This is a genomic window from Brevibacillus sp. LEMMJ03, from assembly GCF_007197875.1.
Lineage (GTDB): Bacteria > Bacillota > Bacilli > Brevibacillales > Brevibacillaceae > Brevibacillus > Brevibacillus thermoruber.
The window spans coordinates 346,030-401,159 of the sequence record NZ_VKJN01000001.1 but is presented as its reverse complement, the minus strand read 5'-3'; the positions used below and the strand labels follow the sequence as shown (position 1 = coordinate 401,159).

The window sequence follows — 55,130 nt, the reverse complement described above, 5'->3', positions numbered from 1 at the left end:
GTTGAATCACGGCAAGGGGCACATGGGCCAGCACGTGCTCCAGCTCCGCTTCCGTCGGGTTGACAAACACCCCGACCGCCGGCGGATGATCCGGTACGGACGCGAGCAGCGCCCCTGCCGTCTGCGCATCCACCCGCCGCCTGCTTTCGGCAAAGACCAGTCCCACGTAGTCAACATCCAGCCGGGCCAGCAGGTGGAGGGTTTCCTCCCGCTTGACGCCGCAAATCTTGATCCGTGTCACGACCGCACCTGCGGGCTGGCGCCTTCCCGCTCTCCCACCAGCCGGATCACGGCTTCGGCCACATCCTCGTGCCGCATGAAGTGTTCCCCGACCAAAATCGCCCGCGCGCCCGCCTGCCGCACGCGCTCCACGTCCGCCGGGGAAGAAATGCCGCTTTCGCTGACGATGAGGACACCGGGCGGAATCTCCGCCGCCACCTCGTGGGTCACCGCCAGGTCTGTCCGAAACGTCCGCAGGTCGCGGTTGTTGATGCCGATCAGCGCCGGTGTCACATGGCGGAACACCATCTCCAGCTCACGCCTGTCGTGCACTTCGATCAACACGTCCATGCCGAGCGCTTCCGCCGTCTGCGACAGCTCACGAAGCTGCTCCCCCTCCAGAATCGCGGCGATGAGCAGGATGCAGTCGGCGCCGCACGCCCTGGCTTCGGCGATTTGCCATTCGTCGATGAGAAAATCCTTGCGCAGCAGGGGCTGGTCGACCGCCGCGCGGATGTTCCGCAGATACTCGGTCTTTCCTTGAAAAAACGGTTCGTCCGTCAGAACGGAGATGCACTCCGCACCGGCCGCCGCGTAGGCCCGTGCGATTGCCTCCGGGTCAAAGTCAGGCCGGATCACGCCTTTGGACGGCGAAGCCTTTTTTACTTCCGCGATGACGCTGACGGGGCGTGCGCTGTCCGCCAGCGCCGAGCGAAACCCGCGCGGGGCGGGCATGCCTTTCGCCTCGTCCAGCAGCGTCTGCAGGGTCGTGGAAGCGTGCAGCCGGGACACCTCTTCCCTTTTGGCGTCGACGATCTTACGAAGCATGAATCATCCCTCCCGCCACCTGCCGGATTTGTTCCAGTTTGCGCAGGACCGCGCCGTCGTCGATCAGCTCCGCGGCGCGGATCACGCCTGCCTCTATGCTGATTGCGCGATCCGCCAGGTACAGGATGGCGCCCGCGTTAAGCAGGACGATGTCGCGGGCGGCTCCCCGCTTGCCGGCGAACACTTCGCGGATGATCGTCGCGTTTTCATACGCGTCGCCGCCTCGCAGTTCCTCCATCGGATACCGCCTCAAGCCGAACTGTTCCGGCTCGATCTCGTACGTGCGGATCACGCCGTCGCGCAGCTCGGCGATGCGGCTCGGCCCCGTCACGGTCAATTCGTCAAGGCCGTCAGCCCCGGCCACCACCAGGGCCCGTTCCACGTCCAGTTCGCGCAGGACTGCCGCCACGGCGGGGAGAAGCTGCCCGTCGTACACGCCCAGGAGCTGCCGCTTGGCCCCCGCCGGATTGGTCAGCGGTCCCAACAGGTTGAACACGGTCCGCACCGCCAGTTCCTTGCGCGGGCCGGCCGCGTGCTTCATCGCCTGATGGTAGAGCGGCGCGAACAGGAAGCACAGGTTGGTCACCCGCAGGCAGTCGGCCGCCGCTTCCGGCGTCAGCGTGATCGGAATGCCCAGCGCCTCCAGCACGTCCGCGCTGCCGCTCTTGCTGGAGACCGCCCGGTTGCCGTGTTTCGCGATGCAGACGCCGTCGCTGGCCGCCACGATGGCGGCTGCGGTGGAGATGTTGAACGTCTGGGCGCCGTCCCCGCCCGTGCCGCACGTGTCCACCAGGCCCGGCAGTTCCAGCGGGAACCGGACCGCCCGCTCCCGCATCGCCTGAACGAAGCCGATAATCTCCTCCACCTGTTCCCCCTTCAGCCGCAGTCCGGCGAGAAAGGCGCCGATCTGGGCGGGGGTGGCCCTGCCGTCCATGATTTCGCCCATCGCCTGGCGGGCGGTCAGACGGTCCAGATCACGTCCGCGCAATATGTGTTCCAACGCTGTTGTCAGCATGGCTGTTCCTCCTTTGGGGCAAACAACTGCTCCGCCTTCTCCAGAGCGGAGAGCATGGCTGCCGCTTTGTTCACCGTTTCCTGATACTCGTTGGCCGGGACAGAGTCGGCGACGATGCCGGCGCCCGCCTGCACGTAGGCGTATCCGTTCTGGAACAGGAGGGTGCGGATCGTAATGCAGGTCTCCAGCGTCCCGTCAAAGCCGAAATACCCGATCGCCCCGGCGTACAGATGGCGCGCGTCCGCCTCCAGCTCGGCGATGATTTCCATCGCTCTCAGCTTGGGCGCGCCGGACACCGTTCCCGCCGGGAAGGCGGAGAGCAGCGCGTCGAACGGATCCAGCCCTTCGCGCAGCTCTCCCGTCACATGGGAGACCATGTGCATGACGTGGGAGTAATGCTCGATCACCAGCGCTTCCTCCACGCGGACGCTGCCGTACCGGGCGACGCGTCCCACGTCGTTGCGCCCCAGGTCAAGCAGCATGTAGTGCTCCGCCCGCTCCTTGGGATCGGCCAGGAGGTCGGCGGCCAGGGTCTCGTCTTCTTCCGCCGTGCGCCCTCGCCTGCGTGTGCCGGCGATCGGCCGCATTTCCACCCGATTGTTTTCGACCCGAACCAGCAGCTCGGGCGACGTTCCGACGACCGTCTCGCCGTCGTACTGCAGGTAGTACATGTACGGCGAAGGGTTCAGTGTGCGCAGCAGCCGGTAGACGGCAAACGGGTCGACGTCCGTGCGCACGCGGAAACGCTGGGAGAGCACCACTTGAAAGATGTCGCCGGCCGCGATGTACGACTTGGCCCGTTCCACCATCCGTTCGTACTGCTCCCGGCTCATGTTGGGCTCGAGTTTCAGCCCGCCTTGCGCGCCGGCGCCGACAGGAATCCGGCTGCCTTCCGTCTCGGCCGGAGCGGTCACCTGCGCGGCAAGCTGCTCCAGCCGGCTGCAGACCTGTTCGTACTTGCGGGCGATCGACTCCGGCGAATCGGCTGCGTCGACGTGCAGATTCACCATCACCTGGATCTCCTGCTTGAGATGGTCAAACGCGATCAGCTCATCGACAAACCAAAAGCGCATGTCCGGCACATCCAGGCTTTCCTGCCGGTGGTACGGCAGATTTTCGAAGTAATGCAGGGTGTTGTAACCGAAGAATCCCACGGTACCGCCGCACAATCGGGGCGCCCCCTGCAGTTTGGGACTGGTGAAGCGGGCCGTCTCTTCGCGTAAAAAGTGAACGGGATTGCCGCAGAACGTCAGCGTCTCCCCGCCGCGGCGGCGGACGGTGATCTGCTGCCCGCGCGCCTCCACGGTTTGAAACGGATTCATTCCGATGAACGAGTATCGGGCCCAGCGCGTTCCGCCTTCCACGCTCTCCAGGAGAAACGAATCGCGCGTGCGAATTTTCTGGTAGATTCGGATCGGCGTCTCCTCATCTGCCAGCAGGGTCATGCGTACGGGAATCAGGGAATAGTCGGCCGAAAGGGATTGGACCTCGGCCAGGGTAGGGGAATACATCTCTTCTCTCACCTCTCGTCGCGGGGCGCCCTACACGCGTGGAAAACCGCTCCAAGCGCGGCACCCGCCCGTTTGTCAGGTGAAGAGATAGGGGGAGAAAAAGAAAAATCCAGGAAGAGTCCTGGATTGGTCTGTGCTGGTCCATCCGGCTCGCTCTTCTCTCCTCTGCCTAACTCTTCTCAACTCTGCTCTGCTCACTCTCAACTCTCAGCCGGTATCATTGAATTACCGGTAAAACGAGGCGTCCTCGTTTCACTTTATGGTAAAAGAGAACGCCCACATTGTCAACCGCGATTTGCCAAATCGGGACGAAGTTTGACGGCATCGCGCATGAACACATGATGTATTTCCGACGCCGCCTTGTCCGTGTTGACGTGCATCATCACGCGGATACAGCGGGGCAGACTGCCCGGCACGGGAATTTCCCTGGCGCACATGAGCGGCACGTACTGCCATCCGTCCAGGAGACGCGCCGCCTGCGCCGGAAATGTCGCCTTGATGTCCTCCGTCGTGGTGATGAGAATGCTGGCGATGTCGTCAGCCCGTACGCCGTTTCGGCTGACCATCTCCTCCAGCAGCAGCTTGGTGGCGGAAACGATCTCATCCTGCGTGTCGTTCTCGATCGTGATCGCTCCCCTGATTCCTCGCACTCCCATTTCTCTAAGCCCCCGCTTCTTCTTTCATCGCTGTCAATATCTCCTGTTCATCCACGTCCTTGACCAGTTCCACCTGCCCGATGGCCCGCGGCAGCACCAAGGCCAGCTTGCCGCCGACGGCTTTTTTGTCCCGCTTCATGACGTCCAGCACGGCTTCCGGCTCCAGGCCGTTTGGCCAGGCGGTGGGCAGGCGGAAGAGGCGAAGCAGCCGTTCCGTCCGCGCGGAAACGCCCGCTTGGGCAAAGCCGATGCTCTCGGCCACCTTTGCGGCCAGGCACATGCCAATGGAGATCGCCTCCCCGTGGTTCAACACGGCGTATTCGCACAGCGCTTCGAACGCGTGGCCGAAGGTGTGCCCCAGGTTGAGCAGGGCGCGCTGTCCCTGCTCCGTCTCGTCAGCCGAGACGATCGCCGCTTTGATCGCACATCCCCGGCGAATGGCGCGGCCCACCCATTCAGCATCAAGCTGCCACAGGCGCTCCGCATGCTCCTCCAGCCAGTCGACGAACGACTCGTCGGCGATCAGTCCGTGCTTGATCACCTCGGCAAAACCGGCCGCCACTTCCCGCTCAGGCAGCGTGCGCAGCGCGGCCGTATCGTACAGCACCAGCCGCGGCTGGTGAAAGGCGCCGATCAGATTTTTGCCCAGCGGATGGTTGATTCCCACCTTGCCGCCCACCGAGCTGTCGTGCGCCAACAGCGTGGTCGGTACCTGCACAAAGGCGATGCCCCGCATGTAGGTGGCGGCGGCAAAGCCGGCCAAGTCGCCAACCACGCCGCCTCCCAGGGCGAGGATGGCCGATTTGCGGTCAAGCCCCGCCTCGATGGCCCGGGTCATCACCTGTTCGTAAACCGCCAGGCTTTTGGACTGCTCTCCCGGGGGAATCACGCAGTCCGCCACGCGATAGCCCGCCGTCTCCAGCGCCTGCTTCAGCGGCTGCAGATAGCGCGGAGCTACGTTCTCATCGGATATGACAAACAGCCGGCTCGCCGGGGAAATGCCCGCATCCTGCAACAGGGCCGCCACCTGCCGCATGACACCGTCGCCGATTACAATCGGATACGTGCGCTCCCCCAACTCCACGTAAAGGGTTTCGACCGCCATCAGAACCGCTCCGTGTACGCGCGATACTGGCGCACGTTTTCCAGCATGTCGTCCATCGAGTCGGACGGGAATTTTTCGCACATGGCGCGAGCGATTTCCCAGGCGACCACCGCTTCGGCCACGACGCTGGCGGCAGGAACAGCGCAGCTGTCCGAACGTTCGATGCTGGCGGAAAACGGCTCCTTGGTGTCGATGTCCACGCTCATCAACGGTTTGTACAGCGTCGGAATCGGCTTCATCACGCCGCGCACGACGATCGGCATGCCTGTCGTCATGCCGCCTTCCAGACCGCCGGCGTTGTTTGTCTTGCGGCTGTATCCGGTGTCCTGGCTCCACACGATCTCGTCATGCACCTGGGAACCGGGCAGGCCCGCCGCGGCGAAGCCAATCCCGATCTCCACTCCTTTGAACGCCTGGATGCTCATGATCGCCTGGGCCAGCCGACCGTCCAGCTTGCGGTCCCACTGGACGTGGCTGCCCAGCCCGATCGGTACGCCTTCCACGATCACTTCGACGATGCCGCCGAGCGAATCGCCGTCCTGTTTGGCCTGGTCGATCGCCGCCATCATGCGCGGCTCCGCTTCCTTGTCCAGACATCGCACGGGGGATTCCTCGGAACGGGCGATCAGTTCGTCCAGCGTAACGTCCTGCCGCTTGGCCACCACATCGCCGATCTGCAGCACGTGACCGCCGATCCGGATGCCAAAAGCGGCCAATAGCTGCCGGGCAACAGCCCCGACTGCGACCCGGATGGCCGTTTCCCGCGCACTGGAACGTTCCAGAATATTTCGCATATCCCGTTGATGGTACTTGATCGCGCCGTTGAGATCGGCATGACCCGGACGGGGACGGGAGACGCGCCGCTTCTCTTCCGCTCCTTCCACCGGCTCGGCGCTCATGATTCCCTGCCAGTGCGTCCAGTCCTTGTTTTCCACGACCAGCGTGATCGGCGCGCCCGTCGTGTATCCGTGCCGAACCCCGGAGAGCACCTTCACCTGGTCTTTTTCAATCTGCATCCGCCGGCCGCGCCCGTGTCCCTTTTGCCGTCTCGCCAACTGCTCGTTGACCGCTTCGACGGAAAAGGGCAGGTTGCTCGGAACGCCTTCAATAATGGCGGTGAGCTGCGGTCCGTGAGATTCCCCTGCTGTCAAGTATCGCATCTCTCGCTTCCTCCATCCTCAGGCAGCATTCCCCTCCTCTGACGCGGGGTGCTGTCCTTTATCACTTTTAAGCGTTATAATATCATACCTGTCAGTCCGTGCAAATACAAAAGTGACAAACTGTCCGTACGCTCTGCGCAGACAGGCAAAACGCTTCTCCCTCGCAGGAGAAGCGTCAATCGGATTCGCGGCGCTCACATGTGATGATACACTGTCAGATAAGAGGAAAGCGGCCGCCGGAGGTGATTCGCGCGGACGAGTTTGTCCAACTGCTCCTTTTCCGCGCCGAGGATTTGCCCGCACTCCTGAAGCGTAATCAGACCGCGTCGGTATGCTTCGATGACCTTTTGCTTGTCCATCTGCTTCCTCCCCTATTGGTAGATAGCATTAGTGTTGGGAAAAAACAGCAGGGATATACCAAGGGCACGTCCGCCTTATCCCATTTTCCGATAAAAAAACGTGTCTTCCGACTCCAACTGATACTGCTGCGGCTGGAAAATCTGCTCCGTGCTCCCGACGAACAGCACGCCGCCCGGCTTTAGCGCCCGGCTGAACTTGTGGTACAGCTCGTGCTTCGCCTCCTCGGTGAAGTAGATCATGACGTTGCGGCAGATGATCAGGTCGAACTGGGAGTCGAACGGATCAGCCAGCAGGTTGTGCTTGCGGAACGTCACCCGGTTTTTGACCTCGTCGGCAATCCGGTAGCTCATCGTGTCCTTGACGAAGTACTTGGCCACCAGATCCTTGGGACAATCCTGCAGCGACCGCTCGGTGTAGACCCCCTGTTTGGCCTTGGCCAACGCCCCTTCGTCAATGTCGGTGGCGAGCAGCGACGCCTCCCAGCGGTTGCGCATCAGGATCAGCGACAGCGTGTACGGCTCTTCGCCGGTGGAGCAGGCGGCGCTCCAGCACTTCAGCCGGGGCGACTGCTTGACCAAGCGGGGCAGGATCTTGTGTTCCAATACCTCCCACCGGCCCGGGTTGCGGAAAAATTCGGACACGTTGATCGTCATCCGGTCGAGAAATTCGTAGAACAGGTCCTTGTCCTTGGAGATGGCCTCAAAGTACTGGGCGAACGTGGAATAGCCCCGCTTCAGCCTGAGCGAGGTCAACCGCCGCTTCATCTGGGCTTCTTTGTAAAGGGCGAGATCGATTCCTGTCAGTTTCTTTACGTTGGCGATAAACTGGAGAAAATCCTTGTCTTCCATGATTGCGAAAATACCCCTTTTACTCGTGTTGGAAGGCGTGCCCGCCGGCAAGCGCTGCACGTTTTGAAGCGGCGAAACGCCCCCTGGAAGACGCTGCTTCACTTGGTGGGAACGGCGCTGTTTTGCCGCTTATCCATGCGATTCGCCCTTTTTCTGCAAAATCCTGCCGATTTTTGTTGACATTTGGCGAAAAAAGAAAAAGACCCCGCGTGCGGAGTCTTTCCCCATCCCTCTTAGATCCAGCGTTGGATCGTTTTTTCGTAGGAGAGCACTTCCCCTTCGTTGAACCAGAGAGCGATTTCGCGCTCGGCGCTTTCCGGGGAATCGGAACCGTGGATGATGTTCATGCCCACGGAAGTGGCGAAGTCGCCGCGGATGGTGCCCGGTGCCGCATCCGCCGGGTTGGTTTTGCCCATCATGGCGCGCGCGGTCGCAATCACGTTGTTGCCCTGCCATACCATGGCAAAGACCGGACCGGACGTGATGAAGTCGACCAGTTCGCCGAAGAACGGGCGCTCTTTATGTTCAGCGTAGTGCTTCTCGGCCAGTTCGCGGCTGACGTTCATCAGCTTCGCGCCTACCAGTTGGAAGCCTTTTTTCTCAAAGCGGGAAACGATTTCCCCGATCAGGTTGCGCTGCACGCCGTCAGGTTTCACCATCAGAAACGTTTTTTCCATCGTAAGTATGCCTCCAGTACAGCTATGTATTGGTGCTTGCACACCAACGAAAATTTTATCAAAAGAGCGTGGGGCAAGCAACAGCCCCCCGTGAAAAAGCGATTAAAATTTCCGGTCCACCATGAAATTGGCGATGCCGAGCAGGGACTTCTTGGTCTGGTTGTCCGGCAGTCCGGCCAGCGCCTCCCGCGCACGGGCAATGTACCGCTCCGCCAGCCCCTGGGCATAGGCGATGCCGTCGTCGTTTCGCACCAGTTGGATCGCTTCATCTACGTGATTCCGGAGCGTATTGTCGCGAATCCACGCCTGAAAGCGGTCGCGCGACTTGCCGAACCGGGCGGTGTACATCGCCGGCAGCGTAATGTTCCCCTGGCGCAGGTCGCTTCCCGCCGGTTTGCCCAACTGCTTTTCCGTTCCGGTGAAGTCGAGGATGTCGTCGGTAATTTGAAACGCCATCCCCACGTTGTAGCCGTACCGGTACATCTTGCGGACCAGTTCGGGGCCGGCGCCGCTGGCAATCGCCCCCATCTGGCAGCTGATGGCGATCAAGAGCGCCGTCTTCCGCTTGATCCGGCGAAGGTACGCGCGGAAGTTCTGCTCCCAGTTGTTCAGGTCGCGCACTTGTTCGATCTCGCCTTTGACCACTTCCACAATCGCGTTGGAGAGAATCCGGTGCAGTTCGGGAATGCGCAGCTCGGCCGCGATGGACAGCGCCCGGGCGAAAATGTAGTCCCCCGTGTACATCGCCACCTTGTTGTCCCATTGGGTGCGAACGGTGTCTCTCCCGCGCCGCTTGTCCGCATCGTCGATCACGTCGTCGTGCACCAGCGTCGCCATGTGGATCAGCTCCAGCGGCACGGCCACGTGCTTCAGCCGCTTCACGTCGTAGTTGCCCCACTTTCCGCCGAGCAGCACAAACACCGGGCGTATCCGTTTTCCCCCCGCCTTGAGCAGGTGTGTGGACGAGAGGTACAAGTCCCGCACGCCGGTATCGATCGACTGTTCCAGTTCCTTTTCGATGTACTGGACGTCGTTTTTCAGTTGAAAGTAAATATCGACTAGGTTCATCCGCTCCACCTATTTCGTCAACGTAATGTGGGACTGACAACCGGGATGTTCCCACACGGACACGGTCACCGGTTCGGGCAGCAGGCCCAGCTCCGCCGCGCACCGGTAGTAGTATTCCAGCCCCGTCCGCTGCTCGTCCCGGAAATCGTGCACCAGCCCCCGGAAGTACTGACGCCAGTGTTCCTTTTCGCCGCCAAACTGCCCGTGCACGTAGTCCACCAGCGGGTCCAGGTTTTGGCGGGTCTTCTCCTTGCTGGCCAAAAAGGCCTCGTGAACCTCGCGCAGCAGGTCGGCCTGTTCGCCGATCACCTCTTTGCGCACGGCCCACAGGGCAAACGTCATGGTATACCCGGTAAAGCGATGCCACAGTTCTCCCAAATCGTAGACGTGATAGGGCCCGCCCTGGCGGTAGGCGAAAATGGCGTCGTCGCCGATCAGGAGCGCCCCGTCCGCGTCCCGCATCATCTCCGCCAGCACCGGTTCCTGTGTCACGTACGAGACGTGCAGGCCGTAAAACGTTTGCAGAATGATTTTCAGCAAATTGACCGACGTGGCGGACGTGTTGGTCAGGGCGATCCGGGCACCGTCCAGCGCCTCGATCGGCCGCTTGCTGAACAAGAAAATGGAGCCTACTCTCCCCTTGGCGCTGACGGACAGGTCGGCCAGCGCCAGATAGCGGGAGGCATGCTCGGCGTAACTGAAGGACGAAATCGGTCCGAGATCGATCTCGCCGCGGGCCATCGCCCGATTCAACTGGGCGGGCACCTGCCGGATGAAGTCGATCCGGTCTTCGAAGCGCTCCTGGTCAAAGTAAAAGTAGACAGGGAGTACGTTGGTGTAAAGGATTTGTCCAATGCGCAAGGACTTCTGCATGATCTTATTCCCCCCAGCGCCGGAACAGCTCGTGCGGTACATCCAGCGCGTCCAGTGCTTTTCCCACGACAAAATTGACAAGGTCGTCCATGGTCTGCGGCTTGTGATAGTACCCCGGCATGGCCGGCAGAATGGTAACGCCGAGGCGGCTCAGCTTCAGCATGTTTTCGAGCTGGATGGCGTTCAGCGGCGTCTCCCGCGGGACAAGCACCAGCCGGCGCCGCTCCTTCAGCATCACGTCAGCCACCCGCTCCAGCAGGTTGCCCGACGCCCCGTGGGCGATGCCGGAAAGCGTTCCCATCGAGCAGGGGACGACCACCATCCCGTCGCACCGGTACGAGCCGCTGGCGGCCGGGCAGTTGAAATCGCGCATGCCCCAGTAATGGAGGACGCCGGGTAAATCCTGCTGCAGTTTTTCCCGGATCAGGGCCTCCCGGTCGTCGGTGTTCCAGTCCAGCTCGTCCCGAAACACCTGCCAGCCGGCCTCCGTGATCATCAAGTGTACGGTATGGCCGCCGCGCAGCAGTTCTCGGACGAGTCTGACGCCGTAGACGGCGCCGCTCGCCCCGGTGATGCCAACGGCCCATTTTTGTGCGCTCATGTTATCACCAGATCAATCATGGTAAACGTAAACATGACCATGCTCAAAATGCCGTTCATGTTGAAAAAGGCCACGTCCAGCTTGGACAGGTCCGTCGGTTTTACCAGTGTATGCTCGTACACCAGGATGGCGCCGGAAATCAGCACGCCGATCAGGAACCAGACGGACAGGTTGGCGGTAACGTACAGAGACAGGAGGCCGACGAACGTGATGACGTGGCAGGCCCGTGCCACCAGCAGGGCGTTGGCGATGCCGAAGCGGCTGGGCATGGAATAGAGCCCTTCCCTGCGGTCAAACTCGAAGTCCTGGCAGGCGTAAATGATGTCAAAGCCGGCAGTCCAGAACATGACGGACAGGAACAGCAGCAGTCCGGTGAAATCCACCTGGCCGGTCGTCGCAACCCAGCCCCCCAGCGGCCCGAACCCGATGGCCACGCCGAGCACGAAATGGCAGAGCCAGGTAAAGCGTTTCGTGTACGAGTACAGGATCAGGACAAACACCGCGAGCGGCAGCAGTTTGACGGCCAGTGCGTTCAACTGGAAGGCGGCGAAAAACAGCACGGCGAAAGAGGCAACGATAAAGACGACAACCTCGGCCACGGAAATCAGTCCGGCCGGAATGGCCCGGTTGGCGGTACGCGGATTTTTCGCGTCGATGTACCGGTCGATCAGCCGGTTCAGCGACATCGCCGCGCTGCGCGCTCCCACCATGGCCACGGTCACCCAGAAAATCTCCCTCCAGGTGGGCCAGGCGTTCTCTACTACAATGTTGCCCAAGACCGCTCCCATGAAAGCAAACGGAAGGGCAAAAATCGAGTGTTCAAACTTGATCATTTCCAAAATAATTTTCAATTTGCGAAGACTCACGTGAAAACACTTCCCATCCACAGAAGGATGCCTACTGGCAAATTATGCTTTTGTGCCGATGTGCAGGGCCGCCACTCCGCCCATGAACAGCTTTACCTGAACCGGCTCCAGTCCGGCCCGTTGAAACATGCGGGCAAGTTCGCGGCTGTCCGGGAAATGGGTCAGCGACTGCGGCAGCCAGGCATACTCCTCGTATTTGTTTACCGTCCATTTGGCGATCAGCGGCAGGATCTTGTAAAAGTACAGGTAGAACAGCTTGCGGTACGGTAAAAACGGCGGTTTGGACACCTCCAGCGAGACCACTTTCCCGCCGGGTTTGACCACGCGCGTCATCTCGTTCAGCACCGTCTGGATGTCGGGGACGTTGCGCAGCGCAAAGCCGATGGTGACGAAATCAAAGGTGTTGTCCTCGTACGGGAGCTGCATCGCGTCGCCGTTGACCAGCGTGACCACGCTGCCGACGCCTTCCCGCTCCACCTTGTACGCGCCGACGTCGAGCATGTTCTGGCTGAAGTCCAGACCGACGACGCGCCCTTTTTCCCCGACCGCCTTGGCCAGCGCGATCGTCCAGTCGCAGGTGCCGCAGGCCACGTCAAGCGCCGTGTCGCCCGGCCGTATGTTCATCTGCTTCATCGTGTAATTGCGCCAGGCGATGTGGCTGCCGAAACTGATGATGTTGTTCATCTTGTCGTACTCTTCCGCGATGCTTTCAAACACGGAATGGACGTACTTCGCTTTTTCCTTCATCTGGATCTGATTCACCTGGACTACATCTCCTCAATGACCCGTTTCAGCCGGTTGACGCGGTGCGAGTAGCGGGAGGTGATCCACGTCAGCACGTGACGGGTCTCTGGCGGATGCAGCGAACGAACCAGTTGTTCGCAGATGCTCATCAGTTCCATCGCTTTCGCTTCCAGAGCCGCCGCCACCTGGGCGATCGTCGCTCCCGGTTTTTGCAACAGAAAGCGGGAGAAGCCAAAGGGAACCTGTTGTTGCCACTTTAACTGCTCCCACTCGCCCAGCATGTTCTCCACGGCCGCCGTCTCTTCAAACAGGGCCGTCCAAAACCGGCGCGTTTCTTCACTGTCCGCGTACTTGTCCACGATGGCCACGTACAATCCCGTGTCAATCTCCGTCCGCAGCGTCAGGTACTCGTCGGACGACAGCCGGCCGTCGCGTTCCGCCATGTACAGCGTCATTTTCGCTTCGTTTACCCGCTGGATGGCGTCCGACAGCACTTGAATCGCTTCCATTTCACCGGCTTCGGCGAGCATTTGGTAGTACCGGCTGCTGTAGTAGTCGCCGGCCAGAACGGTGAGCTGCCGGCTGCGCTCTGCCGCCAGCGAATTGTCATAAGAATTTTTGACGCGCTCGTGCATGTCAAGTCCCAACTGGACGAGGCCTGTCGACATGGAGAACGTCCGCGCCCGTTCCTTGGTCATGCCCCGCTCCAGCAGAAACAGGTACAACAGCGCAAGCCGGTTTTCCGCTATGGCCGGAACATCGACGTATTGTTCTACAAACGAATGGGTGATGCTTTGGTAGATCTGGTCGATGATCGCTCGAACCTCGTCTACGTATGGGGTCTGTTCTTTGCTCATGCGTCCTCCTCCACAAGCGGTTCAACCTGGTTGGTGCCTGTTTCCGTTCGCTTTCACCTTCTCGCCGGGACCCGGCAAAAAGTCCGTCCCTACCATCATACCACACTTCTTTGGTCAGGGACTAACTCTCTGGTAAAAATAAGGGTCGATTCGTACGGGAAAACGGGCTCTGATGTGCGATTCCAGATCGGCAATCTGCTCCGGCGGCGTTTCGTAGGCTGACTTGTCCTTGCGTTGGGCTTCGACGGCGATCAGGAGCTTGGGGGCCGGCGTGTCGGGTTCCACTTCCAGCAGGCGGATGTAGACCTGCTCCACGTTGGCAGTCAACCGAAACAGATCGCGCACTAGGACGTAAAAATCGCGGTACACGAGCGGCAGTTCCGCACGCTGACCGGAGGAAACGGCCAAATCGACATGAACCGACGGATTTTCCCATTTTACACGCTTAATATTATAATGAGTCGACATGAAAGTAAATAAATCCACGACATTTTGCTCGCTCAGGTCGACCGGGCGAGACGCTTGGAACGCGGGTATGTCGGGCTGGTTCCAGGGCACGCCGGGAACCAGCGACAGCATGAGAGCGAGCAGCGTGGAGACGGCAATGGCGGCCAGCAGCCTGCGGGGCATGAGACATCCCTCCTCACCACCATTGTACAAAACAAAAAAGCAGGCTATGCCTGCTTTTACTCCGACGTCTCGATCACGCCGTGATGGGTGTAGATCACCGCTTTGCCGCGCACCTTGATGGCGGACGTGTGTTCCGTGAACTGGGCGATCATCACTTCGCCCTTGTCCAGCTTTTCCGTGTGGTGAAAGCGCGTGTCGGAACCGCGCGTCAAGCCGATGACGTGAACGCCGTTTTCCTTTGCTTTGACGACAAAGTAGTCTTGCTGCGTATATGGCGATTGTGCCACCTTGTTTCCTCCTTACCCTGCTGAACTGCTACCCCTATGATGTCCCGCCGCCGTCCAACCGTTGCATGATTTTCGCGACGTAGCGCTGGGTCTCGCGGGGCAGTTGATCGTACCGGGCTTCCAGCTCTTCGTCGGTGTCGATGCCCAGGCGGTCGATCCGGCCGGGACCGGCATTGTAGGCGGCCAGGGCGACCTTCACATTTCCGTCGTACCGATCGAGCAGGCTGCGCAGGTACCTGGTGCCCCCCGCCAGATTTTCATCGGGGTTGTAAGCGTTTCGCACGTGCATGGCCCGTGCCGTGCTGTCCATCAACTGCATCAGCCCTTTTGCCCCTGCGCGGGAAACGGCATTGGGGTTAAAGTTGGACTCCGCCCGAACCACTTCCCGGACCAGGTCTTCATCCACCCCGAACGTGCGGGCGACATCGCTGATTTTCTTCAAGATGGACTGGCGGCTGACAGGCGTGTGCGCCGTCTTCTCCGCGTCGCGCGGCGGCTCGTCACCGAAGGCCCGGTCAAACTCCCAGTCGGGAGAGCCGTCCAGTTCCGCCAGTATCTCTTCGGCGGCGATGACACGCTGCCCGCTGGCCAGTTCCGCCTGCAGCAGGTCGGCAAACTGCGCGTCCCCGCCGAGCGGATCGGGAGACGTGCCCGTGCCATTGATCCGGGGCTGCGGTGTGATGTGGAGATACGGCTGAAACGATACGGACATCTTCATTCGGGAACAACCTTTCCTCGCTTGTCTTCACCCCTCATTATAGGGAAGAAAAATCAGGAAGCCAATAGCCAATTTGCCAAAAGGAAGCGCCGCGGCGGCGACCGATTGAAAAAACTGGCGCGGACGCGAAACGAACGGACCGCTTTCCCTGTCTATACCAGTAAAGACAAGAAACCCGAAGGAGAATGTCCCCATGAAGCAAGGAAGATACCGCCTCGCCACCGTCGTTCTCGCTGCATGCATGAGCGGATGGGCACCTTCCGCTTTTGCGGCCGCTGCCGACGCGCCGCTGACGATTCAGGTAAACGGTGCCGTCGTAGAGACGCCGGCCGGCATCCACGCAGCCGGCGACCAGTTGATGGTACCGCTTCGCTGGACAGCCGAGCAGTTGGGCGCCACCGTGGAGTGGGAGCCGTCCGCCAGAGCCGTCATCATCAGCAGGCCGCCCGTGATGGCGAAACAAAAGATGCTCGATTCGTACCGGCAGGGTCTGACGCTCCAGAGTCCGGAAAAGGAGAAGCAGATGTGTCCGATCCCTGCCGGGGCCAGGCAGCTTCGTCTCCCTGACGGCGAGACCCGTCCCCTGGTGCTGCACCTGAAACAAACCGGGCAGGGGAGCAAACCGAAACTGACCGTATCCCAGGGGAACGACGGGTACGTCATCTACGACGCGGCGTTTCGCGACGGCCGCGTCTACGTCCTGCAGGACTGGCTGGAGGAGCTGTTCCACGCCCGCGTGCAGTACGACAAGACGGCCCGCACCCTGTCCATCCAGACGCCGCAGCCGGAAGCGATTGAGGAGCAGATTGCCGAGATTGAACGGCATCTCGTTCCGTCCACGCCTGACGAAGCGGTGATGCTGTGGGGACGCGGCGAACAGACGCGGAGCGGCGCCCTGCAGTACGCCGCCCTCTCACCCGAACTTCGCAAACAGTTGAACCGCATCCCGGACGAGATGAACTGGGTGACCGGCGTGTCCAGCCCCTGGGTCGGCCCGATTACCGTGAAGGAAAAGAAAAAGCTGAGCGAGACCGCCTTTGCCTACACCGTGACGTTCCCGGAGATCACGTCCGCAGGGCCTCCCTATCCGACAGCGACGGAGCAGTTTGTGGTAGAGCGGCTGTCCGCAAACGGGACGACGGGATGGTATATCACCGACATGGTGCAGGCCAGCCCGTACGGCCTTTTCAGCCCAAACGCTTCATGAAACCAAAAACGTCTCTGCCGGATGATCCCAGCAGAGACGTTTTTGGTTGAAATGGTCGGAATGCAGGGATTTGAACCCTGGACCTCACCCACCCCAAGGGTGCGCGCTACCGGACTGCGCCACATCCCGACGAAACATTCCTGAGTGGAACATCGCCTATTATAAGGGAACCACACCCATTCTGGCAAGAGAATCATGGAAAAAAACGTGCGAAAGTATGCGTTCACGCAGGCCGATCCGTTTTACGAGACATTCGAACACAGCTGGGGCTTTTCCCCAATCGGGAGGTACAGCCATATCTCGCGCGGTCGTTTGTCTCCCCTACCGGCCCGGGAACCAACGTGCCGGAAGCCGGATCCTGCCGCGGCATGGCCGCGACCTGCACAAACAAAACGCCTCTCGTCCAATCGGATTGGCACGAGAGGCGTTCTTCCATGATAGAAGTAGATGGTCGGAATGCAGGGATTTGAACCCTGGACCTCACCCACCCCAAGGGTGCGCGCTACCGGGCTGCGCCACATCCCGACTGTACATCTGTACTATACAATATTTTAACCAGGGTGTCAATACCTTTCTGTCTCTTTTCTCTTTCCAAGTTATGCAAGTTATGTACGTATGAGGCTGAACACTTCCGCGCGCGCTGCCGCGTCATTGGCAAAGATGCCGCGTACCGCGGACGTCACCGTTTTGGAGCCCGGCTTCTTCACTCCGCGCATGGTCATGCACATATGCTCCGCTTCCACGACCACAACGACTCCGTGCGGGTCCAGCTTGCGGACGATCGCGTCAGCTACGGTCGACGTAATGCGCTCCTGCAGCTGCGGTCTGCGGGCTACCGCTTCGACGGCCCGGGCCAGTTTGCTCAAGCCCACCACGCGGCCGCCGCGAGGGATGTACGCGACATGAGCCTTGCCGAAGAAGGGCACAAAATGGTGTTCGCACATGGAGTAGAACGGAATGTCCTTCACCAGCACCATCTCTTCGTGATCTTCGCTGAACACCGTCTCAAAGTACTCTTCTTCGTTTATTCTCATGCCTTCAAACACTTCTGCATACATCTTCGCCACCCGTTTGGGCGTATCCAGCAATCCGTCCCGATCCGGATCGTCGCCGATCGCTTCGATGATCATGCGGACCGCCTGCTGAATTTTCTCCAGATCGACCTCTTTCATGTCAAAACCTCCCTCTCCTGCGGATGAAACAAGCCCATCTTATCACATTCCCCTGAAAAAAACAAAACGATCCGCATATCGCGAAGCATCTGAGAACGTGAAAAAAATCCACATTTCATCAATGTGGATTTTTATGTAAGTGTTTCGTTAACCGATGTAACGATTACTTGATGGAGTCCTTGAGTTGTTTACCAGGCTTGAATGCCGGTACCTTGCTGGAAGCGATCTCGATCTCTTCGCCGGTTTGCGGGTTGCGACCTTTACGAGCCGCACGCTCGCGAACTTCGAAGTTACCGAAACCAATCAGTTGAACTTTCTCTCCGTTTTTCAGTGCTTCCGCAATTGCGTCAAGAACTGCATCAACAGCTTTTGTTGCATCTTTCTTGGTCAGTTCGGTGGTCTCAGCCACTTTTGCAATCAGTTCTGTTTTATTCATTTCTTGTTCACCTCCCCTCAATGTACGCCACATCGTTGGTATTACTACTTTTCTTAACCGAATCCAATCGTTTTATACACACGATTGGGTGTTTTTACCGCTCTGACAAGCTTATAGTAATACACCATCCTTGTAAATTCAAGCCCCCTCCTGTCGAATTTAAGCGAAATCCAAGAAAAAAAGGCTTCCCGTCCCGCCGGGAGCCTCTGTTTGCCCTGCTTTTCGTAGGACTTAACGCCCACTTTTTCCAGTGTCTTACAGAATAATCGCGATGAGTCCGCCCGATCCTTCGTTGATGATCCGCCCCAAGGTCTCCTGCAGCTTGTAGCGGGCGTTGTCCGGCATCATCGTGATCTTGGCCTGGATCCCTTCCCGCACGATCGAATGCAGCGAGCGGCCAAAGATGTCCGAGTTCCAGATCGACAGCGGGTCTCTGTCGAAGTCCTGCATCAGATAGCGGACCAGTTCTTCGCTCTGCTTTTCGGTGCCGATGATCGGCGCGAATTCCGACTCCACGTCGACGCGAATCATGTGAATCGACGGAGCCGTCGCTTTCAGGCGGACGCCGAAACGGGGCCCCTGCCGGATCAGTTCGGGTTCGTCCAAGGTCATCTCATGCAGCGACGGTGCGGCGATGCCGTAGCCGGTCGTCCGGACCATGTGCAGCGCCTCCGCCACCTGGTCGTATTCCCGCTTGGCATGGGCAAATTCCTGCATGATTTTCAGCAGGTGATCCTTGCCGTTGATTTCGACTCCGACGATTTCCATCAGGATGCGGTCGTACAGTTCGTCCGGCGCGTACAGGTCGATCTCGGCAATCCCCTGCCCCATGTGCATTCCGGCCAGCGATGCCCGCTCCACAAAATCGTACTCGTTGAAATAGCTGACGACCCGGTCCACGTCGCGCAGGCGGCGGATGTCCTTCACCGTCTCCCGCACCGCTTCTTCGTAGTTTTGGCGCAGCCAGTGTCCATTTTCCAGTACCATTACCCAACTGGGCAGGTTCACGTTTACCTCGTGCACAGGGAATTCGAACAGCACTTCCCGCATCAAGAGCAGGATTTCGTGTTCCGTCACGTTGTCGACGGAGAGGGCCAGCACCGGCACGTCGTATTTCTCCTGCAGCTCCAGCCGCAGGTTTTGCGCTTCTTCCGAACGGGGACGGGTGGAGTTGACCAGGATGACAAACGGCTTGCCCACTTCCTTCAGTTCGGCCACGACCCGCTCTTCCGCTTCGATGTAACCGCTGCGGGGAATCTCCGCGATGCTCCCGTCCGTGGTGACGACGATCCCGATGGTGGAGTGTTCCTGGATGACCTTGCGCGTTCCCACTTCCGCCGCTTCCTCGAATGGAACCGGCTCCTCGTACCACGGCGTGTTGACCATGCGCGGGCCGTTTTCGTCTTCAAATCCCTTCGCGCCCTGCACGGTGTAGCCGACGCAGTCAACGAGCCGAACGTTGATGCTGAGCCCTTCCGTCACGTTTACCTGTACGGCCTGATTCGGAACAAATTTGGGTTCCGTCGTCATGATCGTTCGGCCGGACGCACTCTGCGGCAGTTCATCCGTGGCGCGTATCCGCTCTGCCTCCGACTGGATGTTGGGGATGACGACCTGTTCCATGAACCGTTTGATAAAAGTCGATTTGCCCGTCCGGACAGGTCCCACGACGCCCAGGTAAATATCCCCGCCCGTCCGTTCGGCAATGTCTTTAAAGATGTCGACTCGTTCCACCATCGATGACCTCCTTCTATTTGTCTATTGATACACTATGACCATTTTTCCGAATTATCCCTGACCGCCAGTATTTTCCCGATAATCTCGTACTAGAATCGTGGACAATACATGTATATGTGCGCTCCGGTCCGCTAGAACAAAAAAACCGCCCGGACGTGCGGAAGGACTCCCCCTGCCGGCCGCAGGCTGTGCAGCCGGGAAGCATCCGCATCGAGTCGGGCGGGATGTATGAACATGTGAGAAAGGCGGCCGCTTAACGGGCCGCCTTTGCGCCTCCTTACAGTTTCAGCAGGCGCGGTTCGCCGTTTACCATTTCGTAGGGAAACGACTTGGCCGGGACGAACATGGAATGCCGCGCCATCACATAGCGCGGGTCGGTATTTTCCTTGACCTCCGCTTTTGTGCTGCGCAGGACGTTGGCAATGTCGGCGGCGTAGTCGATGCCGACTTCACCTTTGGCGTTCATGACGAGCGGGAGCAGATAGCTGCCTACCGTCGACTGGACCTGCACATCCTGCATGGACATCTTTTCGAAATCGATGGAATAATAGCCGTTGCCCAGATCCGCTCTGATCGGCAGCTTGCCGTAATTCCGCAGGAAGCGGTTGACGGCGCTCTGCACGTCGGCCACCTTGCTGACGGCGCCCAGATGGATCAGCCGAACGGTCGGCTTGGTTTCCACATCAATCAGCACGTACTTGTACACGCCGCCTTTTTCAAACGAGTTGCCCGGCGCATCCGGCAGGTATTTGGGCATCATTCTGCGAAAATCGATCTCGTACTTCTCGAAGATCGGCGTATCCAGCGGTTTCGTCACAATCGGCAGCACGCCCGTGTCCTTTTGGAACTGTTCCACCGCCTTTTGCGTCGCCTCCAGGTAAAATTCGCTGGGAATCTGGTTCTCCATTTTCCGTTCTTCCGGATACAGACAGCCGCCCAACAGGGCAGACAAGACCGCCAGCATCACCGGCAGCCGCAACGTAGTGCGCCATGTTTGCCACATCACCTGTTACACCTCTTGCTACCATTCTTCTTCCTGGGCGCGCTGCGACTCCAGCGCCGCCCGCACGACCGACTTCCATCGGCTCTCCGGGATTCGCACCGTGCAGTCCTGACCGGTCGTTTTCGCCTGACAGGCCAGCCGGATGCCTTTGCGCAAATCCTCTTCCGGCATCTTGCGCCGCTCCAACGGCGTCGGTTCGGACAATCTTCCGCTTTCCACGACGATGCGGCACATCAGGCAGGAGGCGTGTCCGCCGCACCGCTGCGGGATGACGACCCGCGCCGCCTGGGCTGCGCTTGTGACCAATTGTCCCGGCCGCGTCTTTACGCTTTTTCCCGCGGGCAAAAACGTCAGTTTTCCCATGCTGTCAGCCCCCTGTCAATACGGGCGGTGAGCCAATGTCACACGCCCCTGTCTGACTATTTGGATTTGGCAGCCCAGACGGTACCCTTCCGCGCGCTCTGCCTTGCGAAGCCGCAGCTTCTCCTCGTTTGTCACGTCATTGAGGCAGTCGGCTCCCTCCTGCACCAGCGTTCGGCACTGGGCGCAAATCCCCCGCTCGCAGGCGTATCCCCACCCCAGCTTGTGCCGTTTGGCGATGGACACGATCGTCACATCGGTTTCCACGGGCAGTTGATGGGTGCCGGTACGCGAGATCAATGTCAATTGCGCCATCGCTTGCCCTCCTTTATGCAAAAATCACGATCAGAATCATCACGAATACGGCCAGCAGCATCAGAAACGCGACCGTCTTCAGCAGGAACGACACCAGGCCGTTTTTGGTCTTCCGCGCATAGAGCACCATGAAATTGCAAACGAACATCAGCGCGATGGCGACAAGCGAGATGTTCATCTTGGTCATTGGATCGATAGGCATATGTACGACAGCATCCTCTTTTCCGTTTTTGAAACATTATACCATACTTCTTTTTCTGCCGCTCCCGTCCGGTGAACCTCATTCTGGACGTTCGCATAGACTATCGTGATGAATCCGCCTATTGGAGGGATGGCAGATGACCACACGGAAATGGCGTAATCCCTACGCCCCCATACCCAGCAAAAAGCTGAACGAGAAGGCGCAGGAGGTATCGCTCGCCGTCACGCCGCGCAAGGCCGTGCCGGAAGTCATCGACCTGCGCACGTCCGTCTCCCGGATGCGCAGCAACATCAAGGGGATCAGCAGCACGATCCGCCAGGTCGAAGAAACGATGGATACGCTGTACGGCGCGATGCAAATCTTCGAAAGACTGGGAAAACGCTCTGCGGATGCGGAGACTGCGGAAAAGCCGGCCGGCAAACGGCAGTCTGCAGAGACAAGCAGCCCGGCCAACGAAGGGACGGAAGGCAGCAGCGGGGGCGGCAATCCGCTGGGGAACATCGACATCGGGCAGCTTCTCGGCCTGCTGCAGTCCCCGCTGGTGCAAAGCCTGCTGAGCCAGACGGCAAACGGAGCCGCGAAACGAAAAAAAGAGGGATGACATCCCTCTTTTTTTCTTGAATCTGTAGACCAGCCATGTCCCTGTAGAGCCATGATTGTTCCTAGTCATACTGTATGACGTTTTACGCAGCGGGGAACGGGCATAATCGCCCAATTCTCTTACTTCAGCAACTTGCCGAGCGAGGATAGGTCATTGAGGTTGATCTCCTGGTTGCGGAACATCTGCACGACCTTGTCTTCCTGTTCCTCGTTCAACTTTTTGCCGCTCAGTGCGGCGAGCGATCGGATCACGTGGCGCAGTTTGGCCTCGTCTTCAAAGTCGCTGCGCGTGAATTGGCTGGCCAGCGCACGCAGCCTGCCCTCATCCACGTTTCCTCCCGCTTTTCCCTGCAAACGGTCCAAAAAACGACGCGACACGTTGTTGCTCATCGTTTCAGCTCCTCCTTACGGCCTTAGGCGTTACAGCCACATCATTAACGTATGTGCGGGAGCCTAAAAAGGTGAGCGAACGCCTACGCGTCTTTACACGCCGAAAGGACCGAGGTACTCCATCTCGCGCGTGCGGCCGCGTCCCATCAGTTCTTCCACGCCCTGTCGGGGCGACTTGCCTTCAAACAGAATGCCGTACAGCACCGAGGCGATCGGCATGTCGACCTGTTTGCGGCTGGCCAGGGCGTACGCGGCTTTGGTCGTGCGCACGCCTTCCACCACCATGCCCATCTGCTGCAGCACCTCGTCCAGCGGTTTGCCCTGGCCGAGCAGATAGCCGGCCCGCCAGTTGCGGCTGTGCTTGCTGGTGCAGGTGACGATCAGGTCGCCCACGCCGGCCAGTCCGGCAAACGTCAGCGGCATGGCCCCCAGCTTGATACCGAGCCGTGTAATTTCCGCCAGGCCGCGGGTGAGCAGCGCCGCTTTGGCGTTGTCGCCAAATCCCAGCCCGTCGGACATCCCCGCTCCCAGCGCGATGATGTTTTTCAGCGCGCCGGCGATTTCCGCCCCGACCAGGTCAGAGTTGGTGTAGACACGGAAATACGTGTTCATGAAAAGGTCCTGCGCCCGCAGCATGCAATCCTCGCTGGCGGAAGCGACCACCACCGTGGTCGGCGACCGGCGCACCACTTCCTCCGCGTGGCTCGGTCCGGTCAGCACAACCAGCCCTTTGCTGATGGGCTCGGGCACTTCCTCGCCGATCACCTCCGACATGCGCTTCAAACTCTCCAGCTCAAAGCCTTTGGCGGCGTGAATCAGCAGCACGTCCGGGCGCAAAAAGGGCGCAAGCTCGCGCGTCACCTGCCGCATCGCGTGTGACGGGACGGCCAGCAGCACCACCGGTTTGTCCGACACGACCTCCCGCAGATCGACAGACGCGCGAATCCCGGGCGACAGCGTCACGCCCGGCAGGTACTTTTCATTGGTATGACGAGTGTTGACCTCGTCGGCGAGTTTCGGATCGCGCACCCAGACGTTCACGCGATGGCCGTTGTCCGCCAACACCGAGGCCAGCGCCGTACCCCAACTGCCGGCGCCGATAACGGCAACATCCTGATTCAAATGATCCCCCTCCACTTTTCCATGTTCCCATGCGATGTGTATCCGGGCACGCCTGCCCTACTGCAGATTGCGCTGGGACGGTTCCCCCAGCTTGCGCTCTCTGCCTGCAAGAAGATTTTGGATATTGTTGTAATGGCGGACGTAGGCGAAGACGGCCAGGGCCACGCTGACCCAGACGAACGCCATGTCCTTGGAGAGCAAAAACAGACACACCGGCAGGAGTGTCACAAACACGAGCGATCCCAGCGACACATATCGCGTCACGGCAATGACCAGTACCGTGATGATGACTGTGATGAGAAAGGCCAAAGGAGAGAAGCCCAGTGCCACGCCCAGCGTGGTGGCGATGCCCTTCCCCCCGCGAAATCCGAAAAAAACGGGCCAGTTGTGCCCGACGATGGCAAACAGGCCGGACAGCGCGTACGCCGTCGGATCGCCGTTTGTCAGCAGGTGTGTGATGCCCATCGCGGCCAGCCCCTTCAGCGCGTCCAGGACCAGCACGGCGATGGCCGGTCCTTTCCCCAGAACGCGCAGGGTATTGGTCGCGCCCGCGTTTCCGCTGCCGTGGGAGCGAATGTCAATGCCCGCGATCTTTTTGGCGATAAGATAGCTGAAGCTGATCGAGCCGATCAGGTAACTGATCACCCAGGACAAAAACACCATGGTTGTTTCCTCTCCCTATGTTTTTTTGCGCGTCCAGATCCGGATCGGCGTGCCTTCGAAGACAAACGCCTCCCGTATTTTGTTTTCAATGTAACGCTCATAGGAGAAATGCATCAGTTCCGGGTCGTTGACAAACAGAATGAACGTCGGCGGTTTGACGGCCGCCTGCGTCGCGTAGTTGATCTTCAGCCGCTTGCCCCGGTCGGACGGCGGCGGCGTCATGATCGTCGCGTCCGTGATCAGGTCGTTCAGCACCGCCGTGGAGACTCGCATCGAATGCGCTTCCGCCACCTGGTTGACTTTCGGCAAAATCGTGTGAATCCGCTGCTTGGTCTTGGCCGAGACGAACAGGATCGGCGCGTAGTCCAGATACTTGAACTCTTCCCGGATCAGCTCCGTGAACCGCAGCATCGTCTTGTCGTCCTTTTCAACCGCATCCCATTTGTTGACGACGATAATCACGGCGCGGCCCGCTTCGTGGGCGTAGCCGGCGATCTTCTTGTCCTGCTCGATAATGCCTTCTTCCCCGTTCAGGACAACCAGCACGACATCCGACTCTTCGATGGCCTTCATCGCCCGCATCACGCTGTATTTTTCCGTCGTTTCGTACACCTTGCCCCGTTTGCGCATCCCGGCGGTGTCGATCAGGATGTAGTTCTGTCCGTCGCGCTCAAACGGCGTGTCGATGGCATCCCGCGTCGTGCCGGCCACATCGCTGACGATGACGCGCTCTTCGCCCAGGATGGCGTTGGTGAGCGACGATTTCCCCACGTTGGGCCGTCCGATGATGGAGATGCGGATCACGTCGTCGTCCCGCTCTTCGTCCTCTCCGCCCGGGAAGTGCTTCACCACCTCTTCGAGCACGTCGCCCAGGCCGAGCCCGTGACTGCCGGAAACGGGGAACGGATCGCCCAGTCCCAGCGTGTAAAAGTCGTAAATGTCAGCACGCATGTCCGGATTGTCGATTTTGTTGACGATCAAAACAATCGGCTTCCCGGTGCGGTTCAGCATGCGGGCCAGCTCCTGATCGGCGTCGGTCACGCCGGTTCGGCCGTCGGTCACCATCAGGATGACGTCCGCCTCGTCGATGGCCAGCTCCGCCTGGTGGCGCATTTGCGTGAGAATTTCGTCGGTCTCGCCAAATTCGATTCCGCCGGTATCGATGACGTGGAAGTGGCGGTTCAGCCATTCTCCCTTCCCGTACAGGCGGTCGCGGGTCACGCCCGGCTTGTCCTCCACGATGGCGATGCGCTCGCCGACCAATCGGTTAAAAATCGTGGACTTGCCCACGTTGGGTCTACCCACAATGGCTACCACTGGCAATCCCATAGTTGACAACACTCTCTCTCATATCTGTTTTGACTAGCTAATCATACCACACTCTACTTGTGACGAACAACGATCAGGGTCTCGTCATCCAATTCGTGCACCATCGCGTCCAGCACTTTTTCCAGCGTAAACGCCGTCTGCTGCATTCGCTCCCGGCTGGGGACGACGAAAACGGGAACGCCCCCGGCGACGTGCTCTTTGTTGGTGGTGACCACCGCTACGATCCTGGCGGACATGGCCTTACCCTCCCTGTTCGACTGGAGGTGCCTCTTTCGGCATCCGATAGACGCTCTCCAGAATCGGCACCGCTTCGATGACCGCTTTGGCCCGCTCGTGACTGCGCACCTGCGGCAGCAAAAACACGCCCAATCGGCCCGTCTCCAGATCCCGTTTCACCAGCGGCGTGAGCGACGGCTCCCCCTCGTCGGTAAAAACGCCCATCTGCGTCGCCACGTCGTGCAAAATCGCCTGCCGCTGGCCCGGATGGGCAATCGAGACGGTGGCGTTGTCATCCTTGGGCACCAGAATGAAGCCCATGCCCCGTTTCTGGATGAGCTCCTGGGCGTTTGTCAAGCCGACGTTCATGATGTAAATGTCGCCCACGTACAGGTTTTTCCCCTCCACCCGAACCTCCGCCGGCTGTACCTCCACAATGCTGGCGAGCGTTTGGCCGGATTTGAGCAGGCGCGAGATGACCAGTGCCGCGATCCCCACCAGGCAGCCTCCCCACCAGTTGAACAGCACGGTGGCAAACGTCGTCACCAGCGAGGTGAAGATGACCAGGTAGTTGCGCCCTTCGAACACCATCGCAATCCCCTCGATGTACGGCCCGCCCCGCGGAACCAGCTCCCGCTTGTCGATCTCCGTCAGCGTCGTCCGCTCCATGTTGCGGACATCGCGAAACTGTTGGGCCGCCACGGTCAGAAACGTGACGGCGGTGTAGTCCTGCTTCAGCAGCGACGGCACGGCCAGCGACCCCAGCGCGGACGCGATGACGCCCAGGGAAATGTGGATGATCTTGCCGTGGGGAAAGGTCGGATACTGCCGGTAGTCGGTGCGAAGCAGGTACAGCCGGCAGAGAATGCCGAAGCCCAACCCGAGCGCCAGCGGAATGACATACTCATTGGCAAACAGTTCTCGAAACATCGGCATCACCTGTGCGTATCGGAATGGGACGATTCAGTCTCCCGGTATCCAAACAGCCGTCTGGCCGCCGCCAGCACCGACCCGGTCAGGGTCCAGAGCGAGGCAGCGCTCCACAGCAGATCCTGGGCATATCCGCCGCCGATCTCGCAGGTCCCCGACAGCCTCCACACATACAGCCCGTACAGCACATCGGCGGCGGGAAGGGAAACGGCGAGCAAATAGAGGCGGGCCAGTCCGCTGCGGGCGATGGCGAACACGGCCAGCACCGCTGCCGCCGGCAGGAGAACCGCTTCGTCCCACACCTGCAGAACCGGGTCGGTAAAAAAGAGCCAGCGCAGCCAGAACAGCGTCATGCCAACAGCGGCTCCGGCCAGCAAATGGAGGCGGCGCTTGTCTTCGGCCAGCCGGCCGTACAACCAACCGCCGCAGAGAAGAGGCAGAATCGTTCCGCTGAGGCTGACCTGCAGGGGAAGAAAAGTGAGCTGCCAACTGACAAACGTGCAGACGAGAAACGCGGCGAGCACGGCCAGGGTGCCCGCGCGCGTCAGGCCCCAGTGCTTCAGCGGCCGGTCGAAACTGCCCATCCAGACGAGACAGAGAAAACACCACTGGATGAGGATCGCAAGCGTTCCCTCGTTCATGTCCATCTCCTCACGTTGCGGGTGTCTTCCAAAGTATGCCTCATCCAGCGGCCTTTCATGAGTGAATCAGAGCGGCTCCTCGTCCCGCCGGGCGTAGCGCTCCGGTTCGCGGCCGCGCAGCCGCGCCCGCTCCGCCGTCACCCCCGTGATCAACACCGGAACCCGCCGCAAATCGGCCGGCTCCGCCGCACCCAGCGCCGTCATCGCCACCCGCAGTTGATGATGCCAGGCGTCGACAGCAGCGAGGCACACCTCCAGCGTCTCGTGTGTCACCAGGCGCAAGAGGGCGCCCGCCACGCCCACGGCGGAAGCGCCCAACGCCAGCGCCTTGGCCGCATCCAGCCCGTGCCGGATCCCGCCTGTTGCGATCAGACGGACGCCATCCAGGCGGCAGGCATCCGCTTCCAGCAAGCTCTCCGGCGTCGACAGCCCCCAGCTTTCAAACATCGGCAGCGGCGCTGGATGGCGCTGATTCTCCACTTTTGCAAAATTGGTGCCGCCCCTGCCGCCTACGTCGATGATCGAGACACCGGCGGAAGCCACCTGCTCGATCGAACGGCGGGACATGCCAAACCCCACTTCCTTGACGATCACCGGAACGCCGACCGCCTCGCGAATCGCCCGAATCCGTTCCAGATAGCCGGTAAAATCGCGGTCTCCCTCCGGCATCAGCAGTTCCTGCATGACGTTGAGATGAATCTGCAGGCCGTCGGCGCGAATCATCTCCACCGCGCGCTGCGCCTGTTCCACCGTCGCTTCCGCCCCCAGATTGGCAAACACGATGCCGTCCGGATTTTCCCGGCGCACCACCGCGTAGCTCTCCACCACGGCCGGATCGCGCAGCGCCGCCATTTGCGACCCCACGGCCATCGCCAGTCCCTTTTCCCGGGCGACGATCGCCAGCAGCCGGTTGATCTCGGTGGCGGTGGCCGCTCCCCCTGTCATCGCATTGATCAGGAAGGGGGACGAGAGGCGAAACGGCGGGAGGTCCGTCTCCAATTTCGTGTTACCATAAGATATATTCGGTAAACTGTTTGGCACAAACGACAGATCGTCCCAGGCGTTTCCCTTCGCGTCCGCCGTCGCCAACGCGTACTCGATGTGCTCCATTTTTCGCTTCGCTCGCTCCATGTCCGCCTCCCGTTCCACTGCTATCCCCGTCCGTCATGGGCAGCGCCCACGGCGGACCGGACCTGAAAAAAGGGATACGCCTGCGCGTATCCCCTCGGTTCTTACTTCAATTTTTCTTTCAGATCGCCGAACAGTTCGCCCAGCGTAACGCCCAGCGGCTGGTTGTTTTCCTGCTGGAACTGCTGCTGTTCCCGCTTGCTGGCGCGCTCCGCCTGCTCGGCGCGTTCCTCTTCGACGGCGCGAATGCTGAGGCTGACGCGCTGTTCGGAGGGAACGACATCCAGTACCTTCACCTGCACCTCTTGACCTTCCTTCAGCACTTCACCCGGCGTAGCAACGCGGCGGTTGGCGATTTGCGAGATGTGCACCAGTCCCTCGACGCCCGGCGCGATCTCCACGAAAGCGCCAAAGGAGACGAGGCGTTTCACGGTACCGGTCACGACATCTCCCTGCTTGAACTGTTCGCCCACCTTTGCCCAGGGACCCGGCTGGGTTTCCTTGATGCTCAGGCTGATGCGCTCGTTTTCCTTGTCGACTTTCAGCACTTTCACCTGTACCTTGTCGCCTTCCTTCACCACGTCGGACGGTTTTTCCACGCGGTGCCAAGCCAGTTCGGACACGTGTACCAGGCCGTCTACCCCGCCGATATCGACGAACACGCCAAAGTCGGTCATGCGCTGTACCGTTCCCTCCAGCACCTGGCCCGGCTGCAGGCGTTCCAGTACGGATTGTTTTTGCTGTTTCGCTTCTTCTTCCAGCACCGCTTTGTGGGACAGGATCACTTTGTTCTTGTCCTTGTCCATCTCCACCACTTTCAGCCGCAGCGTCTTCCCTTTGTAATCGGAGAAGTCTTCCACGAAGTAGCGTTCCACCATGGAGGCCGGAATGAAGCCGCGCACGCCTACGTCCACGACGAGACCGCCTTTGACCACTTCCTTGATTTCGGCTTCAATGATTTCGCCGGATTCCATTTTTTTCTCCAGGTCCGCCCACGCCGCTTCCATGGCGACGGCTTTCTTGGATACGACCAGCTCTTCTTTCTCGTCGTTCAGCTTCAGCACCTTTACGTCAAAGGTGTCGCCGACGGAGACCACGTCGGATACTTTCTCCACGTGCAGCGGAGAGAGCTCGCTGATCGGAATCAGGCCGTCGTATTTGTAGCCTACGTCTACCAAGGCCTGTTTGTCTTCCACCTTGGTGACGGTAGCCTTCACTACATCCCCTACGGAAATGGTTGTTGCATCCGTCAGGCTTACGTTGCTTTCTTCCATCATGAATAAAACCTCCTTAAATACCATCCAGTCCCATGCTGTCTAAAAAGAAGCGGGAGCAGTATATTTTTAACTACCGCCGGTAGGCTAGCAGTTAGTTGACAAGCCAAGAAGTTCCAGCAGAATTAGTATTCTACCCTTTGTTATTTCTATACCGCCTCACGATGAACGGTGCTGATCAAGCAGCGACTGAATGTGCGACATGATCAGGTCGGTCGTCTCCTTGAGGGTGTCGGACCCCGGTTTGGCTGCACGCTGGGCGGATAAGTCGATGGGCGCGCCGTACACGATCTTGACCGGGCGGAACCACCTGTACGGGCCGACAATCGCCACCGGTATCACCACGGCCTCCGATTTCAGGGCAAACATGGCCGCTCCGGGCATGCCTGGCCCCAGTTTCCCCGTTTTGCTGCGGGTCCCCTCCGGAAAAATTCCGAAGATTTTTCCATCTTCCAGCAACTTGAGGGCCGTGCGGATGGCGGCCCGGTCGCCAGCCCCCCGCTTGACGGGAAAAGCGCCGAACTTGGTGATGAAGTAGGAGAGGACCGGGATGCGGAACAGCTCCTCTTTCGCCATGAAGTGCACCGGCCGGTCGATTCCCGCACCCAAAAGGGGCGGGTCCCACAGCGAGATGTGATTGGCGCAGAGAATAACAGGGCCTTCCTTAGGTATATGTTCCGCACCGATTACTTGCCAACGAAAGACGATGGAAAATATGGCGCGGAACAGGCCGCGGAAAAAACGATAAGTGCTCACTGTATCGACTCACCCGACCGTTCGCAAATTTTCAAGATTCGCTCCACGACCTGATCGATCGTCATCCCTGTCGTGTCCACCAGCACGGCGTCGTCCGCCTGGCGCAGGGGAGCCGCTTCCCGCTCCATGTCCCGTTTGTCCCGCTCGGCGATTTCCGCTTCCAGCGTGGCCAGATCGGTTTGGTGCCCCTTCGCCAGCAGTTCTTTCAACCGCCGCTCGGCACGCTCCCGGGTGGAAGCCGTCAAGAAGATTTTTACATCGGCATCCGGCAGCACGTGGGTACCGATGTCCCTGCCGTCCATGACGACGTTGCCGCCTGCTGCCATATGACGCTGCAGCACCAGCATCTGCTCCCGCACGGACGGGTAGCTGGCGACGATGGACGCGTACTGGCTCACTTCGGGCGTGCGGATCTGATCGGTGATGTCCTGACCGTTCCAGAACACGCGCTGGCTGTCGCGTTCCCGTTCGAGCCGGATTTCGCTTTCCCGCAGCAGTCCGGACACCGCCGCTTCGTCGTCGATCGGGACGCGGTTGTTCAGCACCGCCCACGCCAGCGCCCTGTACATCGAGCCCGTGTCGATATACAGGTATGCCAGCCGTTTCGCCACCTGCTGGGCAACGGTGCTTTTGCCCGCCCCGGCCGGACCGTCGATTGCAATGTTCATTCTGTTCTCACCTGCTATGTATGAAAGTCCTGGAAGAAAAGAAGAAAAATAGAAACAAGAAAAGCTTCTGTCGAAGCCCCTTTCGCGTCGTCGCCACTCTCTATGTTATCTTTAATAGTACCATAGTATGGAAGCATGCGCAAACCTTTAGGGCTGTCCCGGCACACCTTCCAGCCGGTGGGTCTCCACGAAAAAGGCGCGAACCGGTTCAAGCTCGATCAGCAGCTCCCCGAACGTCAGCATGATGAAGCTGATGGCGATCAGCGCGATGATTCCCTTTTCCACCCGCCGGGAGAATCGGCGATAGCGCTCGTTGAAGTCGTTGGCCATCGGGGGTCATCCTTCCCTCGTTACCGTCAATCGAGTACACCCTTTTTCCGCAAATCAAGCTGCCGTTCGTAACAGGCGCGGACGATTTTGGCCCGGTCCGCTTCGCTGATCTGCACGAACTTCCCGGAGATCCACTGATGCAGCCCCTTTTCCTCCGCGGGATGGCAGCGGACGATTTCCACTTCGGCAAAGGCGTGCTGCACCTGTCCGGTTTTGCCGGGCAGTGACATCCACACCTGCAGCCGGTCTTTTTCCTGCAGCCGGTAGGATGCTGCGCACGTAAACGAGATGCCGCCCCCGCTCAGATCGATGGTCCGCGCGAGAAAATGGTAGCGCCGGATGGGGTCCGTCGTTTTGACGGCAATTTCCACCGCCGTGTTGATGCGCAGGTAATGGCGCCGCTGCGTTCGTTTGACCGCGTTTTTTTCCGGCAGCCTTATCAGCAGGACGGGAATGTTTTCGTTTTGCCTGCCGATTATGACAGTGCGGAACTCATAACGGGTGCCGTCGTCCCCTATGTACCACACGTCGCATTCGGTCCCTGCAGGAAAGGGGCCGGTTCTGCCCGTCTTTTCACTGGTTGGAAGCTCGATGACGACGATTTGCTCCTTCAGATCGGCGACCCGGGTCTTGAACGTCTGGCCCTTTCGCTCTTCGGAAGCGTGGACGAGGCTCAGGCGGAGTGTTTGTCCAATTCGTGGCAGCATCATGTACGGAACGTTCCCCCTTTTCTCCTCTCCTTTTTATTATAACCTGTTTTCTTTGGAAACGGCAAATAGGGAAAGCCGGACGTCCCCGTCTTTCCCTATTCGGCGCCGATGGGGGATTACCCCGCTTCTCCTTCCGCACCGGTGTCCATTTTTACGACCTCTTCCTCATCTCCGGTCAACGCGTTGATGTAAACCGTGTAGGTGCTGTTGTCATACGTCCCGGTGAGTTCCCAGCACAGCACGTCCTTGCCGTCGTTTTTGCTCTCGATCAAGGCCAGGCGCTGTCTCGTCACCTTGACGCCGGGATTCACCTTGGCCCTCGCCTGCTCCTTGGTCACGCGCGGCTCAGGCAGCTTGCGTGGCTTGTGATTGAACAGGTATTCGGTCGCATTGAACGCGATCACGGTGCCGTTGTCCAGCGCCGTTTTGACCGTGACCGCATCGGGGTTGAGGCGCACCCCGTTTTGCTCCGGCACGAAGGTAAAGATGCCGAGCCTGTCATAGCTGTCGCTCTCCGCCACCACCATGTCGCCGAAGCCGTGGGCACGCAAAAACTTGCGCGCGCTTGCCTCCGCTTCGTCCAGGCCGATGCGTTCTTCGCCGACTTCCCGTTCGTTCATCAGCCAGGCGACCTTTCCGCCCCGCTTCGTCACATCCATGTTGATCGGGGCGCCCGCTTTCTTGGAGGTAATCCGGACACTGTAGGCGGAGTACCCTTCGGCCTTGCCGTTTTCGTCCACCTCGACCTTCGCTTCCGCGGGATTCAGTCCCGTAAACGCCAGCGCGATCCGCTTCGCCTCTTCCTTGTCAATCGGCTTGCCGTCGATCCCTTTGATCCGCTGCTGCTTTTTTGTTTCCAGGCTTCGAATACCGACGCCCCAGTCGATCTCGGGGTTCTCTGACATGTTTTTTTCAATCGTGCGGAACCCGTCGATAATCGTATTGTCCGACTTTTTGTCGTCCGAAGCCAGCGCCGTCTCCACGTCCATCCACCGCAGCTGTTTGGTAAACACATTGGCCTGCACGTGGCGAAGCTGGTTTTGGATGTTTTTGGAGTGTTTGTGCAGGTCTTTCAGCGTCTGGTACTCCTTCTTTGTCAGCGGCTCCTTTTCCAGATCTCGCACCGCCACCCTGTACGAAAAGTCGGCGACGCGGGACAAAAACGCTTCCGTGTTGTTGAACGGCATCAAGGTCAGCGGCAGTTGGCCGACGTCGGACTGGGCGGCGTTGGCCAGCCGCCAGACGTTGGTGAGGCAGGGGGTCATCTGCCTGCGGGTGTTGATCACCAGCGATTTGCCCAGTTCGTCATGCAGGTTGTCGATGTGGTAGTTCAGCTCGTGAAAGGCACGCTGATACTGGTTTTCCGCCTTGATCAAAATCGAGTTCTTCTCGTTGTGCTCCTGATAGCCCCACACCCCGGCGCCGACGAGCGCAACCAGGGCGACGGGAAAGAGGACGCGCGCCACTGTTCCGTATACCATTTTTCATCCAATCCTCCCTTCACCAATTCCAGCCGCTCTGCTGGCGGCAAAAGCTGTGCCTGTCAATCCGTTTGACCTGCGGCCCGCTTCCCCCTTCGCTAACGGGGCGCTTTCCGCTTCAGTCCCGCCGGCCTTTCGGAGAAAACCGGCCCCTGCCGCCAGCGCAGGCCCTGTCGCAATCAGCTTCGTTCGCACGGTTTGCATCCCCCTTGGCACGTAATGAAATCTTTGCATAGTGTTAGTGGAGCGAGGGTGGATTATGCATTTCCATGCGGAAAGTTGAAGCGTGTAGAGACAGTAAAAAAGAACCGGCGTTTGCCGGTCCCCGTTGCTTGCGGCAGGGCTTCACCCCGCCGCCGTTCCATATGTTCGCCCCCGCCCGGCGCCGAGGCAAAGGGGCGCCGGGTTCAGGGTTCTTCCTGAATGCTGAAATGCTTGTCGTTGTCGCACAGGCACTGCTTGAAGCCGGTGTCCACTCCGCCGCTGGGGTCTCTGCGGCCGCGAAGGGTGAAGGTTTCTCCGCATACGTTGCAGCGTATCGTCACTTTTGCTCGTTGGCTTTTTGGCACGATGACTCTCCTCCTCACGTCCTAGTGTGGACGGGAGGTGAGCGTTTTAGAACCGAAATCGTGGGCGCGCTGCACTTTTTTCAGGCCCTGCCACCACAGGACCCCCATGAACGGAACGATGAGCAACAGCCAGTGCTGGGTGGCGAGAAAAATGGCGTTGTAGACCGCGTGAAGCCCGATCGGCAGCCCCACCGAGATCCACAGGTACCTGACCTCTTTTCGCGCCTGGCCGGAAAATTTCGCCCGGCCGAGATAGTACCCCATCCAGACGGCAAAGAGCGCATGGCTCGACACGGGCAAAAGCGCGCGCCACAGCGCGATGTCCACCCCGTTGATGACGAGGTAGAACAGGTTTTCCAGCGTGGCGAAGCCCAGCGAGACCGCCACCGCGTACACGATGCCGTCGTACGGCTCGTCAAACTCCACATGCTTGTATGCGGTAAAATAGACGACCATCCATTTGAAAAACTCTTCCACCACCGCGGACTGCACCACGCCGGCGACGAATTCGCTCCGCCAGTTCCACTCCGTCTGCATGATGTACTGCAGCACCATCACCGGGAACACGAGCAGAACGCCAAAAATAAATGTCCGGATGACCATCGAAACGGGCTCCGGCTGAAGATTGTCGCGCAGGTAAAAATAGCTTAAAATGGCAATACCGGGGGCAATGGCCGCTCCGATGACAGCAATCATCTGCGTATTGCTCCTTTACACAATACTAACACTCATCGTACCATGAATACTGCTTGATTGAAAACCCGCTACAGGAGAGACGGCACATGAAAAAGATTCTTGTGATCAATACAGGCGGCACCATCGCCATGTCCGTCGACGCGTCCGAGCGCGTCAAGCCGCTGGACGATCAGGCCGTGGAGAGAATTCTGCCCTTTTTGCAGCGGTATGCGGACGTGACGATGGTCAACTTTTTGAATTTGCCAAGTCCCCACATCACGCCCGCCGTGATGAACCAACTGCGTCTCTTTATCGAACAGGAACTGAACCAACACGGCTACGACGGCGTGGTCGTGACGCACGGGACCGACACCTTGGAAGAAACGGCCTACTTCCTCGACATCACCCTGCCGGTGACGGTACCCGTCGTGGTGACCGGCGCCATGCGAAGCAGCAACGAGCTGGGCGCAGACGGCCCGGTCAACCTGATTTCCTCCGTGCGCGTGGCGGCCGATCCGCAAAGCCGCGACAAGGGGGTTCTGGTCGTGTTTAACGACGAAATCCACGCCGCCCGCCACGTGACCAAAACGCATACCAGCAACGTGGCTACGTTCCAGTCGCCGGCGTACGGCCCGATCGGCACCATCTCCAAAAAAAGCGTCAACTACCACCATGCTCCCCTGGTTCGCGAGCACTATGCGATCGAGCATGCCGATGCCAACGTGCCGCTGATCAAAGCGGTCGCAGGGATGGACCCGAACTGGCTGGGCTTCCTCTTGGAGCAGCCGGTGGACGGCCTGGTGGTGGAGGCGTTCGGCCTGGGCAACCTGCCCCCGGCCGTCGTGCCGGTGCTGCGCCAACTCCTGGACAAAGGCGTGCCGATCGTCCTGGTGTCCCGCTGTTACAACGGCCAGGTGCAGGACGTGTACGACTACGCGGGAGGCGGCCGCCAACTGAAAGAGCTGGGCATCGTCTTTTCCAACGGCCTGAACGGCCAGAAAGCCCGCATCAAGCTGATGGTGGTGCTGCAGCAGACGCGCGATTTCGGCGAACTGCAGCGCTTGTTCGAGCAGTAAACAGCAACTTCCGAAGGCGGTCACCGTTCGGAACGGCACTGCAAGAAAAAACCTCCTTGGTCTGACCAAGGAGGTTTTGTTCATGTCGAATGCGTTTGAACGGATTGCCTTACACCCAGCCGCGGAAGCGGGACGCTTCGGCCATCTTGCGCACGCCCACCATGTAGGCGGCCAGACGCATGTCGACGCGGCGCGTTTGGGCCAGCGAGTACACGTTCTCGAACGCTTTTACCATCACTTTTTCCAGTTTCTCCTGCACTTCTTCTTCGGACCAGTAGTAGCCCTGGTTGTTTTGTACCCACTCGAAGTAGGAGACGGTTACACCGCCGGCGCTTGCCAGTACGTCGGGTACCAGCAGGATGCCGCGTTCGGTGAGGATTTTGGTCGCTTCAAGCGTGGTCGGGCCGTTGGCTGCCTCCACCACGATTTTCGCTTTGATGTTGTGAGCGTTGGCGGCAGTGATCTGGTTTTCGATCGCAGCCGGAACGAGAATGTCGCAATCCAGCTCAAGCAGTTCTTTATTGGTAATCGTATTGGTAAACAACTTGGTAACCGTACCGAACGAATCGCGGCGGTCCAGCAGGTAATCGATGTCCAATCCGTTCGGATCGTACAGGGCACCGTACGCGTCGGAGATGCCGACTACTTTCGCACCCGCATCATGCATGAACTTGGACAGGTAGCTGCCGGCGTTGCCGAAGCCCTGCACGACCACGCGCGCCCCTTTCAAGTCGATGCCGCGGCGTTTGGCCGCTTCGCGGATGCAGATGGTTACACCTTTGGCCGTCGCCGTTTCGCGTCCGTGCGAACCGCCCAGCGCGATCGGCTTGCCCGTGATGAACCCAGGCGAGTCGAACTCGCGGATGCGGCTGTACTCGTCCATCATCCAGGCCATGATTTGAGAGTTGGTGAAGACGTCTGGTGCCGGAATATCTTTCGTCGGTCCCACGATTTGGCTGACCGCACGAACGTAACCGCGGCTGAGGCGCTCCAGCTCGCGGAAAGACATTTCACGAGGATCGCAGATGATTCCGCCTTTCCCGCCGCCGTACGGCAGGTCGACGATGCCGGCTTTCAAACTCATCCAAATAGAAAGCGCTTTAACTTCATCCTCTGTAACGTCCGGGTGGAAACGGATGCCCCCCTTGGTCGGTCCAACTGCGTCGTTGTGCTGGGCACGATAGCCTGTGAACACCTTTACCTCCCCGTTATCCATGCGGACCGGGATGCGTACGGTCAGGACGCGCAGCGGCTCCTTCAGGAGTTCATACATCGATTCCTGGTAACCTAGTTTCTCCAGTGCTTCCTTGATCACCGTCTGGGTAGATTGCAGCAAGTTCATGCTCTCCTGCTTTTGTTCTTTCCCTTGGGTGTTTTCGGTTACCATTTCTTGATTACCCATTACATATTCACCTCAAAATAGTTGTCGGTAAACCCATCGTTTAGTATACACGCTTGTATCAGGGATGAGAAGATGAAAATTCCCATTTGTCTCCGAAAAGGCGTTACAGGCGTTTCTCCTGTCGCGGCGAGGCCCGCATCGTTCCCCGCCAAGAGGCGCATCATATGCGGAGCAGTACGGTTAGCGTGCCCGAAACGAAAGGATATTACCCTGCCGTACACCCGCGCGCATGTCAAATCGTCGGGGGTGTGCGATAATAGACTGCAGAGCAGCACGCTGACAGACGGAGGGGTTGTTATGGAACAAAAACATGTCCTGTTTGTGTTTGCCCATCCGGATGATGAGACGTTCACGTCCGGAGTGACGATTTGCAGGTACGCGCAGCAGCCGGACACAACCATTTCCCTGGTGTGCGCCACCCGCGGAGAGGCAGGCAAGGCGGGAGATCCGCCGCTGTGCACACCTGCCGAACTGCCGCTCTACCGGGAGCGGGAACTGCGTGAGGCGTCGGCGATCCTGGGCATCGACAACCTGCTTTTCCTGGACTACGCCGACAAGCGGCTTTCCTCCGTGCCGACAGACGAACTGATCGGCCGCATCCAGGCCGCCATCGCCACCTATCAGCCGCAGGTCGTGGTGACGTTCGCGCCGCACGGCATCTCCGGCCATCCGGACCACCAGGCCATTTCCGAAGCGACGACGCGGGCCGTCAAGCAGCTTCCCCCCGGCTCTTCGGTGCGCAAGCTGTACCATGTGACGCACGCGTCGGGCGAACACGTCGGTATGTTCGCGCCTCCCTACATGGATCCGTACGAAGCGATCACGACGGAAATCAGCGCGCCGGAGTACGCCCCGCAGGTGGCCCGGGCGCTTGCGGCTCACCGGACCCAGCACATGTCCGTGGAGCGTGTCTTCCCGGGCGTGCTGGCCGGCCGCCTCGAGAACGTCCGCACCGTGAATCACTTCATTCTCGTCTGGCACAACCTCAAGGGGTACGCGCCCGACAGCGCGGGTAAGGAGAGCGACCTGTTCGCCGGGCTGTAAACACAGCAAAAGCACCTAGCAGCAGCTAGGTGCTGTTTTATTGTACAGGAATTGTCTGCAAGACATGTTACCGAAAATGTCTGCAAATCTCCTTGACAGCGTCGTCAGCAACGACAACCTTGCCGTATTCCTCCAGGACGTAAACGGTAGTCGGCGTCGCTTCTCCGTATTCAGAGAGGATCGCAATCAGCTTCTGGTACCGCTCCTGATCCAAATCGAGCTCCTCCAGAACAAGGTAGTATTTGCCCTGGTAAAAATAAGCGGCTCCTCCGTTGGTCAGCATCGCGTTTATGCGATGAGCTGCTTCAACCAGATGCTCAAAGTCGCGGAAGGAATAGATCACGAGTTCACTCTCTTCCAGAGTGACCTCCAGTTCATATACGTCATCATCCTCGTACTCTTCCTCTTCCTTTTCCACCTTTGAGCCTGTTTTGCCGCGCGTTACGATTACGACCATTCCCTGTGCTGGCAAGGCAAACACTTCAACGGCGACAGGCCCGGACACTTCAAAGCCCAGCTCGTGGTAGGCCTGTTCCATCATGTCGTTGAACAGTTCATGTACCTTCGGAATGTCACGCCACATGTCTTCTTTTTCAATTCCTCGCTCCGACAGATCGTCAAACGTTAGGAAGATCCGTATCTTGTCTTGACCAAGGCGTTCAACACGCATGACTGTCCCTCCTCGCCATCCAGTCGTACTACAAAGTATGAACCAGAGCCTGTAAGAGTTCTCCGCATTTTCCGACGAATACCCCACGGCCATCCACCATTTTTCACATCGTCGCGAAAAAGCGGGACTGGCTCTATCATAACATATTTGCGAGCAAGAATATAGCGCTCGGGTCCATCCGCGTGTGCTGAAGGAGGAGCGCTTGGAAATCCTGTCGACCGGACGCGCCGGAACAGCCGATTGTGTAAAGGTCTGTCAGATTCTGCGCTTTCCCGGGAAAGCCTCCGGCAGGGAGGGCTGCTGCGTGCTTTTCGTCAACTCGATGATTTCCGTCTGCAGCGCCCGCCTGCGCAGCATGCGAACCAGCAGGCACAAGAGCGCGGCTCCGCCGAAAACGGCCGTCGGCATCGGCATTTTGACGTACTGAATGTACGCGAGGAAACCAGCGTAAACGCACAACACGGCGTTCAAGCAGCCCCCGCCGGAAAACCCTCGCCGGATGGCTTCGGCCGCATGGGTGCGGATCAGTCCGCCCAACACGATCGACCCCAGCACAAACAACATCGCCGCCAATACCCATTCGACCGGTTTGAACAGCAAGAAGGCAATCCAGTCCCCCTGCCGATCGAGGTGGAGCGGCGTGGAGGGAAACAGCCTGAACGCGCCGTTTCCGCACCACCATGCCAGCAGGCCCAGCAGCAAATCTCTTATGTAGGCGGTCATCTCGCTTTTGTCCCTCCGCACTGCCCTGATTCTATCAAAGCATACGGACGACCGCGTTCGCTTGTGCCTGATCACAAAAGAAAAAAGGCGATCCGTCCCGTGAGCAGCTATTCGCCGGTTTCCTGCAGGCGCTTGTGGATCCAGATCGCGGCCTGCGCCCCATCTCCCATCGCGATCGCCACCTGCTGGGAATGGGGAATAACGTCGCCCACGGCCCAGATGTTCCGGTGGTCGGTTTCCTTGGTTCGGGGATCGACCAGGACGTGCCCCTTTTCGTTGAAGCGGACCGAAAACGGACGCAGCAGGTCGGTATTGACGCGCGCGCCGGGAAAAGCGAGAAAGGCCCGGCAGACGGACATCGTGTCGCCGCCGGACAAGACCAGGCCGGTAAGCATTCCGTTTTGGTGTTCAAACCGCTCCACCCGTTCGTTGAGCACGTCGAGCGACAGCGATTGGAATGTCTCGCCCTCCCGCGGCCCGATCGGCGATCCGGCGTGGTTTATCACCGTCAGGCGGTCGGTGTAGTAACGGAGCTGGACGGCCATGTCCGCCGCTTGAGGAGCGGCTCCGATGACCGCCGTCGCCTGGCCGACCGTCTCGTACCCGTCGCAGTCAGGGCAGATGAAGACCGATTTTCCGAGGCACGCGCCGATTCCCGGAATGTCCGGGAACGGGTCGCTGATCCCGGCTGCCAGCGCCACCGTACGCCCCTGGAGATGGGAACCGGCAACACGGAGCCGGGCGGAAAAGAGTCCGTCGCGTTCGGAGAGCTCCGACACTTCGTCGGAAAACAGTTGAACACCCAGACGGACAGCATGTGTTCGTCCGGCATCGCGCAGCGCTTTTCCGCTGACGCCGTCGGGAAACCCGAGGATGTTTCGGTACGCCTTGGCCGCAGTTGACCTGCCTCCGTTGGCGTCCACCACGGCGACTTTTCGCAGGCATCGGGAAAGCTGAATCGCCGTCTGCAAGCCGGCAATTCCTCCGCCAATGATAATCGAGTCAAAGACCATGCCATCGCCCCCTGCCGCCTGTCGGTTTTCCTTTAGGATGTCCGTTTGACTGCCGGCTCATCACGGCGACAGGGGAATGGTCAATACGTCTCCCGCTTTCAACTGGGCCTCCGGGCTGAGCCCGTTGTACCCCGCGATCCGGGTGACCCCTCCGTTGTTTCCGTAGTAGAGGCGGGACAGCTTGTACAGCGTGTCCCCCTTTTGCACGACGTGGCGCTTTACCTTGGGCACCGGCTTGGCGGCTGGGACCGCGCCGGAAGACGACACCGGCTGAGAGGAGGCGGGGGTGGTGGCGCCGTTTGTGTTTCCTGCGGCCGGCTTCTCCGCCGGCACGTTCGGACGCGGCGCAGCCCCTGCGCTCGGTTTCTCCGCCGGCACGTTCGGACGCGGCGCTGCCCCTGCGGCCAGCTTCTCCGCCGGCACGTTCGGACGCGGTGCTGCCCCTGCGGTCGGCTTCTCCGCCGGCACGTTCGGACGCGGCGCTGCCCCTGCGGTCGGCTTCTCTGCCGCCGCGCCCGCGACTGCCTTCGCTCCCGTGCTCGACGATCCATCAGGCAGCGAACCGCTGCTCGCGATTTTCGTGGTGGCCGCTGCCCGTTGTCCCTCGCCGCCGCCGACAGTGGTGGAGCCGGCTGGTAGAGTAGGCGGAGCCGCCGAACCGTCCGCATGGGCGAAATCAGACGCATGCCCGTCTGCGGCTCGCTCTTCCTGCGCTGTCTCGTTCTTGCCGAGGTGGGCCGTCACCGACTGTGTTTGGTGGGCCTGGTACAGTTCCACGACGACCAGCGTGAGAAACAGCGTGCCGAAAACGGCCAGGCCGGAGCCAAGAACGGTTTTGTACGACAGCCGCGCCCGTTTGTGGCGCAACCGCCGCGGCGGCAGTTCGTGCACTGACACTTCCGCCCGCACCCGGACCGTCTCCGGCTTCCGTTTGCTTCTCCCCTTTGTCACTCCTGATTCCTCCTCTCGCTTGCGAATCCGTATTGAATGTAGAGAGCCAGCAGCAAATCAATCACCATGTGGGCCAGCATCGGCGTGACGAGCTGCCCGCCGGTTTCAAACAGCCAGCCCAGGAGCCAGCTTGTGCAAAAGACGCTGACGGCAAGCAGCGGCTTCTGCAGGTACCGGACGTGGACCAGGGTAAACACCAGACTTGTCCATCCATTGCCGATGAGCGGAAGCAGCACGCCGCGAAACAGCCATTCTTCCCCGATCCCGATCGCCGCGCACAGCAAGGCGGTGGTCCCAAAGGGAAGGCCGAGGAAAATCCGCTCGTTGATGTCGCCGTCATCCTGCCAGCGGCGCGGCAGATAACGGTCCATCAGGATGCTGGCCAGGACGACGGCGAGCGCGACGGCTCCTGCACGCGTCAGATCCGGCAGGGACGGCAGCGCAAACAGCGACAGGGTCCCTTCCCATCCGTGCACCAATCCGCTGCCGATTGCGGCCACCGCCAGCACGATGAACTGGGTCAGCCACAGGTTGAGCCTCAGAGCGGCCGGATCGAGTTCTTCCCATCGACGCTTCACGGCCCCTTCCCTCCCTTACGATTCGGCAGCAGCCGTGCCAACGCCTCCCGCAAATTCCAGATCGTGTCCCTCTGGGACGGAGGAGCCGCGGGTGTATCCTCCAGATAGGGGGACCGTTCCAGGCCGCAGCGGGAGCAGCATGCCAGGGAATAGGATTGATCCTCCTCGCCAAAGTACCGGTTCAGCTCGCGGCGCAAACAGCCGCTTCCCTCCAGCCAGCGCAGCATGTCCGACAGCTTCTGCCGCTTTTGCCGCCTGGTCCGTTCCGTGGCCTGCCAAATCCGCTGCACCTGGAGCGCTTCGCCGTCCGGCGGCGCATCGGCCAGGACGTAGCGGTACTGTTCGCGCGTGACGGCCACTTCCTTCAAGAGGCCGCTCTGTTCCGCGTAAAAGAACAGCAGGCGGGCCATGTCCTCGCCGATCTCCGCTGCGGCGAGCATCTCTACAGGCAGCGAACCGTCCCCGTTCAGCAGGCGAAGAAAGCGGGCCACCTCTTCTTCGGTCGGGTACTCGTTTTCCAGCATGTGCGCGTGGATGTGCAGATCCTCCGCCACATAATACAGCGCAGCATAACCGGGGGCCCCGTCCCTGCCGACCCGTCCGATTTCCTGGGCGTAGGCTTCCAGGCTGGCGGGAAAGTGGTAGTGGATCACGTAGCGGATATCGGCCTTGTCGATTCCCATGCCAAACGCGTTGGTCGCCACGATCACATCCAGTTCGCCGCGCAAAAACTGCGTCTGAACCAGCATCCGTTCCATGCTGTTCATGCCGCCGTGATACGCGTGCACCCGTTTTTTTCCGTCCAACTGGTAAGCGGCGGCGAGCGCCTCCACAGCCTGCCGCGTGCTGCAGTAGACGATGCCCGGCCCGCGCAGGCTGTCCATCGCGGCCATCACCTTCGCCCGGCGCTCGGCTTCGCTGTCGGCGGCGATCACGTCGATCGCAATATTGGCCCGGTTGAGCGGAAGCGCCACGACGTCCTCCGGTTCAATCTTCAGGAGGCGGCATATCTCCTCCCGCACCGCTGTTGTGGCGGTGGCGGTTACGGCCAGTACCGGCGGACGGCCGAGCTTCTCAATCACGTCAGGCAGTCGCAGATAGTCGGTGCGGAAATCATGCCCCCACTGGGAGATGCAGTGGGCTTCGTCGATGGCGACCAGCGAGACACCTACGCGGCGCAGCGTCTCCTGCACGGCCGACTGCTGCAGCTTTTCCGGAGACACGTAGAGCAGTTTGCAGGCGCCGCTGCCGATGTCCCGCATGATTTGCCGGGCATCTGCCGGATCCAGGGTGCTGTTCAGGTAGGCGGCGGGAATTTTCCGGCTGGCGCGAAGCTGCTGAACCTGGTCCACCATCAAGGAAATCAGCGGAGAGACCACGACGACCACTCCCGGCAAGAGGAGCGCGGGCAGTTGGTAGGTCAGCGACTTTCCACCGCCCGTCGCCAAGAGGCCGAGGACGTTTTTTCCCTGCAGCAGGCGGGAAATAATCTCCCGCTGGCCAGGCCGAAACGCGTCGTAGCCAAAGTGGCGGCGCAGCGCTTCGGTCAGCAGATCCCCGTTTGCCACGTCGTTTTCCCTCCTTTCCGCCGCGCCAGCGCCAGGCGGATTTGCAGATAGGAGACGTCGGGCCCCAGATGGTCCTTCACGACGCGCAGCCGGCTCGTGCCCAACTGTTCACAGGCCTGGACGATCCTCTCTGCCAACGCGGGCGGCAGAAAACGCGAGCAGTCCCACTCGGGGCAGCGCAGGGCGATTTCCGCCAGGTGATCCTCCACCGTACTGGGTTTGATCCTTCGCCTGCGGGCAATCTCCTCGACCGAGAATCCTTGTCTCAGGAGCGCGTACGTCTGCTCGGCGCTTTCGCTCAGCCGCCGTTCCCTTCCGCCGGACGGACCGGCAAGCTCGGCCAGCAGCGGAAACCGTCCGCTATCACTTCGCAGCGCTTCCATGGCCCGCGCCAGCCCGTAACGAAACTGAAGCTGTATGTACGAAGGGGCTTCCCGCCTGTGCAGCGCCAGTTGGGTCAAGGTTTGCCCGGACTGGGCTGCACCGGAAAAGCGGGCGATGACCACTTCCTGGACAGAGGCGGGAAGCGGCTCCAGCAGGCGGTACAGCTCGTCGGCCAGATGTTCCTGCCAGCGTTCCCGCTGCTCCGGTCTTGCCAGACGCTGCTTCACCCACTGCTGCACCTGCTTGTCCTGTACGACGGGCTGAAAGGACAGGTCGTTTGCCAGCAGGTGGGAGACGGTCTGGACGAGCAGGTGCAGACGGCGCCAAAACAGGTCCAGCGGTTCAGCCGCCTCGGTCCCGGCAAACGGCTGGAACCAGAATCCCAACCGGTACTTCTCCCGTCCGGCTGCGGCGTACGTCTCCCCCGCTTCCGTCATGCCAAAGGACGGCTTGCGTCCTTCCCCCGGAGCGGGCAGCAGGCGGATCAAGCCCTGCTGAAGCAGAGCTGCAACAATTTTATCCCAATCCTCTTTCAAAAGGCGGGGAATCATCCGATAATACGGATAAAGGGCGAACAAATGCACATCCTGCAGCGTCTGGTTGGTCTTGCGGCCGCGCAGGATGTAGTACAGCGCTTGGATGGTCCGTTCTCCCGCCAGCGGACGCAATCCGTTGAGCGTGACAGACTGCATGAAATCATGCTCCAGTTCGGTTATGGTTGGACTGCTCATGGGTACTCGTTTTTTCACTCCCCAAACACACACTTACTATCGTACAAAGGATACTGGAGGATTGTATGAACAAGCGATTGACCAAGTCTGAATTTCTGGTTGCGTACATGATCATCATAACACTTGCCTGCTTTGTTGGCGGATTTTTTTTCGGCGCCCGGTACATGAAAGCAGCGATTGAGGAACAGCAGGCCGCGGCTGCGGAGGCGCAGAAACAGGCGCAGGAGCAGGAGAAGATGCTGCGGGAACAAAAGCTGTACAGCGAGCAGGACTTTATCCGTTTTCATTACGCCGTATACGCGCCGCTGCTGGAACTGAAGCAGGCCCACTTTGACAAGATGGCGGACTGGAGCCGCATGGACAAACAGCAGCGGACCGATTCGCTGAACCAGTTGGCGGAGACGGCCAAAGAGACGATCAAGCAGTTGGAGAAACCGGTGCCGCTCGCTACCGCCCCCCTGTTGATCCAGTCCCAGAGCATCTTCCGGGACGGCGTCCGGGCTTATTTGGATAGTATGGAGCAGTTGCTTTCCGATCAGAATAGTAATGCCCTCGGGCCCGACGAGATCGCTTCCCGCCTCACCTTGTCCCAAAACAGTTGGCTGAAGGGACAGGAGCTGGTCTACCAGGCGCTGGCCGCGTGGGAGTCGTCGTATGTCACCAAACAGCCGATGCCGAAAGCGCCGCCGATGACGGTCAGCATCGCCCAGTGGAAGCAGTACCCGTTCCACTACCGTACGTACCTGGCCGCAGCCGCGCTGACCCATCATCAAAAATGGACGGCGTACAACCCGGAAGATCTGACGGCCCGGCTGGACATGCTGGTGTCGTCGAATGAGTGGCAGAGCCTCGGAATTCGTGACGTGGATGCGGCCATCCGGCTGTTGACCGCCACCGGCGCGGTGCACGACGGCGATTTCAAGCAGCTTCAGATCAAACTGTACCCGGCTGTGAAGACGCCGGAACTTCCCATATTTCGATAGGCGTCTATTTTTAGATGCGATTCATTCTTGAAATCTTTTCATACAACGAATAAAATGAGTTATGACAGTGGACGTACCATCTGGTATGGGAGGTGAAACCACGATGACCACATGGGTAGACAAAGAAACCTGTATTGCTTGCGGTGCTTGTGGCGCAACTGCTCCGGACGTCTTCGATTACGACGACGAGGGCCTGGCTTTCAACAAGCTGGATGACAACACAAACACCGCCGAAATCCCGGACATCCTGCAGGACGACGTACGCGACGCCGCAGAAGGATGCCCGACCGATTCCATTAAAGTGGAAGAGTAATTTCCCACAAACAAAAAAACCGCTCATGCCTCTCGAGACATGGGGGGTTTTTTCATTTCTTTCTTTTGCTGCCGGTTCCTGCTATAATGTGGGCAGTCCGTACATATTTATCTTTTTATGAGGAGGAGCATTGATGTCTTTCGAAAACAAAGTCGTTGACGCGTTTATCGAAATTCCCGCGGGCAGCCAAAACAAATACGAGTATGACAAGGAAGCCGGCGTCTTCCGCCTGGACCGCGTCCTCTACTCTCCGATGCACTATCCGACCGAATACGGGTACCTGGACAAAACGCTGGCGCTGGACGGCGATCCGCTGGATATCCTCGTGCTCACCACGTTCCCGACCTTCCCGGGCTGCGTGATCAAGTCCCGCGTGATCGGCGTGCTGATCATGTCCGACGACAAGGGGCAGGACGAAAAACTGCTGGCCGTTCCGGTGGACGATCCGCGCTTCGACCACGTGAAATCCCTGGACGACGTGCCGCCCCATGTGCTGAAGGAAATCTCCCATTTCTTCGAGCGCTACAAAGACCTGGAGAACAAAACCACCAAGATCGAGGGCTGGGAAGGTCCCGAAAAGGCGGCAGCCCTGATCGACGAGTGCCTGGCCCGCTACGCCGCCAACAACTGATCGCGTTGGGCCGATCCACGATGAGCCCTGTGTCTCTTGCGGAGACGCAGGGCTTTTGCATACGTTCGGTTCCACCAGGAACATGCGGAAAAATCCGAACGATCCAGCTCCCAAATTCCCATTTTTTATGAAACCAATATAAGAACGTTCGGTTTTTACTCTAGAAGTAAGCTTTCCCCCAGTGAAAACGCTATTATTTCACGAACGATAAATTCGTTTTTACCAGTAATGTTCCTTTTTTGTGTTCTTTGTACTTGACGGCCGCATGCCCTCGTGATATTGTAAATAACAAATCTGAAACTGCTTGAATACTTCAACAACGATGACGAAGAGATGCCTTGGACGGGAAACCCTCAGAGAGCCGATGGTCGCTGCGAATCGGTGGTTCCCTCCAAGGATGAGCACTTCCGAGTTGTTGCGCTGAACCGATGTCCCGGGCATCCAGTAGGCGCGAACGGTTGATCCGTTATCTCTCAGGTCCCGTACCTGGCAAGGTTCTTCTTTGCGAAAAGAAGAACGAATGAGGGTGGCACCGCGAAGCAAGCCTCTCGTCCCTCACTGTTCCGCGAACAGGAGCAGTGTGGGAACGGGAGGTTTTTTGCATATGTACTTGTCAAGGAGGAGAGAAACACATGTTTGCCGACAAAATGATCCTGCGCATACCCGGCCCTACCCCCATCCCCCCTCGCGTCCAGCAGGCGATGAACCAGCCGATGATCGGCCATCGCAGCGGACAGTTTTCCGCGCTGTTCGCCCGCACCGCCGAGCGGCTGAAGCCGTACTTCGGCACGAGCCAGGACGTGTTCATCCTGGCCGGCAGCGGTACCAGCGCATTGGAGATGAGCGTGGTCAACACGCTGCAGCCGGGCGAAGAAGCGGCGATTCTGGTGAGCGGCGCGTTTGGCGAACGGTTCGCCAAAATCTGCGAGCGGTTCGGCGTGGTTGCCCACCGCCTGGAAGTTCCCTGGGGGAAGGCGGTCACTCCGGATCTGCTGCAGGCGTTTCTGGCTGACAAGCCGCATGTAAAAGCCGTCTTCGCCACCTACTGCGAAACGTCCACCGGCGTGCTCAACCCGATCCGCGAACTGGCACAGGTGGTGCGCCAGCATTCGGACGCGCTGTTCATCGTGGATGCGGTAAGCTGCCTGGGCGCGGTCACCTGCGAAATGGACGCCTGGGGCGTGGACATCGTCGTGACCGGTTCGCAAAAGGCGTTCATGCTGCCGACCGGATTGGCGTTCCTGGCCGCGAGCGAGCGGGCCTGGCAGGTGATTGACCAGAAAAAGCCGCTGGCCTTTTACCTCGACTTGAAGGCCTACCGCAAAAGCCTGGCCGAGAACACGACGCCGTACACGCCGGCCGTCTCGCTGGTGTTCGGCCTGGACGAAGTCTGCTCCATGCTGGAAGAAGAGGGACTGCCCGCCATCATCAAGCGGCATGAAGTGATGCGCGACATGACCCGCGCCGCGATGCGGGCGCTGAACGTGCCGCTGATGGCCGAGGACGCGTACGCTTCTCCGACCGTCACCTCGTGCGATCCCCAAGGGGCGTTCGACGCGGAGGAGCTGAGAAAAGTGCTCCGCACCCGCCACAACATCGTGATCGCCGGCGGCCAGCAGCACCTCAAGGGCAAGATTTTCCGCATCGGCCACATGGGCTACTGCGAACCGCTCGACGTGCTGCAGGTGATCGCCGCCATCGAACTGTCGCTTCGTCAAATTGGTGCTCCCGTGGAACTGGGGGCAGGTGTCAAAGCTGCACAGGAGGTGCTTCTTGCTCATGTATAAAATCCTGATTACCGACCCGCTGAGCGAACACGGCATTCAACAACTGCTCGACGCCCCCGACGTGGAAGTGGTGCGGCAACCCAACCTCTCTCCCACTGATCTGCTTTCCGTGATCGGGGACTACGACGCCCTGCTCGTCCGCAGCCAGACGCAGGTGACCGCCGAGGTGCTGGCCGCCGGCAAGAAACTGAAAGTGGTGGGACGCGCCGGCGTGGGCGTGGACAACATCGACATCAACGCCGCCACCGAAGCCGGGGTGGTCGTCATCAACGCTCCCGACGGCAACACGGTCTCCACGGCGGAGCACTCCTTCGCCATGCTGATGGCCGTCGCCCGAAACATCCCGCAGGCGCACAAAAAACTGACGGAGGGAACCTGGGACCGAAAAAGCTTTCAGGGTGTTGAGCTGAACAACAAGGTGCTGGGCATCATCGGCCTGGGCCGGATCGGAACGGAGGTGGCCAAGCGGGCCAAGGCGTTCGGCATGACCGTGCTGGCCTACGACCCGTTCCTGACGGAAGAACGCGCGCAAAAACTGGGCGTCACCCACGCCACCGTGGACGACATCTGCCGGCAGGCCGATTTCATCACCGTCCATACCCCGCTGACGAAGGAAACGCGCCATATCATCAGCTCCCGCGAGTTTGCCAAAATGAAGGACGGCGTTCGCATCATCAACTGCGCCCGCGGCGGCATTATTGACGAAAAGGCTTTGTACGAAGCCATCCTGACCGGCAAGGTGGCGGGAGCGGCCCTGGACGTGTTTGAAGTGGAACCGCCGGTGGACAACCCGCTGATCGGCCTGCCGCAGGTCGTCGTCACTCCCCACCTGGGCGCCTCCACCGTGGAAGCGCAGGAGAACGTGGCGGTCGACGTATCGGGCGAAATTCTCAAGGTGCTGCGCGGCGAACCGTTCAAAAACGCGGTCAACCTCCCGTCCATCCCGGCTCATGTCATGGAACGCCTGCAGCCGTACTTTACGCTTGGCGAAAAACTGGGGCACTTCCTGGCACAGGTGACGGTCGGCTCGATTCAGGAAATCGCCATCGCCTACAGCGGCGAACTGACCGATGTGGACACGGCACCGCTGACCCGGACCGTGCTGAAAGGCGTGCTCTCCTTCCGCCTGGGCGAAGAGGTGAACTACGTCAACGCTCCGCTCCTGGCCAAAGTGCGCGACATTACCGTCACGGAGAAAAAATCGGCGCACAATCGCGGATTTACCAACCTGCTGACGGTCACGCTGAAGACCACGCAGCAGACGCGTACGGTCGCCGGTACCCGCCTCAACGGCTACGGGGCGCGGATTGTCAAGATCGACGACTTTGCCATCGACGTGGCGCCGGAAGGGTATCTGCTGTACATCCACCACAACGACCGTCCCGGCGTCATCGGCCGCGTCGGATCGATTCTCGGCAGCAACGACGTCAACATCGCCACCATGCAGGTGGGGCGGCGCGACATGGGCGGCGACGCGATCATGATGCTCACCGTCGACAAGCCGGTCTCCGCCGAACTGCTGGACACCATGGGCGAACTGCCGGAAGTGAAAAGCGTGACGCAGATCGAACTGTAGGCGCGACCGCTCGCCGCCGGATCTCCTTTGCACGGCCTGGTCTCTTGCACCAGGCCGTTTCTTTACCTGATCAAACGGGTACAGGTATAATAGTACAAGACCAAGACCAGCCAAAACATGAGAGGAGATCGTTATGGCAAACCAGGCACTGCTCGCCATTGGCATTTTTTTGGTTACATACGCATTTATCATCAGCGAAAAGCTCCACCGCACCATTGTCGCCATGGCCGGTGGAATCCTCATGGTCCTGTTTGGCATTGTCAACCAGGAGCAGGCGATCGAGCACATCGACTTCAACACGCTCGGCCTCCTGATCGGGATGATGATTCTCGTCGCCGTCACGGCGAAGACGGGCGTCTTCAAGTACATGGCCATCCGCGCCGCCAAGGCGGCCAAGGGCAACCCCGTGCGCATCCTCGTCTATCTGAGTGTCATCACGGCCGTGACCTCCGCATTCCTGGACAACGTCACCACCGTGCTGCTGATCGTGCCGGTGACCTTCAGCATCGCCCGGCAGCTCCAGGTGAACCCGATGCCCTATTTGATCAGCGAGATTATCTCGTCCAACGCGGGCGGCACGGCCACGCTGATCGGGGATCCTCCCAACATCATGATTGGAAGCGCTGTCCCGGAACTGGACTTCATGGCCTTCCTGGTCAATCTGGCGCCCATTGTCGTGATCATCATGGTCGCCACGATTGGCTGTTTTGTGCTGCTGTACCGCAAGCAGCTCGTCGCGTCGCCGGAACTGCAGGCCCAGATCATGAACCTGAACGAACGCGACGAAATCACCGATGTCACGCTGCTGAAAAAGTCACTGGCCGTGCTGGCGCTGACGATTATCGGCTTCATGCTGCACAGCGTGCTTCATCTGGAAACGGCAACGATCGCCCTGAGCGGGGCGTTCCTGCTGCTTCTGCTCACCGGTGAGCACTACCTGGAAGACGCGATCAGCCAGGTGGAGTGGACCACCATCTTTTTCTTTGTCGGCCTGTTCGTCCTCGTCTCCGGTCTGGTTCACACCGGCGTGATCGCCAAACTGGCGGAGGAGGCCATACACCTGACCGGCGGCAATGCGCTGCACACCTCCCTGCTGATTCTCTGGCTGAGCGCGATCGCGTCCGCGTTTGTAGACAACATTCCGTTCGTCGCCACGATGATCCCGATGATAAAGGAAATGGGCGCACTGGGCATCACCAATCTGGAACCGCTGTGGTGGAGCCTGGCGCTGGGTGCATGCCTGGGCGGCAACGGCACGCTGATTGGCGCCAGCGCCAACGTGATCGTCGCCGGACTGGCCGAGAAAGAAGGGCATCACATCAGCTTCCTGGGATTTTTGAAAGTGGCGTTTCCGCTGATGATCATGTCCATCATCCTGTCGCATGTGTACGTTTATCTGCGGTATTTTGTCTTGTAGGAAAAAGGCTGCATGGGCAGGAAACAAAAACGGCTCCCGCGGGAGCCGTTTTTGTTTGGAGAGATCAGGCTTCACCTGTCCCCCTGCCGGGGCGGCGAAGCCTTTTGGTTTACTATTTGAGGATGGAGAGAATCTCGCGCACGTCGTTGAGAATGTAATCGGCCCGTTCTTCTTCAAACTTGCTGCGGGCCTCCTGTCCGGACAAGCCGGTCAGCGTTGCCGCAAAGCGACAGCCGATGGCGCGGGCGGCCAGCAGATCCGCCAGCGAATCGCCGACGATCAACACCTCGTCGCCGTTGGCAATCGGCAGCGGATGGCCAAGCACCTCGCGATTGGGCGTGGACAGCCCCAGCAGCCCTTTCAGGTAGGAAAACGGATGCGGCTTGGACAGCGGCGCACTGGCCGGGAACTCCTCTTCCGCTTCCAACACGTGGCTGGCGGTCACCACCCGTTCCGGATCAAACCATTCCAGCACCTGCAGTTCGCTGAGCGGAACGTGCGTCTCGATCGTGGGACGTCCCGTGCCAATGCCGAGCGTATACCCCTTCTCCTTCAACGTGCGAAACAGGCTGCGCAGTTCCTCCGGGCTGACGATCGGGATTTCGTCGGTCAAAAACCCCTTTTTCCCCGGCTGGTGCGTTTCGCGACCGATGGACGCGGCCACTCGTTCATCACCCAGGTACCATTCCTGGAACGTCTCCTGGCACAGCCGCCACAAGTCGCTGTTGCGCGAGAAGGCGTTTGTCACGACACCGCAGCGCTCAAACGCAATCTGGTTCAGATAGAGCAGCATTTCCGCCTTCTGCGCGGAGCCTCGGGCAAAATCCTTGGTAAACTTGGCGTATTCAACGGTAAAGTCAGGGACGTACGCCTTGACCCACTCCGACAGTCGGGCGAGCTGGGCGCGGTTCAACTGGCCGGCCAGCAAATCGGTGGCCTGCTGCCCCAGTGCCGGTTTCAGGGCTTCGCACAGCCGGATCACCTGGTAGGCGAAGGTCAGGTACACCATATCCCAGTTGGAATTGATGCCGCGCGACTTGATGAAGGTGAGCACGTCGTCGTCGGCAAAGACGAGCCGGCGGACGCGCCGGATCTCCGCTTCTTCCGGACAGGGCGTAAACGTGTCTCCCGCCAGGCCGAGATAGCGCGGGCTGTGCAGCATTTCCCAGACAGTCAGGGCGGAAGCGTCAAAATAGCGCTCTTCACTCAGCATGACGCCGTCGACGTCAAACAGTATCGTCTTGATCATTTTCTCCACTCCTATTTGTGCTTGGTTTTGTCAGGCAAGGCGATGGTAAAGGTCGTGCCTTCCCCCAGTTTGCTCTGCACGCTGATCGTTCCGCCGTGGGCTTCCACCAGGTTTTTGGCGATGGCCAATCCCAGTCCGGTGCCGCCCGCTTTGCCCCGCGTCCGCGCCTTGTCCGCCTTGTAAAAGCGCTCAAACACAAACGGCAGGTCTTCCTGCGGAATGCCGCTGCCCGTGTCGCTCACCTCCAGCAGGAGCGTCTTGTCTCCCCGGGCGCGAAGGGTCACCGTCCCCTTGTTGGGGGTGTGGCGCAGCGCGTTGTCGATCAGGTTGGTCAGCACCTGCTCCATCCGGTCGGGATCGACGAGCGCCGTCGTCTGCTCCGTGTCGATTTCGAGCAGCAGATGAATCTCGCGTTCCCTCGCCAGGTTGGTAAATTTCCGTTGAATGCGCTCCAGGTAGGGGCGAAGCTCGATTGGCTCCAGACTCAATTCGACATGGCCGGCTTCCATCCGGGCCAGGCTCAGGAGTTCGTTGACCAGCTTGGTCATGCGGACCGACTCGTCGTAAATGATCCGGGCCAATTCCTTGTGCTCCTCCGGGGAGGCGGCGATATCGTCCACGATCGCTTCGCTGTACCCCTGCAGCATGGACAGCGGCGTGCGCAGTTCGTGCGACACGTTGGCGACAAAGTCGTTGCGCATCTTGTCCAGCTTTCGCTCCCGGGTCATGTCGCGCAGCACGGCCACGGCCCCGCGAATCTGCTCCCGGTCGTTCAGCGGTACCATCACCAGCGACCAGATTCGGCCCTGGACGGGCAGATCCTCCGTCACCTCCTGGCCGGTCTGCACCACCTGCTGATAGAAGGCAAACAGCGGAACCGGTTCATCCGGGTGCTCGTACTTCCAGTCGCGCAGAAAGTGTTCGGCCGGCGGGTTGGCGACGACGATTTTCCCCTGCTCGTCGATCATCACCACGCCGTCCACCATGCTGCGCAGGACGCTGGCCAACTGCTCCTTTTCCTTGGAAAGGGCGTCCACCAGTTGGTTCAACCGACTGGCCATGGTGTTGAACGAAGCGGCCAGTTCGCCGATCTCGTCCGTCGTCCGGATCGGGATCTCGGCGTGAAAATCCCCTTCCGCGATCCGATGCGCTGTCTCTTTCATCTGGCGCAGCGGAAAGGTGATGCGCGACGACAGGAAAAAGGCGAAGACCGTCGTCAAGATGAACCCGATGACGCCGACGACGAAAATCAGCTTGCGCACTTCCCGCACCGTATCGTCGAAATCTTCAATCGCCTGGTACATGACGATCGAGCCCCGCATGCCTGGAGATAGCTCGATCGGAACGGCCACGGCCAAAATCTGCATCCGCGCGTTCCGGTCGTTGGGATTGTCGGTGAAGAGGATGCGCCCCGGCGCGGGGTGTTTGCCGGCCAAGGCCTCGGCCAGCTTCAGCTCCGGAGCCGCGAGAAGCTGCTCCACCGGGACCATCGGCTCCCCTCTGCCTTCGCTTTTGCCCACGAGCTTGCCCGTTTGATCGACCATCACCAGGCCGGTGCGGTGAATGACGCCGAAGCTGGAGGCGATGTCGAGCGCCGCCCGCTTGTCCGGGTAGGCGGCCAGGCTCTCGGACAGACCTTCCGCCAATTCCTGCAGGTTTTTCGTCTGCCGGTGAAAGTAAAAGGAGTCAAACGACTGGACCAGCATCAGACTGAACAGCGTCAGCACCAGGGCAAACAGCGCGATGATGGTCATCCACAGCTTGCCGACTACGCTCTTGAAAATGACGTCCACGTTACTTCGGCACCTCAAGCTTGTAGCCTACGCCCCAGACCGTGGCGATCATCTGCGCCGCGGCCGGCGAGACGCGGTTCAATTTTTCCCGAAGCCGCTTGATGTGCGTGTCCACGGTGCGCAGATCGCCGAAAAACTCGTAATGCCATACGTCTTTCAGGAGCTCCTCGCGGGTGAAGACCTTGTCCGGCGACAGCGCCAGGTAATGCAGCAGCTCGTATTCTTTGGGCGTCAGGCTCACTTCCTGCCCGCTGGCGATCACCTTGTGGGCGTCATGGTCAATCGTCAGATCGGGGAAAACGAG

At 59.8% G+C, this 55,130-nt stretch carries 63 protein-coding genes, 2 tRNA genes and 1 other annotated feature (2 of these 66 only partly in view); of the genes, 10 read left to right on the top strand and 55 right to left on the bottom strand.

Going from position 1 to position 55,130, the window contains the following annotated elements; translation table 11 throughout:
* The 19 genes from FOI68_RS01990 to FOI68_RS01905 form a co-directional block, all read right to left on the bottom strand.
* A protein-coding gene (locus tag FOI68_RS01990; protein ID WP_143862163.1) for a phosphoribosylanthranilate isomerase crosses the window boundary here: on the bottom strand, positions 1-241 show its beginning. The gene continues 428 nt to the left of window position 1, outside the view; only the first 241 of its 669 coding nucleotides appear in the window; it begins with the start codon at positions 239-241; its stop codon lies beyond the left edge, outside the window.
* A complete protein-coding gene (trpC, locus tag FOI68_RS01985; RefSeq protein WP_143862162.1) occupies positions 238-1,047 on the bottom strand; it encodes an indole-3-glycerol phosphate synthase TrpC in 810 nt (269 codons plus the stop codon). Before trpC ends, FOI68_RS01990 begins: the two co-directional genes overlap by 4 nt.
* Entirely contained in the window at positions 1,037-2,062 is a 1,026-nt protein-coding gene (gene trpD / locus FOI68_RS01980) for an anthranilate phosphoribosyltransferase (RefSeq protein WP_143862161.1), read from the bottom strand. The genes trpC and trpD overlap by 11 nt, the downstream gene beginning before the upstream one ends.
* Positions 2,056-3,573, bottom strand: a complete 1,518-nt coding sequence (gene trpE / locus FOI68_RS01975) for an anthranilate synthase component I (RefSeq protein WP_143862160.1) — start codon at positions 3,571-3,573, stop codon at positions 2,056-2,058. Before trpE ends, trpD begins: the two co-directional genes overlap by 7 nt.
* A gap of 284 nt (positions 3,574-3,857) precedes the next feature.
* Complete coding sequence (gene aroH / locus FOI68_RS01970) at positions 3,858-4,229, bottom strand: chorismate mutase (protein ID WP_143862159.1); 372 nt, start codon at positions 4,227-4,229, stop codon at positions 3,858-3,860.
* A 4-nt stretch (positions 4,230-4,233) separates the two neighbouring features.
* Entirely contained in the window at positions 4,234-5,334 is a 1,101-nt protein-coding gene (aroB, locus tag FOI68_RS01965) for a 3-dehydroquinate synthase (RefSeq protein WP_143862158.1), read from the bottom strand.
* Positions 5,334-6,494, bottom strand: a complete 1,161-nt coding sequence (gene aroC, locus FOI68_RS01960) for a chorismate synthase (RefSeq protein WP_029099608.1) — start codon at positions 6,492-6,494, stop codon at positions 5,334-5,336. Before aroC ends, aroB begins: the two co-directional genes overlap by 1 nt.
* Before the next feature lie 194 nt (positions 6,495-6,688).
* On the bottom strand, positions 6,689-6,853 hold the full coding sequence (locus FOI68_RS23230; protein WP_162836729.1) for a hypothetical protein: 165 nt from the start codon (positions 6,851-6,853) through the stop codon (positions 6,689-6,691).
* A gap of 75 nt (positions 6,854-6,928) precedes the next feature.
* Positions 6,929-7,702, bottom strand: coding sequence for a CheR family methyltransferase (locus tag FOI68_RS01955; RefSeq protein ID WP_029099607.1), 774 nt, complete (start codon positions 7,700-7,702; stop codon positions 6,929-6,931).
* Positions 7,703-7,935: 233 nt separating this feature from the next.
* A complete protein-coding gene (gene ndk / locus FOI68_RS01950) occupies positions 7,936-8,379 on the bottom strand; it encodes a nucleoside-diphosphate kinase (RefSeq protein WP_029099606.1) in 444 nt (147 codons plus the stop codon).
* A gap of 102 nt (positions 8,380-8,481) precedes the next feature.
* Positions 8,482-9,447 carry a polyprenyl synthetase family protein gene (locus tag FOI68_RS01945; protein WP_029099605.1) on the bottom strand — a complete coding sequence of 322 codons (966 nt, stop codon included), beginning with the start codon at positions 9,445-9,447 and terminating at the stop codon, positions 8,482-8,484.
* A gap of 9 nt (positions 9,448-9,456) precedes the next feature.
* The gene (locus tag FOI68_RS01940; protein WP_029099604.1) at positions 9,457-10,320 is read right to left on the bottom strand and encodes a menaquinone biosynthesis protein; all 864 of its coding nucleotides are present in this window, start codon (positions 10,318-10,320) and stop codon (positions 9,457-9,459) included.
* A 4-nt stretch (positions 10,321-10,324) separates the two neighbouring features.
* A complete protein-coding gene (locus tag FOI68_RS01935) occupies positions 10,325-10,921 on the bottom strand; it encodes a UbiX family flavin prenyltransferase (protein ID WP_143862157.1) in 597 nt (198 codons plus the stop codon).
* Positions 10,918-11,787 carry a UbiA-like polyprenyltransferase gene (locus FOI68_RS01930; RefSeq protein WP_029099602.1) on the bottom strand — a complete coding sequence of 290 codons (870 nt, stop codon included), beginning with the start codon at positions 11,785-11,787 and terminating at the stop codon, positions 10,918-10,920. The genes FOI68_RS01935 and FOI68_RS01930 overlap by 4 nt, the downstream gene beginning before the upstream one ends.
* 42 nt (positions 11,788-11,829) lie before the next feature.
* Positions 11,830-12,549 (bottom strand): demethylmenaquinone methyltransferase, encoded by a 720-nt coding sequence (locus tag FOI68_RS01925; RefSeq protein ID WP_029099601.1) that lies wholly within the window; start codon positions 12,547-12,549, stop codon positions 11,830-11,832.
* Positions 12,550-12,554: 5 nt separating this feature from the next.
* Positions 12,555-13,388, bottom strand: coding sequence for a heptaprenyl diphosphate synthase component 1 (locus FOI68_RS01920; RefSeq protein WP_029099600.1), 834 nt, complete (start codon positions 13,386-13,388; stop codon positions 12,555-12,557).
* A 114-nt stretch (positions 13,389-13,502) separates the two neighbouring features.
* The gene (locus FOI68_RS01915) at positions 13,503-14,018 is read right to left on the bottom strand and encodes a hypothetical protein (protein WP_029099599.1); all 516 of its coding nucleotides are present in this window, start codon (positions 14,016-14,018) and stop codon (positions 13,503-13,505) included.
* A gap of 56 nt (positions 14,019-14,074) precedes the next feature.
* On the bottom strand, positions 14,075-14,305 hold the full coding sequence (gene mtrB / locus FOI68_RS01910; RefSeq protein WP_029099598.1) for a trp RNA-binding attenuation protein MtrB: 231 nt from the start codon (positions 14,303-14,305) through the stop codon (positions 14,075-14,077).
* 34 nt (positions 14,306-14,339) lie between these two features.
* A complete protein-coding gene (locus tag FOI68_RS01905) occupies positions 14,340-15,023 on the bottom strand; it encodes a lytic transglycosylase domain-containing protein (protein WP_143862156.1) in 684 nt (227 codons plus the stop codon).
* Positions 15,024-15,216: 193 nt separating this feature from the next.
* Here FOI68_RS01905 and FOI68_RS01900 point away from each other — a divergent pair, with 193 nt between their 5' ends.
* Positions 15,217-16,230 (top strand): stalk domain-containing protein, encoded by a 1,014-nt coding sequence (locus tag FOI68_RS01900; protein ID WP_143862155.1) that lies wholly within the window; start codon positions 15,217-15,219, stop codon positions 16,228-16,230.
* A 52-nt stretch (positions 16,231-16,282) separates the two neighbouring features.
* Here FOI68_RS01900 and FOI68_RS01895 read toward each other — a convergent pair.
* From FOI68_RS01895 to FOI68_RS01855, 9 genes are all read right to left on the bottom strand, one after another.
* A tRNA-Pro gene (locus FOI68_RS01895) sits at positions 16,283-16,359 on the bottom strand.
* Between the two features lie 319 nt (positions 16,360-16,678).
* Positions 16,679-16,755: transfer RNA gene (locus tag FOI68_RS01890), tRNA-Pro, on the bottom strand.
* An 80-nt stretch (positions 16,756-16,835) separates the two neighbouring features.
* Entirely contained in the window at positions 16,836-17,402 is a 567-nt protein-coding gene (gene folE / locus FOI68_RS01885; protein WP_029099596.1) for a GTP cyclohydrolase I FolE, read from the bottom strand.
* 163 nt (positions 17,403-17,565) lie between these two features.
* On the bottom strand, positions 17,566-17,838 hold the full coding sequence (locus FOI68_RS01880; protein WP_029099595.1) for an HU family DNA-binding protein: 273 nt from the start codon (positions 17,836-17,838) through the stop codon (positions 17,566-17,568).
* Positions 17,839-18,093: 255 nt separating this feature from the next.
* Positions 18,094-19,572 (bottom strand): stage IV sporulation protein A, encoded by a 1,479-nt coding sequence (spoIVA, locus tag FOI68_RS01875; RefSeq protein WP_029099594.1) that lies wholly within the window; start codon positions 19,570-19,572, stop codon positions 18,094-18,096.
* A gap of 280 nt (positions 19,573-19,852) precedes the next feature.
* A complete protein-coding gene (locus tag FOI68_RS01870) occupies positions 19,853-20,578 on the bottom strand; it encodes a hypothetical protein (RefSeq protein WP_143862242.1) in 726 nt (241 codons plus the stop codon).
* An 18-nt stretch (positions 20,579-20,596) separates the two neighbouring features.
* On the bottom strand, positions 20,597-20,941 hold the full coding sequence (locus FOI68_RS01865; RefSeq protein ID WP_035297826.1) for a 2Fe-2S iron-sulfur cluster-binding protein: 345 nt from the start codon (positions 20,939-20,941) through the stop codon (positions 20,597-20,599).
* Positions 20,942-20,956: 15 nt separating this feature from the next.
* On the bottom strand, positions 20,957-21,253 hold the full coding sequence (locus FOI68_RS01860; protein ID WP_044898451.1) for a 2Fe-2S iron-sulfur cluster-binding protein: 297 nt from the start codon (positions 21,251-21,253) through the stop codon (positions 20,957-20,959).
* 13 nt (positions 21,254-21,266) lie between these two features.
* Positions 21,267-21,455: a DUF2768 family protein gene (locus tag FOI68_RS01855; RefSeq protein ID WP_029099590.1), complete on the bottom strand. Its 189-nt coding sequence runs from the start codon at positions 21,453-21,455 to the stop codon at positions 21,267-21,269.
* Between the two features lie 136 nt (positions 21,456-21,591).
* On the opposite strand from FOI68_RS01855, the gene FOI68_RS01850 reads away from it, so the two are divergent.
* Positions 21,592-22,056: a hypothetical protein gene (locus FOI68_RS01850; RefSeq protein ID WP_035297828.1), complete on the top strand. Its 465-nt coding sequence runs from the start codon at positions 21,592-21,594 to the stop codon at positions 22,054-22,056.
* A 119-nt stretch (positions 22,057-22,175) separates the two neighbouring features.
* On the opposite strand, the gene FOI68_RS01845 is transcribed toward FOI68_RS01850, so the two are convergent.
* From FOI68_RS01845 to prsW, 16 genes are all read right to left on the bottom strand, one after another.
* A complete protein-coding gene (locus FOI68_RS01845; RefSeq protein WP_065066290.1) occupies positions 22,176-22,445 on the bottom strand; it encodes a stage VI sporulation protein F in 270 nt (89 codons plus the stop codon).
* A 93-nt stretch (positions 22,446-22,538) separates the two neighbouring features.
* Entirely contained in the window at positions 22,539-23,567 is a 1,029-nt protein-coding gene (locus FOI68_RS01840) for an NAD(P)H-dependent glycerol-3-phosphate dehydrogenase (RefSeq protein WP_029099587.1), read from the bottom strand.
* Between the two features lie 57 nt (positions 23,568-23,624).
* Positions 23,625-24,230: a glycerol-3-phosphate 1-O-acyltransferase PlsY gene (plsY, locus tag FOI68_RS01835; RefSeq protein ID WP_029099586.1), complete on the bottom strand. Its 606-nt coding sequence runs from the start codon at positions 24,228-24,230 to the stop codon at positions 23,625-23,627.
* 15 nt (positions 24,231-24,245) lie between these two features.
* The gene (der, locus tag FOI68_RS01830; protein WP_029099585.1) at positions 24,246-25,559 is read right to left on the bottom strand and encodes a ribosome biogenesis GTPase Der; all 1,314 of its coding nucleotides are present in this window, start codon (positions 25,557-25,559) and stop codon (positions 24,246-24,248) included.
* Positions 25,560-25,612: 53 nt separating this feature from the next.
* The gene (locus FOI68_RS01825; protein ID WP_029099584.1) at positions 25,613-25,795 is read right to left on the bottom strand and encodes a capping complex subunit for YIEGIA; all 183 of its coding nucleotides are present in this window, start codon (positions 25,793-25,795) and stop codon (positions 25,613-25,615) included.
* Positions 25,796-25,799: 4 nt separating this feature from the next.
* Positions 25,800-26,705: a YIEGIA family protein gene (locus FOI68_RS01820; protein WP_029099583.1), complete on the bottom strand. Its 906-nt coding sequence runs from the start codon at positions 26,703-26,705 to the stop codon at positions 25,800-25,802.
* Positions 26,706-26,710: 5 nt separating this feature from the next.
* Positions 26,711-27,346, bottom strand: coding sequence for a YphA family membrane protein (locus FOI68_RS01815; protein ID WP_143862154.1), 636 nt, complete (start codon positions 27,344-27,346; stop codon positions 26,711-26,713).
* A gap of 66 nt (positions 27,347-27,412) precedes the next feature.
* The gene (fni, locus tag FOI68_RS01810) at positions 27,413-28,477 is read right to left on the bottom strand and encodes a type 2 isopentenyl-diphosphate Delta-isomerase (protein ID WP_143862153.1); all 1,065 of its coding nucleotides are present in this window, start codon (positions 28,475-28,477) and stop codon (positions 27,413-27,415) included.
* Positions 28,478-28,578: 101 nt separating this feature from the next.
* Positions 28,579-29,751 carry a 30S ribosomal protein S1 gene (gene rpsA / locus FOI68_RS01805; RefSeq protein WP_029099580.1) on the bottom strand — a complete coding sequence of 391 codons (1,173 nt, stop codon included), beginning with the start codon at positions 29,749-29,751 and terminating at the stop codon, positions 28,579-28,581.
* A gap of 156 nt (positions 29,752-29,907) precedes the next feature.
* Positions 29,908-30,504 (bottom strand): lysophospholipid acyltransferase family protein, encoded by a 597-nt coding sequence (locus FOI68_RS01800; protein ID WP_044898445.1) that lies wholly within the window; start codon positions 30,502-30,504, stop codon positions 29,908-29,910.
* The gene (gene cmk, locus FOI68_RS01795) at positions 30,501-31,172 is read right to left on the bottom strand and encodes a (d)CMP kinase (protein ID WP_035297839.1); all 672 of its coding nucleotides are present in this window, start codon (positions 31,170-31,172) and stop codon (positions 30,501-30,503) included. Before cmk ends, FOI68_RS01800 begins: the two co-directional genes overlap by 4 nt.
* Before the next feature lie 147 nt (positions 31,173-31,319).
* On the bottom strand, positions 31,320-31,502 hold the full coding sequence (locus tag FOI68_RS01790; protein ID WP_029099577.1) for a hypothetical protein: 183 nt from the start codon (positions 31,500-31,502) through the stop codon (positions 31,320-31,322).
* Between the two features lie 26 nt (positions 31,503-31,528).
* Positions 31,529-32,212: a flagellar brake protein gene (locus FOI68_RS01785; RefSeq protein WP_143862152.1), complete on the bottom strand. Its 684-nt coding sequence runs from the start codon at positions 32,210-32,212 to the stop codon at positions 31,529-31,531.
* Positions 32,213-32,328: 116 nt separating this feature from the next.
* Positions 32,329-33,693: a germination protein YpeB gene (ypeB, locus tag FOI68_RS01780; protein ID WP_029099575.1), complete on the bottom strand. Its 1,365-nt coding sequence runs from the start codon at positions 33,691-33,693 to the stop codon at positions 32,329-32,331.
* Between the two features lie 407 nt (positions 33,694-34,100).
* On the bottom strand, positions 34,101-34,262 hold the full coding sequence (locus FOI68_RS23225; RefSeq protein WP_185973847.1) for a hypothetical protein: 162 nt from the start codon (positions 34,260-34,262) through the stop codon (positions 34,101-34,103).
* A 21-nt stretch (positions 34,263-34,283) separates the two neighbouring features.
* Positions 34,284-34,958, bottom strand: a complete 675-nt coding sequence (gene prsW / locus FOI68_RS01775) for a glutamic-type intramembrane protease PrsW (protein WP_143862151.1) — start codon at positions 34,956-34,958, stop codon at positions 34,284-34,286.
* 86 nt (positions 34,959-35,044) lie between these two features.
* Between prsW and FOI68_RS01770 the strand changes: the two genes are divergently transcribed.
* A complete protein-coding gene (locus FOI68_RS01770; RefSeq protein WP_143862150.1) occupies positions 35,045-36,013 on the top strand; it encodes an asparaginase in 969 nt (322 codons plus the stop codon).
* Between the two features lie 109 nt (positions 36,014-36,122).
* Here FOI68_RS01770 and FOI68_RS01765 read toward each other — a convergent pair whose 3' ends face one another.
* Positions 36,123-37,400 (bottom strand): Glu/Leu/Phe/Val family dehydrogenase, encoded by a 1,278-nt coding sequence (locus FOI68_RS01765; RefSeq protein ID WP_029099571.1) that lies wholly within the window; start codon positions 37,398-37,400, stop codon positions 36,123-36,125.
* 312 nt (positions 37,401-37,712) lie between these two features.
* Between FOI68_RS01765 and FOI68_RS01760 the strand changes: the two genes are divergently transcribed.
* Positions 37,713-38,459 (top strand): PIG-L deacetylase family protein, encoded by a 747-nt coding sequence (locus FOI68_RS01760; RefSeq protein WP_044898441.1) that lies wholly within the window; start codon positions 37,713-37,715, stop codon positions 38,457-38,459.
* A 67-nt stretch (positions 38,460-38,526) separates the two neighbouring features.
* Here the strand turns inward: FOI68_RS01760 and FOI68_RS01755 are convergent, their stop codons facing one another.
* From FOI68_RS01755 to FOI68_RS01725, 7 genes are all read right to left on the bottom strand, one after another.
* On the bottom strand, positions 38,527-39,129 hold the full coding sequence (locus FOI68_RS01755; protein ID WP_035297844.1) for a genetic competence negative regulator: 603 nt from the start codon (positions 39,127-39,129) through the stop codon (positions 38,527-38,529).
* Between the two features lie 255 nt (positions 39,130-39,384).
* Complete coding sequence (locus FOI68_RS01750; RefSeq protein ID WP_143862149.1) at positions 39,385-39,852, bottom strand: hypothetical protein; 468 nt, start codon at positions 39,850-39,852, stop codon at positions 39,385-39,387.
* A 107-nt stretch (positions 39,853-39,959) separates the two neighbouring features.
* Complete coding sequence (locus tag FOI68_RS01745; protein WP_143862148.1) at positions 39,960-40,865, bottom strand: NAD(P)/FAD-dependent oxidoreductase; 906 nt, start codon at positions 40,863-40,865, stop codon at positions 39,960-39,962.
* A 60-nt stretch (positions 40,866-40,925) separates the two neighbouring features.
* Complete coding sequence (locus FOI68_RS01740) at positions 40,926-41,816, bottom strand: LysM peptidoglycan-binding domain-containing protein (RefSeq protein ID WP_143862147.1); 891 nt, start codon at positions 41,814-41,816, stop codon at positions 40,926-40,928.
* A complete protein-coding gene (locus FOI68_RS01735) occupies positions 41,813-42,394 on the bottom strand; it encodes a CPBP family intramembrane glutamic endopeptidase (RefSeq protein ID WP_029099565.1) in 582 nt (193 codons plus the stop codon). The genes FOI68_RS01740 and FOI68_RS01735 overlap by 4 nt, the downstream gene beginning before the upstream one ends.
* The gene (locus tag FOI68_RS01730; RefSeq protein ID WP_255433310.1) at positions 42,391-43,962 is read right to left on the bottom strand and encodes a RecQ family ATP-dependent DNA helicase; all 1,572 of its coding nucleotides are present in this window, start codon (positions 43,960-43,962) and stop codon (positions 42,391-42,393) included. Before FOI68_RS01730 ends, FOI68_RS01735 begins: the two co-directional genes overlap by 4 nt.
* Positions 43,941-45,038 carry a YpbB family protein gene (locus tag FOI68_RS01725; RefSeq protein WP_255433309.1) on the bottom strand — a complete coding sequence of 366 codons (1,098 nt, stop codon included), beginning with the start codon at positions 45,036-45,038 and terminating at the stop codon, positions 43,941-43,943. Before FOI68_RS01725 ends, FOI68_RS01730 begins: the two co-directional genes overlap by 22 nt.
* A gap of 104 nt (positions 45,039-45,142) precedes the next feature.
* On the opposite strand from FOI68_RS01725, the gene FOI68_RS01720 reads away from it, so the two are divergent.
* The 6 genes from FOI68_RS01720 to FOI68_RS01695 all read left to right on the top strand — a co-directional run bounded on the left by FOI68_RS01720 (position 45,143) and on the right by FOI68_RS01695 (position 51,784).
* Complete coding sequence (locus tag FOI68_RS01720) at positions 45,143-46,060, top strand: hypothetical protein (protein WP_143862145.1); 918 nt, start codon at positions 45,143-45,145, stop codon at positions 46,058-46,060.
* A gap of 103 nt (positions 46,061-46,163) precedes the next feature.
* Positions 46,164-46,373, top strand: coding sequence for a ferredoxin (locus FOI68_RS01715; protein ID WP_029099561.1), 210 nt, complete (start codon positions 46,164-46,166; stop codon positions 46,371-46,373).
* A 133-nt stretch (positions 46,374-46,506) separates the two neighbouring features.
* Positions 46,507-47,004 (top strand): inorganic diphosphatase, encoded by a 498-nt coding sequence (locus FOI68_RS01710; protein ID WP_029099560.1) that lies wholly within the window; start codon positions 46,507-46,509, stop codon positions 47,002-47,004.
* A gap of 313 nt (positions 47,005-47,317) precedes the next feature.
* Positions 47,318-47,563, top strand: a binding site (T-box leader).
* A 73-nt stretch (positions 47,564-47,636) separates the two neighbouring features.
* Entirely contained in the window at positions 47,637-48,791 is a 1,155-nt protein-coding gene (locus FOI68_RS01705; RefSeq protein ID WP_143862144.1) for a pyridoxal-phosphate-dependent aminotransferase family protein, read from the top strand.
* Entirely contained in the window at positions 48,784-50,367 is a 1,584-nt protein-coding gene (gene serA, locus FOI68_RS01700) for a phosphoglycerate dehydrogenase (RefSeq protein ID WP_044898924.1), read from the top strand. Before FOI68_RS01705 ends, serA begins: the two co-directional genes overlap by 8 nt.
* Before the next feature lie 133 nt (positions 50,368-50,500).
* Positions 50,501-51,784, top strand: a complete 1,284-nt coding sequence (locus FOI68_RS01695; protein WP_143862143.1) for an ArsB/NhaD family transporter — start codon at positions 50,501-50,503, stop codon at positions 51,782-51,784.
* A gap of 112 nt (positions 51,785-51,896) precedes the next feature.
* Here the strand turns inward: FOI68_RS01695 and FOI68_RS01690 are convergent, their stop codons facing one another.
* The 3 genes in view from FOI68_RS01690 to FOI68_RS01680 are tightly spaced (at most 11 nt apart) and all read right to left on the bottom strand, a layout consistent with a single transcriptional unit that may run on beyond the window.
* Positions 51,897-53,033: an HAD family hydrolase gene (locus FOI68_RS01690; protein ID WP_143862142.1), complete on the bottom strand. Its 1,137-nt coding sequence runs from the start codon at positions 53,031-53,033 to the stop codon at positions 51,897-51,899.
* 11 nt (positions 53,034-53,044) lie between these two features.
* The gene (locus tag FOI68_RS01685; RefSeq protein ID WP_143862141.1) at positions 53,045-54,826 is read right to left on the bottom strand and encodes an ATP-binding protein; all 1,782 of its coding nucleotides are present in this window, start codon (positions 54,824-54,826) and stop codon (positions 53,045-53,047) included.
* Position 54,827: 1 nt separating this feature from the next.
* Positions 54,828-55,130, bottom strand: the 3' end of a protein-coding gene (locus FOI68_RS01680) for a response regulator transcription factor (protein ID WP_029099554.1). It continues 414 nt past the right edge of the window; the window shows 303 of its 717 coding nt (coding positions 415-717); its start codon lies off the right edge, out of view — the gene reads right to left on this strand; its stop codon occupies positions 54,828-54,830.

Bases quoted from the DNA above. Each gene is read 5' to 3' on its own strand.
- FOI68_RS01860 (WP_044898451.1), bottom strand. From the start codon at position 21,253: ATGGCGCAATTGACATTGATCTCGCGTACCGGCACCCATCAACTGCCC.
- FOI68_RS01705 (WP_143862144.1), top strand. From the start codon at position 47,637: ATGTTTGCCGACAAAATGATCCTGCGCATACCCGGCCCTACCCCCATC.
- FOI68_RS01920 (WP_029099600.1), bottom strand. From the start codon at position 13,388: ATGAGCAAAGAACAGACCCCATACGTAGACGAGGTTCGAGCGATCATC.
- trpD (WP_143862161.1), bottom strand. From the start codon at position 2,062: ATGCTGACAACAGCGTTGGAACACATATTGCGCGGACGTGATCTGGAC.
- FOI68_RS01725 (WP_255433309.1), bottom strand. From the start codon at position 45,038: ATGCAGTCTGTCACGCTCAACGGATTGCGTCCGCTGGCGGGAGAACGG.
- plsY (WP_029099586.1), bottom strand. From the start codon at position 24,230: ATGGTGTTTTTGTCCTGGGTGATCAGTTACCTGATCGGCTCGATCAGC.
- trpE (WP_143862160.1), bottom strand. From the start codon at position 3,573: ATGTATTCCCCTACCCTGGCCGAGGTCCAATCCCTTTCGGCCGACTAT.
- FOI68_RS01880 (WP_029099595.1), bottom strand. From the start codon at position 17,838: ATGAATAAAACAGAACTGATTGCAAAAGTGGCTGAGACCACCGAACTG.
- cmk (WP_035297839.1), bottom strand. From the start codon at position 31,172: ATGAACATTGCAATCGACGGTCCGGCCGGGGCGGGCAAAAGCACCGTT.
- FOI68_RS01715 (WP_029099561.1), top strand. From the start codon at position 46,164: ATGACCACATGGGTAGACAAAGAAACCTGTATTGCTTGCGGTGCTTGT.
- FOI68_RS01815 (WP_143862154.1), bottom strand. From the start codon at position 27,346: ATGAACGAGGGAACGCTTGCGATCCTCATCCAGTGGTGTTTTCTCTGT.
- FOI68_RS01785 (WP_143862152.1), bottom strand. From the start codon at position 32,212: ATGATGCTGCCACGAATTGGACAAACACTCCGCCTGAGCCTCGTCCAC.
- FOI68_RS01945 (WP_029099605.1), bottom strand. From the start codon at position 9,447: ATGAACCTAGTCGATATTTACTTTCAACTGAAAAACGACGTCCAGTAC.
- FOI68_RS01850 (WP_035297828.1), top strand. From the start codon at position 21,592: ATGACCACACGGAAATGGCGTAATCCCTACGCCCCCATACCCAGCAAA.
- prsW (WP_143862151.1), bottom strand. From the start codon at position 34,958: ATGATTGCTGTCATCGGAGCGGCCATTGCCCCCGGTATTGCCATTTTA.
- FOI68_RS01855 (WP_029099590.1), bottom strand. From the start codon at position 21,455: ATGCCTATCGATCCAATGACCAAGATGAACATCTCGCTTGTCGCCATC.
- FOI68_RS01790 (WP_029099577.1), bottom strand. From the start codon at position 31,502: ATGGCCAACGACTTCAACGAGCGCTATCGCCGATTCTCCCGGCGGGTG.
- FOI68_RS01720 (WP_143862145.1), top strand. From the start codon at position 45,143: ATGAACAAGCGATTGACCAAGTCTGAATTTCTGGTTGCGTACATGATC.
- FOI68_RS01745 (WP_143862148.1), bottom strand. From the start codon at position 40,865: ATGGTCTTTGACTCGATTATCATTGGCGGAGGAATTGCCGGCTTGCAG.
- FOI68_RS01695 (WP_143862143.1), top strand. From the start codon at position 50,501: ATGGCAAACCAGGCACTGCTCGCCATTGGCATTTTTTTGGTTACATAC.
- FOI68_RS01900 (WP_143862155.1), top strand. From the start codon at position 15,217: ATGAAGCAAGGAAGATACCGCCTCGCCACCGTCGTTCTCGCTGCATGC.
- FOI68_RS01710 (WP_029099560.1), top strand. From the start codon at position 46,507: ATGTCTTTCGAAAACAAAGTCGTTGACGCGTTTATCGAAATTCCCGCG.
- FOI68_RS01865 (WP_035297826.1), bottom strand. From the start codon at position 20,941: ATGGGAAAACTGACGTTTTTGCCCGCGGGAAAAAGCGTAAAGACGCGG.
- FOI68_RS01915 (WP_029099599.1), bottom strand. From the start codon at position 14,018: ATGCCCCGCAGGCTGCTGGCCGCCATTGCCGTCTCCACGCTGCTCGCT.
- FOI68_RS01765 (WP_029099571.1), bottom strand. From the start codon at position 37,400: ATGGTAACCGAAAACACCCAAGGGAAAGAACAAAAGCAGGAGAGCATG.
- trpC (WP_143862162.1), bottom strand. From the start codon at position 1,047: ATGCTTCGTAAGATCGTCGACGCCAAAAGGGAAGAGGTGTCCCGGCTG.
- FOI68_RS01845 (WP_065066290.1), bottom strand. From the start codon at position 22,445: ATGAGCAACAACGTGTCGCGTCGTTTTTTGGACCGTTTGCAGGGAAAA.
- FOI68_RS01905 (WP_143862156.1), bottom strand. From the start codon at position 15,023: ATGAAGATGTCCGTATCGTTTCAGCCGTATCTCCACATCACACCGCAG.
- FOI68_RS23230 (WP_162836729.1), bottom strand. From the start codon at position 6,853: ATGGACAAGCAAAAGGTCATCGAAGCATACCGACGCGGTCTGATTACG.
- fni (WP_143862153.1), bottom strand. From the start codon at position 28,477: ATGGAGCGAGCGAAGCGAAAAATGGAGCACATCGAGTACGCGTTGGCG.
- folE (WP_029099596.1), bottom strand. From the start codon at position 17,402: ATGAAAGAGGTCGATCTGGAGAAAATTCAGCAGGCGGTCCGCATGATC.
- serA (WP_044898924.1), top strand. From the start codon at position 48,784: ATGTATAAAATCCTGATTACCGACCCGCTGAGCGAACACGGCATTCAA.
- aroH (WP_143862159.1), bottom strand. From the start codon at position 4,229: ATGGGAGTGCGAGGAATCAGGGGAGCGATCACGATCGAGAACGACACG.
- aroC (WP_029099608.1), bottom strand. From the start codon at position 6,494: ATGCGATACTTGACAGCAGGGGAATCTCACGGACCGCAGCTCACCGCC.
- FOI68_RS01690 (WP_143862142.1), bottom strand. From the start codon at position 53,033: ATGATCAAGACGATACTGTTTGACGTCGACGGCGTCATGCTGAGTGAA.
- ypeB (WP_029099575.1), bottom strand. From the start codon at position 33,693: ATGGTATACGGAACAGTGGCGCGCGTCCTCTTTCCCGTCGCCCTGGTT.
- FOI68_RS01820 (WP_029099583.1), bottom strand. From the start codon at position 26,705: ATGTTTCGAGAACTGTTTGCCAATGAGTATGTCATTCCGCTGGCGCTC.
- FOI68_RS01760 (WP_044898441.1), top strand. From the start codon at position 37,713: ATGGAACAAAAACATGTCCTGTTTGTGTTTGCCCATCCGGATGATGAG.
- FOI68_RS01870 (WP_143862242.1), bottom strand. From the start codon at position 20,578: ATGTGGCAAACATGGCGCACTACGTTGCGGCTGCCGGTGATGCTGGCG.
- rpsA (WP_029099580.1), bottom strand. From the start codon at position 29,751: ATGATGGAAGAAAGCAACGTAAGCCTGACGGATGCAACAACCATTTCC.
- FOI68_RS01935 (WP_143862157.1), bottom strand. From the start codon at position 10,921: ATGAGCGCACAAAAATGGGCCGTTGGCATCACCGGGGCGAGCGGCGCC.
- FOI68_RS01755 (WP_035297844.1), bottom strand. From the start codon at position 39,129: ATGCGTGTTGAACGCCTTGGTCAAGACAAGATACGGATCTTCCTAACG.
- FOI68_RS01770 (WP_143862150.1), top strand. From the start codon at position 35,045: ATGAAAAAGATTCTTGTGATCAATACAGGCGGCACCATCGCCATGTCC.
- FOI68_RS01955 (WP_029099607.1), bottom strand. From the start codon at position 7,702: ATGGAAGACAAGGATTTTCTCCAGTTTATCGCCAACGTAAAGAAACTG.
- FOI68_RS01825 (WP_029099584.1), bottom strand. From the start codon at position 25,795: ATGTCCGCCAGGATCGTAGCGGTGGTCACCACCAACAAAGAGCACGTC.
- der (WP_029099585.1), bottom strand. From the start codon at position 25,559: ATGGGATTGCCAGTGGTAGCCATTGTGGGTAGACCCAACGTGGGCAAG.
- FOI68_RS01940 (WP_029099604.1), bottom strand. From the start codon at position 10,320: ATGCAGAAGTCCTTGCGCATTGGACAAATCCTTTACACCAACGTACTC.
- FOI68_RS01750 (WP_143862149.1), bottom strand. From the start codon at position 39,852: ATGACCGCCTACATAAGAGATTTGCTGCTGGGCCTGCTGGCATGGTGG.
- ndk (WP_029099606.1), bottom strand. From the start codon at position 8,379: ATGGAAAAAACGTTTCTGATGGTGAAACCTGACGGCGTGCAGCGCAAC.
- aroB (WP_143862158.1), bottom strand. From the start codon at position 5,334: ATGGCGGTCGAAACCCTTTACGTGGAGTTGGGGGAGCGCACGTATCCG.